43 protein-coding genes, 6 pseudogenes and 1 CRISPR repeat array (1 of these 50 running past the window's edge) are annotated in these 57671 nt (G+C 55.8%); of the genes and pseudogenes, 27 read left to right on the forward strand and 22 right to left on the reverse strand.

The window, feature by feature from the left end; genetic code table 11:
• Nucleotides 1-460 precede the first annotated feature (460 nt).
• Together P2T57_RS19440 and P2T57_RS19445 are read left to right on the forward strand one after the other, a co-directional pair.
• Entirely contained in the window at nt 461-1333 is an 873-nt protein-coding gene (locus P2T57_RS19440; RefSeq protein ID WP_276302673.1) for a ParA family protein, read from the forward strand.
• The gene (locus tag P2T57_RS19445) at nt 1330-1710 is read left to right on the forward strand and encodes a DUF7970 domain-containing protein (protein WP_276302638.1); all 381 of its coding nucleotides are present in this window, start codon (nt 1330-1332) and stop codon (nt 1708-1710) included. Before P2T57_RS19440 ends, P2T57_RS19445 begins: the two co-directional genes overlap by 4 nt.
• 110 nt (nt 1711-1820) lie before the next feature.
• On the opposite strand, the pseudogene P2T57_RS19450 reads toward P2T57_RS19445, so the two are convergent.
• Nucleotides 1821-2374: pseudogene (locus P2T57_RS19450) on the reverse strand (IS6 family transposase); the annotation flags it as partial.
• A 67-nt stretch (nt 2375-2441) separates the two neighbouring features.
• Here P2T57_RS19450 and P2T57_RS19455 point away from each other — a divergent pair.
• Nucleotides 2442-2777: pseudogene (locus tag P2T57_RS19455) on the forward strand (DUF234 domain-containing protein); the annotation flags it as partial.
• Between the two features lie 39 nt (nt 2778-2816).
• Here the strand turns inward: P2T57_RS19455 and P2T57_RS19460 are convergent.
• Nucleotides 2817-3137, reverse strand: a complete 321-nt coding sequence (locus P2T57_RS19460) for a hypothetical protein (RefSeq protein WP_276302639.1) — start codon at nt 3135-3137, stop codon at nt 2817-2819.
• A gap of 650 nt (nt 3138-3787) precedes the next feature.
• Between P2T57_RS19460 and P2T57_RS19465 the strand changes: the two genes are divergently transcribed.
• From P2T57_RS19465 to P2T57_RS19480, 4 genes are all read left to right on the forward strand, one after another.
• A complete protein-coding gene (locus P2T57_RS19465) occupies nt 3788-4165 on the forward strand; it encodes a winged helix-turn-helix domain-containing protein (protein WP_276302674.1) in 378 nt (125 codons plus the stop codon).
• Nucleotides 4162-4437, forward strand: a complete 276-nt coding sequence (locus P2T57_RS19470; RefSeq protein WP_276302640.1) for a DUF7521 family protein — start codon at nt 4162-4164, stop codon at nt 4435-4437. The genes P2T57_RS19465 and P2T57_RS19470 overlap by 4 nt, the downstream gene beginning before the upstream one ends.
• Before the next feature lie 193 nt (nt 4438-4630).
• Nucleotides 4631-7225, forward strand: coding sequence for an efflux RND transporter permease subunit (locus P2T57_RS19475; protein WP_276302641.1), 2595 nt, complete (start codon nt 4631-4633; stop codon nt 7223-7225).
• A gap of 519 nt (nt 7226-7744) precedes the next feature.
• Nucleotides 7745-8896 (forward strand): tyrosine-type recombinase/integrase, encoded by a 1152-nt coding sequence (locus P2T57_RS19480; RefSeq protein WP_276302642.1) that lies wholly within the window; start codon nt 7745-7747, stop codon nt 8894-8896.
• A gap of 203 nt (nt 8897-9099) precedes the next feature.
• On the opposite strand, the pseudogene P2T57_RS19485 reads toward P2T57_RS19480, so the two are convergent.
• The 6 genes and pseudogenes from P2T57_RS19485 to P2T57_RS19510 all read right to left on the reverse strand — a co-directional run bounded on the left by P2T57_RS19485 (nt 9100) and on the right by P2T57_RS19510 (nt 21026).
• Nucleotides 9100-11187 (reverse strand): annotated as a pseudogene (locus P2T57_RS19485) (minichromosome maintenance protein MCM).
• Nucleotides 11188-11795: 608 nt separating this feature from the next.
• On the reverse strand, nt 11796-12518 hold the full coding sequence (locus tag P2T57_RS19490; protein WP_276302643.1) for a hypothetical protein: 723 nt from the start codon (nt 12516-12518) through the stop codon (nt 11796-11798).
• Nucleotides 12499-13737, reverse strand: coding sequence for a hypothetical protein (locus P2T57_RS19495; protein WP_276302644.1), 1239 nt, complete (start codon nt 13735-13737; stop codon nt 12499-12501). Before P2T57_RS19495 ends, P2T57_RS19490 begins: the two co-directional genes overlap by 20 nt.
• A gap of 29 nt (nt 13738-13766) precedes the next feature.
• Nucleotides 13767-14279: a hypothetical protein gene (locus P2T57_RS19500; RefSeq protein WP_276302645.1), complete on the reverse strand. Its 513-nt coding sequence runs from the start codon at nt 14277-14279 to the stop codon at nt 13767-13769.
• A gap of 101 nt (nt 14280-14380) precedes the next feature.
• Nucleotides 14381-15013, reverse strand: a complete 633-nt coding sequence (locus tag P2T57_RS19505) for a hypothetical protein (RefSeq protein WP_276302646.1) — start codon at nt 15011-15013, stop codon at nt 14381-14383.
• 1 nt (nt 15014) lies between these two features.
• On the reverse strand, nt 15015-21026 hold the full coding sequence (locus P2T57_RS19510; RefSeq protein ID WP_276302647.1) for a proline-rich domain-containing protein: 6012 nt from the start codon (nt 21024-21026) through the stop codon (nt 15015-15017).
• 1213 nt (nt 21027-22239) lie between these two features.
• Between P2T57_RS19510 and P2T57_RS20400 the strand changes: the two genes are divergently transcribed.
• Nucleotides 22240-22467, forward strand: coding sequence for a tetratricopeptide repeat protein (locus P2T57_RS20400; protein WP_420028568.1), 228 nt, complete (start codon nt 22240-22242; stop codon nt 22465-22467).
• A gap of 214 nt (nt 22468-22681) precedes the next feature.
• Nucleotides 22682-22984, forward strand: a complete 303-nt coding sequence (locus tag P2T57_RS19515) for a hypothetical protein (RefSeq protein ID WP_276302648.1) — start codon at nt 22682-22684, stop codon at nt 22982-22984.
• A gap of 168 nt (nt 22985-23152) precedes the next feature.
• Here the strand turns inward: P2T57_RS19515 and P2T57_RS19520 are convergent.
• A pseudogene (locus P2T57_RS19520) lies at nt 23153-23611 on the reverse strand (IS1096 element passenger TnpR family protein); the annotation flags it as partial.
• A gap of 284 nt (nt 23612-23895) precedes the next feature.
• Here P2T57_RS19520 and cas6 point away from each other — a divergent pair.
• From cas6 to cas3, 5 genes are read left to right on the forward strand one after another with little or no spacing between them, the layout of a single operon-like run.
• A complete protein-coding gene (cas6, locus tag P2T57_RS19525; RefSeq protein ID WP_276302650.1) occupies nt 23896-24627 on the forward strand; it encodes a CRISPR-associated endoribonuclease Cas6 in 732 nt (243 codons plus the stop codon).
• Nucleotides 24624-26498, forward strand: a complete 1875-nt coding sequence (locus P2T57_RS19530) for a hypothetical protein (RefSeq protein WP_276302651.1) — start codon at nt 24624-24626, stop codon at nt 26496-26498. The genes cas6 and P2T57_RS19530 overlap by 4 nt, the downstream gene beginning before the upstream one ends.
• Before the next feature lie 13 nt (nt 26499-26511).
• The gene (locus tag P2T57_RS19535; RefSeq protein WP_276302652.1) at nt 26512-27447 is read left to right on the forward strand and encodes a DevR family CRISPR-associated autoregulator; all 936 of its coding nucleotides are present in this window, start codon (nt 26512-26514) and stop codon (nt 27445-27447) included.
• Between the two features lies 1 nt (nt 27448).
• Entirely contained in the window at nt 27449-28219 is a 771-nt protein-coding gene (gene cas5 / locus P2T57_RS19540; RefSeq protein WP_276302653.1) for a CRISPR-associated protein Cas5, read from the forward strand.
• Nucleotides 28212-30662 (forward strand): CRISPR-associated helicase Cas3', encoded by a 2451-nt coding sequence (gene cas3, locus P2T57_RS19545; RefSeq protein WP_276302654.1) that lies wholly within the window; start codon nt 28212-28214, stop codon nt 30660-30662. The genes cas5 and cas3 overlap by 8 nt, the downstream gene beginning before the upstream one ends.
• 338 nt (nt 30663-31000) lie before the next feature.
• A CRISPR array of direct repeats spans nt 31001-32176; the repeat unit is 30 nt; unit sequence CTTTCAATCCTACTGAGGTCCGATTACGAC.
• Between the two features lie 217 nt (nt 32177-32393).
• Here cas3 and cas2 read toward each other — a convergent pair.
• The 5 genes from cas2 to P2T57_RS20310 form a co-directional block, all read right to left on the reverse strand.
• Entirely contained in the window at nt 32394-32651 is a 258-nt protein-coding gene (gene cas2, locus P2T57_RS20405) for a CRISPR-associated endonuclease Cas2 (RefSeq protein WP_420028564.1), read from the reverse strand.
• Between the two features lies 1 nt (nt 32652).
• Nucleotides 32653-33630, reverse strand: a complete 978-nt coding sequence (cas1b, locus tag P2T57_RS19550; protein WP_276302655.1) for a type I-B CRISPR-associated endonuclease Cas1b — start codon at nt 33628-33630, stop codon at nt 32653-32655.
• Nucleotides 33627-34190: a CRISPR-associated protein Cas4 gene (gene cas4, locus P2T57_RS20410; RefSeq protein WP_420028565.1), complete on the reverse strand. Its 564-nt coding sequence runs from the start codon at nt 34188-34190 to the stop codon at nt 33627-33629. Before cas4 ends, cas1b begins: the two co-directional genes overlap by 4 nt.
• Before the next feature lie 3 nt (nt 34191-34193).
• Nucleotides 34194-34829, reverse strand: coding sequence for an IS6 family transposase (locus P2T57_RS19555; protein ID WP_276302656.1), 636 nt, complete (start codon nt 34827-34829; stop codon nt 34194-34196).
• Between the two features lie 614 nt (nt 34830-35443).
• Complete coding sequence (locus P2T57_RS20310; RefSeq protein WP_337250818.1) at nt 35444-35785, reverse strand: ATP-binding protein; 342 nt, start codon at nt 35783-35785, stop codon at nt 35444-35446.
• Between P2T57_RS20310 and P2T57_RS19560 the strand changes: the two are divergent.
• Nucleotides 35765-35860 (forward strand): annotated as a pseudogene (locus tag P2T57_RS19560) (IS6 family transposase); the annotation flags it as partial. The gene P2T57_RS20310 and the pseudogene P2T57_RS19560 sit on opposite strands and share 21 nt — an antisense overlap.
• A gap of 116 nt (nt 35861-35976) precedes the next feature.
• A complete protein-coding gene (locus tag P2T57_RS19565) occupies nt 35977-38919 on the forward strand; it encodes a class I SAM-dependent DNA methyltransferase (protein ID WP_276302657.1) in 2943 nt (980 codons plus the stop codon).
• 556 nt (nt 38920-39475) lie between these two features.
• On the opposite strand, the gene P2T57_RS19570 is transcribed toward P2T57_RS19565, so the two are convergent.
• A complete protein-coding gene (locus P2T57_RS19570; RefSeq protein WP_276302658.1) occupies nt 39476-41287 on the reverse strand; it encodes a DUF262 domain-containing protein in 1812 nt (603 codons plus the stop codon).
• Nucleotides 41288-41760: 473 nt separating this feature from the next.
• On the opposite strand from P2T57_RS19570, the gene P2T57_RS20440 reads away from it, so the two are divergent.
• Nucleotides 41761-42012, forward strand: a complete 252-nt coding sequence (locus tag P2T57_RS20440; RefSeq protein ID WP_474198312.1) for a DUF8158 family protein — start codon at nt 41761-41763, stop codon at nt 42010-42012.
• Here P2T57_RS20440 and P2T57_RS19575 read toward each other — a convergent pair.
• Nucleotides 41913-42890, reverse strand: coding sequence for an IS1595 family transposase (locus P2T57_RS19575; RefSeq protein ID WP_276302659.1), 978 nt, complete (start codon nt 42888-42890; stop codon nt 41913-41915). The genes P2T57_RS20440 and P2T57_RS19575 overlap by 100 nt on opposite strands.
• A gap of 437 nt (nt 42891-43327) precedes the next feature.
• Between P2T57_RS19575 and P2T57_RS19580 the strand changes: the two genes are divergently transcribed.
• From P2T57_RS19580 to P2T57_RS19605, 6 genes are all read left to right on the forward strand, one after another.
• Complete coding sequence (locus P2T57_RS19580) at nt 43328-44101, forward strand: tyrosine-type recombinase/integrase (RefSeq protein ID WP_276302660.1); 774 nt, start codon at nt 43328-43330, stop codon at nt 44099-44101.
• 130 nt (nt 44102-44231) lie between these two features.
• Entirely contained in the window at nt 44232-45446 is a 1215-nt protein-coding gene (locus P2T57_RS19585) for an MFS transporter (protein WP_276302661.1), read from the forward strand.
• 62 nt (nt 45447-45508) lie between these two features.
• Nucleotides 45509-46183: a triose-phosphate isomerase gene (locus P2T57_RS19590; RefSeq protein WP_276302662.1), complete on the forward strand. Its 675-nt coding sequence runs from the start codon at nt 45509-45511 to the stop codon at nt 46181-46183.
• A gap of 153 nt (nt 46184-46336) precedes the next feature.
• Nucleotides 46337-46900: a hypothetical protein gene (locus tag P2T57_RS19595; protein WP_276302663.1), complete on the forward strand. Its 564-nt coding sequence runs from the start codon at nt 46337-46339 to the stop codon at nt 46898-46900.
• Between the two features lie 82 nt (nt 46901-46982).
• A complete protein-coding gene (locus P2T57_RS19600) occupies nt 46983-47300 on the forward strand; it encodes a thiamine-binding protein (RefSeq protein ID WP_276302664.1) in 318 nt (105 codons plus the stop codon).
• Nucleotides 47297-48379: a thiamine ABC transporter substrate-binding protein gene (locus P2T57_RS19605; RefSeq protein WP_276302665.1), complete on the forward strand. Its 1083-nt coding sequence runs from the start codon at nt 47297-47299 to the stop codon at nt 48377-48379. The genes P2T57_RS19600 and P2T57_RS19605 overlap by 4 nt, the downstream gene beginning before the upstream one ends.
• A gap of 269 nt (nt 48380-48648) precedes the next feature.
• Here the strand turns inward: P2T57_RS19605 and P2T57_RS20415 are convergent, their stop codons facing one another.
• The gene (locus P2T57_RS20415) at nt 48649-49482 is read right to left on the reverse strand and encodes a DUF7351 domain-containing protein (RefSeq protein ID WP_420028567.1); all 834 of its coding nucleotides are present in this window, start codon (nt 49480-49482) and stop codon (nt 48649-48651) included.
• Between the two features lie 199 nt (nt 49483-49681).
• Here P2T57_RS20415 and P2T57_RS19615 point away from each other — a divergent pair, with 199 nt between their 5' ends.
• The 4 genes and pseudogenes from P2T57_RS19615 (at nt 49682) to P2T57_RS19630 (ending at nt 53143) form a co-directional block, all read left to right on the forward strand.
• A complete protein-coding gene (locus P2T57_RS19615) occupies nt 49682-50557 on the forward strand; it encodes a CPBP family intramembrane glutamic endopeptidase (RefSeq protein ID WP_276302667.1) in 876 nt (291 codons plus the stop codon).
• A 58-nt stretch (nt 50558-50615) separates the two neighbouring features.
• Nucleotides 50616-51554, forward strand: coding sequence for an ABC transporter ATP-binding protein (locus tag P2T57_RS19620; protein ID WP_276302668.1), 939 nt, complete (start codon nt 50616-50618; stop codon nt 51552-51554).
• Entirely contained in the window at nt 51551-52390 is an 840-nt protein-coding gene (locus P2T57_RS19625) for an ABC transporter permease subunit (RefSeq protein ID WP_276302607.1), read from the forward strand. Before P2T57_RS19620 ends, P2T57_RS19625 begins: the two co-directional genes overlap by 4 nt.
• Before the next feature lie 351 nt (nt 52391-52741).
• Nucleotides 52742-53143 (forward strand): annotated as a pseudogene (locus P2T57_RS19630) (DUF6166 domain-containing protein).
• Between the two features lie 252 nt (nt 53144-53395).
• Here the strand turns inward: P2T57_RS19630 and P2T57_RS19635 are convergent.
• From P2T57_RS19635 to P2T57_RS19655, 5 genes are all read right to left on the reverse strand, one after another.
• Entirely contained in the window at nt 53396-53902 is a 507-nt protein-coding gene (locus P2T57_RS19635) for a hypothetical protein (protein WP_276302608.1), read from the reverse strand.
• A gap of 15 nt (nt 53903-53917) precedes the next feature.
• On the reverse strand, nt 53918-54241 hold the full coding sequence (locus P2T57_RS19640; RefSeq protein ID WP_276302609.1) for a hypothetical protein: 324 nt from the start codon (nt 54239-54241) through the stop codon (nt 53918-53920).
• A 135-nt stretch (nt 54242-54376) separates the two neighbouring features.
• The gene (locus P2T57_RS19645) at nt 54377-54910 is read right to left on the reverse strand and encodes a hypothetical protein (RefSeq protein ID WP_276302610.1); all 534 of its coding nucleotides are present in this window, start codon (nt 54908-54910) and stop codon (nt 54377-54379) included.
• A gap of 102 nt (nt 54911-55012) precedes the next feature.
• Nucleotides 55013-55705 carry a hypothetical protein gene (locus P2T57_RS19650; protein WP_276302611.1) on the reverse strand — a complete coding sequence of 231 codons (693 nt, stop codon included), beginning with the start codon at nt 55703-55705 and terminating at the stop codon, nt 55013-55015.
• A gap of 9 nt (nt 55706-55714) precedes the next feature.
• Nucleotides 55715-57671 carry the 3' end of a hypothetical protein gene (locus P2T57_RS19655; RefSeq protein ID WP_276302612.1) on the reverse strand. Its footprint extends 2042 nt past the window's final position, so only the last 1957 of its 3999 coding nucleotides appear in the window; its start codon lies beyond the right edge, outside the window; its stop codon occupies nt 55715-55717.

Below are 57671 nucleotides of genomic sequence, written 5' to 3' on the forward strand. Positions count from 1 at the left end.
GACCTCGATGGATGGCTCTCGACGCTCCAAGTAGCAACTTCCGAACCCACAACTGCGTCCTCAAATGACCAACCGGAGTTCGTGGTGCTTGGTCGGCGACCGAAGTAGCTCAGTCTCCAACCAGCAACCGCTGGGAGTATTTTGCAATCAAAATAGGGGCGTTGAGACAGCCTTTATTATTGGAGGGTCAGTCATCGCCGGTTCATACTCCCAGCTAAATACACTAGTAATACTGTCTAGTAATACTACCTTGTTTTACTTCTCAGAATCACTGTCTGGTCATACTCTCCCGTTTTACTGATTAGTACTACTATGTGGTGTGGCCTTCGGGACCTACCTCATTGCCGCTTCCGAAGGCATCGACAGCATCACTACTCAGTCTTACTGCCCAGTATTACTGATTAGTGTTACTGATTTGTCTGACGCGTATTTTTATAGTGGCGGTGAGATGCCAGTACTGATGATCTCGTACACCGTTTGGAGTGAAGCAGGCGGCATCGGCAAAACAACGACAGCCACCAGTCTCGCCGCCGCCCACGCCCGCCGCGAGCAAGACGTCCTCGTTATCGACATGGACCCACAGGACGGCGGCCTCACCCATCACTTCGGTGCTGAAGACCACCGCAAAGACCCCGATGTGGACAACCTCGTCCGCCATCTCGTCGAACGTCCGAAAGGAGACTTCCGAGACATCATCCGCACCGTGGAAGACGGCATCGACCTTGTTCCCAGCCACAACATGCTCAGTGACCTCGAACAGAACCTTTCCCGCGCGGCGAAGATGGAGGAGTCGATGCACGACGCGAACTACCGCTGGCCGAAAGAAAAACAACTTCGCCGCGTCCTCGCTGATGCCGACATCCCAAGCGAATACGACGTAATTATCGTCGACCCGCCTGCGACGGTTGGTCAACACCTCTACAACGCAGTCTACGCCACCTCGAATCTCCTCATCCCCGCTGAACTCTCCCCGAAAGGGAAGCAAAGCGTAGACGGACTCCGTGACGTTGTCGACGGCATCGAGAACACGCTCGGCGATATCGAGGTTGGGGTTCTCGGAGTCGTCCCAAACAAGGTCTCTGATACGAACCTCCAGCAGGAATACGAACAGCGACTCGCCGACCAAGACCTCCCCGTCGCACCCGTCTCGATTCGAGAGCGCGGGTCGATGTTGAGTACAGCATGGGAACACCAAGTTAGCGTCTTCGAACTCGCCGACAATGACGACTATCGGAGCCTCCGCGACTACGAGGAGCAGACCCTAGAGAAGTTCCACCAACTCGCCGACTACATCACCACGCAATTTGAAGCCAGCAAGGAGGTGGAAGCATGAAATCCGGAGCTTCAGATCCATTTGCTGACGACGAGGAACCGACTGAAGAGACAGTACAGGATACGGACTCGGTATCTAAGCAATCAACTGACCCAGTTGAACTGGACGATACAGATAGTAATACTGGTCAGTTTAACCGGTCAGACTTACCATTTAAACTCCGTCGTGAGAGGGTGAAAGACGAACGAGATAACGTCCACCAATTGTTCGTCCAAGATACGACTGAAGCAGACGAACAGGACGCTCGCCGCGACCTCGACGACCGCTTCGACGAAAGCGTCTACAAACTTGACGTCCGCGAAGCAATTTACCTTGCCGGAATGCAGAATCTCGACGACGCCGAAGATATTCTCCGTGAGTGGGGCTACGACCTGTAGCCCACTTCTGCTAACCAATATTGGAGCTAGTTGCACATGCTATCATTGGTTAGTCCCAGTTCATTGTCGGCCCCATCATTTCTGTGTCACTTCCGTAGAAGGGGCACTGTCTAGTTTTCCTCCTCAACTGGCGTGCGTTCATCGAGTGCTTGGTGGGGTCGCTGGAAGTTATAGTAATGGTCAAACGACACAAGCCACTGGCGGACGCTCCGCCGACTGCCGACCCACGACGAATGGAAGCGGTCAATTCTCATTTTGAGGGCGTGAAACCACTTTTCGATATAGTTTCGGTCAACATATTCAAGGTGACTGCTCAATCCTAATCGAGAGAGGGCAGTCAGATAGCCTGCGCCATCGACCAGAAACACGGTCTATGAACAATCGTGTTTCTGGGTGAGGCCGTGGAGGAACGTAGCCGCTGGATCGGTGCCTCGCCGTCCAAACAGGGCAACATCGAGCAGTACCTTCGTATCAAGGTTGATTGTAGCGTACACCCAAGCCACTCACCGTTAATCCGGACAGCGGTCTCGTCGACCGCGACCCGCGTCGGCGTCGCCGACGGCGGGTCGCCAACGCTGTCAGCCAGCCGATGCACCCAACTCCAAACCGCTCCATGCGACCGTTCAACGCGGAGGAGCCCAAGAATCGCTACTGTTTCTCTGAGCAGGTCTGCGAGTTGCATGGACACCAATCGCTACGACCTGCTCGTTTCTCAAACTACCCTAACTAGACAGTGCCCACTCCCCGAACTGTATCCCGACGAACTGTTCACAGATATTGGCCGTTGGTGGTACAAAGAATACGACGTGGACGTCGTTGGTCTCACAGTCGATGGAACGATGGTGACTGGCGAGTGCAAGTTTACGACTAGCCCGCTTGACTATAACACGCTTGCATCGCTCGAAGAACATACGCGGGAAATTCGCTGGTCGCCTGACAGCGGTGATGTAACCCAGAAGTCCGCTCTTTTCGCCCGAAATGGTTTTACACAGTCAGTTCGAGACGTAGCAACCGAACGCGACGATCTCCGATTGTTCGACCTCGAAGAAATTGTAGATAGTTTTTGATAGCTATAGCATACAAATCGATACGTTCGATCTTCGAATTTACCCCACTACGATCAGCCTGTTCGCTTTCTCGATACAACTGGAAACCAGTAAATCCGGTTGGATGACGCTGGAGGGCGTCGTCGGCTCGTCGAGAATGAGCGGCGGAAGCGACCCCCGGTCGCCACCATGCTTTTCGGCGACGAGGCGGTAGATACCCGCCCGGAGCGCGAGATTGACGATAGCACGTTCGCCACCGCTCGCGTTGCTCGGGCCTTCGAGTTCGTTGTCGTCGCGCAAGAGCTTGATGTTGTACTCGTAGCTATCCTTCGACTCTTCTTGGCTGATTACGACCTGCTGGTAACTGCTGTTCTGGTACACCTCGTTGAAAACCTCGTTCGTGAACACTCGGAGTTTCTGGAGGTAGTCTTCGCGGAGGTCCGATTTCGCCCGCCGGTATACTGTGATTAGCTGTTCTACCCTTCTGTACTCAGCAAATCGCTACGTGCTACCGGGATGACAGCCCCTGCAACTACGGAGTGTCCTGCCCGTCGATGATGCGGCGAAGACAGTGTGGATGGTCATTACCACATCAAGCATAGTCGTCATTGTCGCACCTCGGCTCTCAATTGTGCGACAGTCGAAATGGGGTGCGCAATAGGCGTTTTTATGCTTGATCCTACACATCCCGTATCTCGTGGGTTGACTCGATTACTAGCTCCGTGTGTCATCAGTCGATTATTCGAGGGGGGAATATACACCAAAGGAGGTGTCTCCGAGTCTGGGCTAGCACTTGTAAGCGACCAGAAACAGCATTAACGCACCAGAGCGTGCTATTCCAGCAACTTGGGAATAACCGGTGAATCTAAACCCATCGCGCCGAAAGAATTGAACACCACAAAATACGCTGTCCATGAAATACCGTAGCACATCTACGATATATAGTACCTGAGATGACCGAACAAAACGTTGACCCGAATCGTCTATCACTAATTCCGTCGAAGAATTCATTCCGCAATTCATTTACTGAAATGGATCGATGGTCGTCCGAGGAACTCGACGAACCCGACCTCCCGACGGTGTTGAAACCCCTTGACGACGACAAATGTCGGACCATACTCACGTTACTGGCCGAACCGAAATCTGCCAGCGAACTCTGTGAGGAGTGCGGACTCTCAAGTTCGACGGTGTATCGGAAGCTCGACTTGCTCCGTGAATCGATGCTTGTCCGTGAATACACCGAGGTTCGACGTGACGGACCCAACGCGACTCTCTACGAACGCGATTTTACGGACATCTCAATTAGCGTCACCGATGACGAGTTCACGATAGAGGTATCCCGACCCAAAGAAGACCCAGAAGACCGCATGGCAACGTTCTGGTCTGCAATGAAGGAGGAATCAAAATGAACCTCTCTATCGTGTTACTCGGCGTCGTGAAGATCACTGCCCTCATTCTCGGGGGAATTGTGTCTCTGATGGCGTACAGAGCATACAATCGCACACGAATCGCGGGCCTCCAGTTCTTTGCGATAGGATTAGCAGTCATCACACTTGGAACGTTTCTCGTCGGAGTCTTCCATCACATCGGTGGGGCGTCTACTATCATCGGGATGACTCTTGAGAGTGTGATCATCAGCATTGGATTCGTCGTGATGATCTACGGACTCAATCAAACGTAGAATTCGGTCTGTCGTCGCCGACGGTCGTTACCCAGCAGGGACGTTCGAAGCTACGACTGGCTCTCCCACATCTTGGGACACTTCCATCGCTCCTTATCAATCCCCATCGGAATGTGCGTATGGACACGTCCGATACAGAACGCAGTCAATTAGCCATCGTATTTTCTGGTATAGCTGGGGGTGTCGGTAATCGATGAAGCGAAGCCCTACTTCTGAGTACGCGGATCTCGTCGCATCGCGGAGCAGATTGGTAATCGTACTGTTGCTCGTGATCAGTGCCGTCGTTGGTGCTGGCGCGATTGTCGGCACCACTGGGGAAGGCCAGATCGGCCAAGCCGGCATCGATTCTCCGGAACAGGCGGCACTTGACCGTATTGAAGCGACGTACGAGACGGACGATACAGTTGTTGCACAGGTTGTTATCAGGGACGAGGGAGGGAACGCTCTCACCCGCGAATCCTTACTTAAAAGTCTCCGTCTTCAGCAGGAGCTCCGAGAAAACGAATCAGTCAATGCGACACTTCGTGACGGAACGGGGATGGTCGGCATTGAGAATATCGTTGCGAACGTTGCGTACGCACAGAGTAGCGGTTCGTCAGCTATCGCCAATGATTCTGGAAACAATACGTCGGTGGCAAGACAGGGTCAGTCGTCAGCACCGACACTTGACCAGCAGATCACAGCACTTGAATCCAGCACCGACGAGGAAGTCGAAACGTATCTCAGCCGAATCCTCGACCCAGACGCGTCTGTTCCCGGCAACGAGCCAACTCAATTTCTGCCGACGGATTACGAATCAGGGACGACGAGTGCAGACGCGAGAACGACTCTCGTCTTTCAGCAGAGTCCGAGCAGTTCGACTACAACCACCGAATCGGTGAACGATGCACAGTTGGTCATCAGCTCTCTCGTCGAGAAGCGCTTCGACGATGCATTCGTGTTCGGGCAGGGTCTCATCGATGCGGAATCCTCGCAGGCCATCGGCGACACGTTCATCATCATCACGCCCGTCGCAATCGTTCTCTTGCTCACCGTCCTCACGATTGCCTACCGGGACCTCATCGACGTTCTCGTGAGTATATTCGGCGTGGCCGTCGTGCTGGTGTGGTACGCTGGCATACAGGGGTGGCTCGGGATTCCGTCGAATTCGACCCTGATCGCTGTTCCGTTCTTGCTTATCGGTCTTAGTATCGATTATTCGCTCCATGTCGTCATGCGCTACCGCGAAGCCCGAGAGGGAACGCTCGACACCGACGATGAGAACGTCGGTCGACGAGACCCCACGACATCGATGCGTCTCGGAATCGCTGGGGTCGTTCTCACCCTCGCTACCGCCGCGTTTTCGACGGCTGTCGGGTTTCTCTCGAACTACGTCAGTCCGCTGGGCTCAATTCAGGATTTCGCCATCCTGAGTGGTGTGGGAATCGTCGCTATCTTCGTCGTTTTCGCCGCACTTGTCCCAGCTGTCAAACTCGAACTCGAACGGTTTTTCGACCGCCGTGGCCGCGACCGGCATACCCCCGCCGTCGGCGTCGGTTCGGGCCGACTGAACCGTGTTCTCTCGGGTACCGCTACGCTTGCCCGGCGAGCCCCCCTCGTCGTCATCGTTCTATCGTTGCTCCTCGCTTCCGCAGGGACGTACGGCGCGACAAGTATTGACACCGAGTTCAACCAAGCCGATTTCATCCCGCAGGATGCACCGTCGTGGATGGAATCTCTCCCGGAACCGTTCGCACCCGGTGAGTACGAGGTAAGTGAGAACCTTGCATACCTCAGTGACAATTTCCGCCAACGTGGAGAGAGATCAGAAGGTCAGATACTGATACGTGGAAACGTGACCGCGCCAGCACTCCTTACCGCGACCGACGATGTGGTCCGCAATACGAACAGTAGCGGGACAGTTGTCGTCGGTTCCGATGGAAGAGCAACTATCGAAAGTCCAACGTCTGTCCTTCGAGCTGTCGCTTCGGAAAACCAAACGGTAGCGGATGCAATCGTAGCCCGTGACATAGATGGTGATGGCCTCCCAGACAGAGATGTCGCCGCAGTCTATGACCTGCTGTTCGATGTTGCCCCCGAACGAGCATCGTCGGTTCTCTATCGTGCCGAGAACGGGTCATACGAATCTGCACGGCTAATTGTCGGCGTGCAGGGAGACGCCTCGGCTCAGTCGATAGCGAGGGACGTACGGGACATCGCCTTGACCATTGAGCAGGACGCCCCAGTACGAGCGATTGCAACGGGTGGTCCGGTCATCACTGCCGTCGTCCAAAGTGCGCTGTTCGAAACGCTCGTCGAAGGATTCGCTATCACCCTTGGGGTCATTCTTGCTCTTCTTATCGGTATGTACTGGTGGCGGTACCGCGCGCCGGGGCTGGGTGTCGTGACGCTCGCGCCCGTCCTAATCGCGCTCGCGTGGTTGCTTGGCACCATGTCCGTGCTCGAGATCCCATTCAACAGCGAGACCGTCGTAATCACGAGTTTAGCGATTGGTCTCGGCGTGGATTACAGCATTCACGTCAGTGAGCGGTTCATCGATGAACGCGCTCGCCACGATTCGCTCGCCGAAACGCTGGGGACAGCCATTGAGGGAACTGGTGGTGCGTTACTCGGAAGTGCGGTGACGACTGCGGCAGGCTTTGGGGTGCTCGCACTGGCGCTGTCACCCCCACTCCAACGCTTTGGCATCGTCACAGGATTGAGTATCGTCTACGCGTTCATCGCGTGCGTGACGGTACTTCCGTGTCTGCTCGTGGTTCGAGAGCGCGTACTCACACGAGTGGCCTGAGTATCTCCTTGGGACGTACACGCGTTCGTCGTTCCACATGGGGCTGTAATTTCTCAACTGGGTTGATCACTTTGCGATTCCGCGACTATTCTGAAGTATGGCCGATTGTGCACACCTGCTCACGGGAGTGCACGAGGGACTATCTACTCCGTGTCTGTGTTGAAGTTGACGCGAACACCATTGATTCCCGGCCGCAGGCTACACATTGGAAGGTTGGTGGTTTATAGGGATCCAAACGCAGAATATGTAGAATTCGGGCGACACACATTTCATATATCATAATAAAATTTATCAAATGTTCTTCGGGCATAATCCGACTGTTTTCAGCACTTTCAGGCCCTCGCTCGATAGATGGACGTTCTACTTGCGCCACTTATGATTAGAACATGAATCACAAGTAAATATTTGTACCCCGACGCCCTCGGGACAGCACGAGAGCGCCGAATCGGGAACCGGTGGCCTTCTCGGTCTCCTCGACCTCCTTGGCCGGAAACCCAGATTCGGCGGGACAGTAGACCCATGCCCACGCCAAAGTCCGACTGCTCGCTCGACGCACCGCTCGCGGATTTCCTCACCGACAAGAGCAAAGGCAACGACTCGGGGAACTACCGGCGGAACGCCGAGCGCGTCGTCCGCGAGTGGATTTCGTGGACCCTCGAGGAGCGAGGCCCGGACTCCTTCGCCGCGCTCGACGTGGACGACCTCGAAGCCTACGCCCGCCACCTGAAACGCCGGACGAATCACTCAGACGGTCTCGCGGCGTCCTCGGCGCGGAAGTACTACGACTACGTGCGGGCCTACCTTTCGTGGTGCCAGCGCCGTGAATACCTCACCGACAACCCGGCAGCGAAAGACCGCGCGACCGACGCGCTCCCCGACGACGACCAGCGAAGCGACCACACCCAACAGTTGTGGTCGCCAGAGCAACGCTCGGCGATTATGGAGTACGTGAACGAGCGTGCCTATGAAGCAATAGACGAGCAGGGCGGAGATGCACTCGCAGAGGTGCGCGACCGGGCGTTCGTCGCCACCATCGCCTACTCGGGCGTCCGCGGCGGCGAGGTCCTCCGCGACCGTAACGACGACCGGCGTGACGGCGTGCGCTGGCGGGATATAGACCTCAACCGAGGGACTATGACGATTCTCGAAAAAGGCTCCCAAGAGTACAAAGAGACAGGCGTCCCTGAGCAGGCTGTCTCGGCGCTCGACCGCTGGAAGTACGTGTTCGACCCACCAAGCGGGGAGTGGCCGGTGTTCCCCTCGCTACATACACCGTCGCTCTCGCAGGCTGTCCGCGACGGACTCGAAGCAGACGGCTACAGCGATAAGAAAATCAAGGCGAAGCGCGAAGACGCGACGGCCTTGGAAGTCTGCTACGCGGAGGACATCGCACCGCCCGCGTTGACGACGGCGGGCGGCCGGAACCTCATGAAGCGCCTCTCAGAGGCCGCCGACGTGCCCGACCTCGACACCGAGAACGGCGAGTATCTGGAACTCCACGGCGGGCGTCGAGGCGCTGGTGACACGCTCGTCCGCGAAAAGGGCTGGGAGCAGGCCCAGAACCACTTGCTTCATGCCGACCCGAAGACGACGATGGACGCATACTCGCATATCTCGGCCGAGGAGACTGCCGAGGAAGCGACCGACGCTTTCGAGAACGCCGATAACTGACTTCCTCCGCGGCTACGCCGCACGGCGATTCGCCAAAAAGGGAATGCGGGCGCACACCCTTCGGCGACACATGGGCTGGGGAAGCATCGAGGCGGCCCTTGACTACATCTAAATGGAAGCCGACGATATAGAAGACGAACTTAGTCGAATCTTCGACTCAAACGGCAAATGCTGAATTGGTGCAGAGCTACTTCAAAACCGAGCTACGTCGTTATGAGATGGTCGGTAGAAGGCTCAAAGACTTCTCCTTTCTGCTTGAGTTTGTCTATTTCGTGTTCAGCCTTCGATTGCTCCATGCCAATTTCGCTGGCACGCGCCATTACTTCGTCAACTGGCACGCCCCTCTCGTAGTCATCTTCCATATCGGCGATAAGATGTTTTAGACTCTTAATCCGGTCACGCTGGCTTTTCGCAGTTCCAGTTTCAACTACGTCGGCGTCGAACTGTCCCGTCTCGGGGTCAACGCCGAGGTCTTGCAGACACGAACGCGTAATCTCAACTGCGCGCTCGGCGTCCTGCACTTCCACCTCGTCCGACAGGCGAACGCGGGCGCTCGCCTCCGCCAGTCGAACCAGAGCCTCCAGCTTCCGCGCAGTCACGGGCACAGGAGCGTCCTCGTCAGCCCCTTTGTTCCGGAGGTCCACGTAGAAGTCTCGAATCGTCTCCATCGCGTCGTCGGTCATCGTCGGGAAGCAGTTCCGGCAGGCGTAGGCGATGTGCTTCCGGAGGAGTTCCGCGTCGATTTCGGGTACGACCGTCTCAACCGCGTCTTCTACGTCCGACTCGGAGATGTTCGGCGTACTCATCTCTGACCGTTGGGTATGCAGTTCACCCGCGTAGTTCGCCTGCAAGACGTGTTCAGCAAGCTGTTTGTCGTCCTCTTCGTCGGGTTGGTCGGTGACGGTGAACAGGAGGTCGAACTGCGAAATCAAGCCGGGTTCAAGGTCCACCTGCTCGCCGATGGGTTCGTACTGGTCGAACCGGCCGTACTTGGGATTGGCCGCTACGAGGACCGCCGCCCGCGCGTTCAACGTCGTCTGGACCGACGCCTTGCTTATCTCGACAATCTGGTCTTCAAGGACGGTTTCGAGTGCCTCGTGTTCGTCAGCGGAGAACTTATCGAGGTCGTCGAGTCGCGCAACACCCTTGTCTGCGAGTGGGAGCGCGCCAGCTTCGACTGTCCACCGTTCTTGGCCACCGGTGCGCTCCATCGACGCCGTAAGCCCGACTGAGGAGCTTCCAGTGCCAGAGACCGAGACGGTCCGGGGCGCGAGGCGGCCCGCGTAGTCGAGTAGGCGACTTTTCGCCGTGCCGGGGTCGCCGATAAGCCCGACGTGGAGGTCGCCCCGAATCCGTGAGTCATCGGGGAGGTGCTTGGTGACGCCCGCGAACAGTTGCAGGATGATGGCCAGTTTCTGTTGCTCGTAGCCGTAGACCGTCGGCGCGTAGGAGTCAACCATTGCCTCGTAGAGGTCGGTGCGCTGGCTGAGTTCCACTATCTCTTTCTTGTCTTCGTCGATGAGGTCAAGGTCGAGATACCGACCGTCCGTGCTGGTGATGGATATGCCATCGAGGTACTTGTCAGGAAGCGTCGCGTCGGTGCGCTCGCCCTCGCCGAGCAGGCGGAGAACGCCCGTGACGGTCACGGTGTCACCCGGTGTGACCGTCCTGGTGATATCGTCCTCGATGTAGACCTCGATGCTCACGCCGTCGTCGGCCGTCGCGTCTGTCGGGCGCTGTTTCACGACGAGCGTCTGGGCGTCTACGAACTCCGACTGGTCGTAGTTGATCTCGAACGGCCCCTGTCGCTCGCATCCTTGGCACTCGTGGGGTTCCTTTCGGCCGCCACTCCCGCTCTGGGGAATGAAGGTCAGCGTCCCGCATCGCTGTCACTCGAAGGCCCCTTCTTGGAGTTCGCTTCGGACCTCCAAGGCGCGCTCAACGGTGCCCTCAACCGCGACGAGCGTGTTGACGTGCCGGGACCGAATGTCGCGGATATTCGTCGTCTCGCCGAGGTTCTGGACACGGACGTGTGCCTGCCCGAGGCTCACGTCCACCGGGAGGTCGTAGAGGCGGAGGGCCTCCTCGGCATACTCCTGTAGCTGTTCGGGTTGGGAGAGGTAGTCGTCGGCGAGGTCCGAATCGTAGCGATAGAGGTCGGTCCAGTCGATGTAGAGCGACCGCTGTTCGTTAGGGTAGTTCTGGGCGAGTTGCCCGATTTCGTCGCTGTAGTACCGCCGGTAGAACTGTTCAAAGTGGTCGATAAGTTCGGTGTCTACCGCTCGTGCCATCCTGCGGGGGAAGTGTCCCCACGGCTATAATTGTTCGTAAAGTTGGAGGAAAGTGGCTTAATTGGTCTACGACCACCTTCTCTCGAATGCGATGGAGATTGAATCGGCGCTCGGGTACGAGGTCGAGTAGTGCGGCCCTAACGACGAAGGCTCACTTGAGACAGAGTACGCCCGGATTCAACATCTGCATCCGAACTCGGCGACCTACCGGCACGTCTCCGAAGCGCCCGAGGAGTACCTTGATTGGATGGTAGACCATGGGGAGCGATTCGCCGAGACGTTCGATGAGCCGCTAGAGGAGGCCCTGATAACTAGCTTCAACGAATAGGGACCTCAGCGACACCACCCTTATTCTGTGGTTGCCGTAGGATACATCGTCCCCCCGACCGAATACCTTGATGTACGTCGCCCGGTCAGATGTCTTCTAATTAGAGCGCATCAATGTCTGAATCAAAGGGACGAAGTAGTGTCCTATGCGATATTATGAGGCTTGAGTACGCCACGTATGTCCCCCACATTTACTACAGTGCCTGTAATAATAAATTTGTACAGCCATTTTAGTCGGATAGAGAGTATGGGATGAGTAAGTTTCTTCATGGTTAAACGAGTTAAATATCAAGAAAGCTCGCTATCTCGTCTGCTTCTTGTTTATACGAAAGTGGAGAATTAGTAGTTACAAGTAATATATAGTTCTTTGTGATTTTTTCCACCTTCCAAGCAGGGGCAGAAAGAAGCTTTTCTTCGCCCACTTGGGATATCATTTCGCTAGTGAACAGATTAATCCAAAAGATTCCGGGAATCCGTCCATCATCTAGCGCTTGTTGTGCAATGCTCTCCCCGCTATTACGTTCGCCATAAAGCGAACCAAATGCGTACTTTGGTTTCAAATATTTTATTAAGCGACACACAAGATCCAGAAACCATAATACTCGATCTATCGGAGTAGACCCTCCTTTACCGTGGTCTTTGAATTGGGATGACCAGATTTTGAGGGATATATGATTAGTCGCAGGAAACACCGAGGTGTCTAAATTCACTTCAACATCTACTCGGATATCTTCATACCATAGTTCTAAACCGCCTTTCTGAGCAGAAGCGATCCTGTTGAAAGCCTGTTCTGTATTAATTATCTGTGTAGGGTCCTTAAAGTCTGGAGGCTGATATTTACAGGTATCTTCTTGACCATCTTGTTGTGTAGAACAACCTATCTCTAGATAGCAGTTAAGTAGATTCTCAAGAGGTTTTTTTCCAATACCTCTGTCAAAAAGAAACCAAACCTCAATCATGTCATCAATTACAGAAACACTCATCTCAGGCTTTATCGAGGTCATCCTTAATCTTGATTTCTATGCTCACACCGTATTCTTCTTTCGCTTTTTCTTCCATCCCTTCTAAGAATTCTGTTTTTCTTTTATCCCCCACATGTAATTCTCTTACCATGTATGTTATTGTATTCCCATCCATGGATTTATAGCTAGTACTCGCTCCTATTTTCTTTTTTACATCTTTGAATTGGCTCACACCTAATTGATCCCATTCTTTGTCTTTGATTTCAATAACACCACCATTATTAAGCACTATATCTAGCTCGCCTTTTTCACCAGAACTACCAACCTTAGCACTCAGTCGATCAATTCGGTCCGTTCCGACTTCAACAGCAACCCTTGCTTCGTACATAGGACCGCCTACGTCATCTTGTCTGGCAATATCTTGAACTATGCTTTCAGATCCACTTTCATGTCTAATAGAGATATAATCGGTAGCAAACTGCTCAATCTTTCCAACAGAAACATCTCCTTCTGAGAGTTCTTGAGCGAGATTACTTCGCGCCTCTCGCGAATACTCGGTGTTTATTTCTAATATCTTTTCAAGACGACTATTCCTAATTCTAACGATTAAATTAACTCCCTCGCCGCCAGCGTCTTCCAACAGTCGTGTCGCTTCTGTTCTCTTGGCAGATTCTAGTGAATCAAAGCGCTGGATGGCTTTTTGAGCATCATCCGTGGAAACCTCAAGAGTGTCAGACCGCCATGCTTCGACAATGGCGTCCTGAGCATCGTTGTCGATTTTGACCAGTCGCTCGAACGCATTAGAGTCAAGCTTGACAGCTAATCTAAGTCCTGCTGGCCCGGTTTCAGCAACAAACCGTTCTGCGGCCGTCTCACTCACGCTTGTATCATCGATTTTCTTGTAGAACGGGCCAAGCCCCACATCGGCTTGACCAACTGCTTCCGCGTAGTCTTGGAGTTCCTCCTCACTGAGTTGATTACAGCCATCGCCGGCCCGCCTGAATGTCCCGATGCTACACGTCTTTCGGAACATCCGCTGGATACTCTCGCTGTCCATCCGGCGTAACGTATCAGCCCCATCCTTGCCATTTCGTGCGAGGAATCGCGTCATCCGCTTTTGCTCAGCCCCCGATAAGTCGGCGGTATCGACCTCAGCCTGTCGCTGCAGTTTCCACAACCGATAGGCGGCTCCCGCCGATTTCGCCCGCCGGAGAACCGGCCCGGAAGCCTTCCCGCCAGCACGTGCCAGTCCTGTCGCCACGCGAGCTTTCCCGCGGTCGTAGGGTGCTTTCACCCGCATCGCCGTCTTGCCCGCTTTCGTCGACTTGGCGAAGTCGGTGATTGTATCGGCGTACTTCGAGGTTTTGGCGCTTTGGTGGCCTGCGCGCCGACGAGTGCTTTGGCGATGAACGCGACGGTGTAGCCTGCCCACCAGTTGTACCGGAAGTCGTCGTAGAGCGCCGTCCCCTTCTCGTAGGGATTGTTAGTCTCCTGTTTGTTCTGCAAGTTCTCGCCCATCGCCTCGATCATCATCGAGACGATGCCGAGTCCCGACTCATCCACCAGTTCGATGAGTTCCCCGAGGCTCTCGACAAAGCCTAACGGGTCTCGAACGAACGACAGCAACGACTTGACGGTGCCGCCCACGCCAGCTGAGAATCCGGAGAATCGGCCGAGTTTCCGGGCGACCGGCGAAAGATAGATGTTGTCGGCGTCGAGTTCGCCGGCGAGTCGCCCGAGCGCGTTCGCCCGCCGAATCGCGGTTTTCGTTTTGGTATTGCCATGGCTGTCGGTCGCCGACACATCCACATTCGCGCCTGCGAATTCGTCGCCAGCGAGTTCGAGGCTATCTTGACGGTCTATGTGATGTCACGGTCGAACCTAATTGAAGGGATATAAGCCGGTTAGCTGTCGCGGTTAAATTCCGCAGATGCAAGGAAGTCGGCAGTTATCGGTGGCTCCCAACCGCCTTCGGTCCATGGTTCCGCAGAGGGGATAACGACGATACGGCCATCGTCAAGTTCGGCGGTATACCATGGTGAGGGAGTACCCAATCCGTCAACGACACCCAAATCATCCAGGATTGCTTTTGTATACACGCCAATGTATGGAACATCCTCAACGGAATCGGTGACCTGGGCGGTTTCTGGGCGTACTGACACACCCGGTGTTATAAACACCGGAGCATAGTCTGCATTGAGCGCACTTGCAACTCGACAAACCAACTCGAAAATCACGTCCATGCGACGTTGGTAAGTTGCGTCCTCGGACACGTACGACGGGTCAATTCTCTTCCCAAGCCCGATACTGAGTGGGGGTTCAGCTGGGTCTCGGTCGTTGTTCAGGTTAAATTTAAGATTAAGATCCCACCCGTTAAACGGGACATTTATATTGTGGAATTGGACGCCATCAACTTCTGACTGTCTCTCGGCGACATTTTCGGTCTCGAATCCGATGCTATTGCAGATATCAAGAGTCGTTTCGATGATAGCGTCCGGCATATCAGATGTGTAGAATGCTGCAACTGTCGTCGGCATATCAGAGATTTATTTCATCGTAGGTACTAATCTCTATCGTAATATCCGAGTCCATTCCTTTTGAGCTGAGGCGGCTTCTTACACGGCTAGGAACATCCTTGAGAGAGTTTTTATATTGCTCGTAGAATGATTCCGTAGTCACCACGACGATTTCATCTTCGCCAGCGGCTGCCTGAGCTACCAATTTATTTACTAGACCATCTATTTCTTCATCTACGAGGAATGGACTATATCCATCAGGATCATAATGCTTCGATTCGATTGCAGGAGATTCAAGTATTTTGCCATCGACCTCAACGGACTCTGTACTATAGACGTCTACTTCACTATCGTCATTTTCGAGATTATCTGGCACTTTTGATTTAGGGATCCGGCGACCGATTTCCACGTCCTCTGGGTCAATATTACTGTTGTCTATCAAATCATCGGTGATTTGACTTTCGCCAGCGATTTGACCATAGCCTTGTTCAGGCTTTCCGAAATAGCTCCCGACAAGGTCGTCGTATCCGTCAATGTCTTCGCCAGCTAGTGAGCCGAGTGTTTTCATGACGTCGTTACGGTCACTACCGGGCCCGACATCAACATCTTCACCTGCCTGTATTGCTTTGGAGAGTTTCTGTATATCTTCTTGCTCAATTCCGTCAACACGCCATATCTTAAACACGGCCTGTAGCGCATCATTATCAGTATCAACCGCTCGTGTCAATCGAACCGCCGTAGGGCCGTTTTCTGCGATGAACTCCTGAATTTCATCTACCTCGACCTCATCTGAGGTCTTCCGTTCGACAGTAGACAGGTACTCGCCGATATCATCCCCAGCAATGCCCGACTCTATGATCACGTTCTCGAAATCACGCTGTTCGGCCGGGGAGAGCTTAGTACAGTCATCGCCACCGGCACGCCGGAACGTGCTGACGGTAGCACATGGCTTTCCAAATAGTGCCTTAATATCATCGCGGTCCATCTCCTGCACCTTTGCCGCCCCATCCTCACCATGACGCGCAAGGAAGGTACTCAGTCGGTTGCGCTCCGTCTCTGAGAGATCCTGTACGTCTACGTCGGCTTTCCGTTGCAACTTCCACAACCGATAGGTTGCCCCAGCAGATTTTGCCCGCCGAAGAACCGGCCCGGCGGCCTTCCCGCCTGCCTGCGCCAGTCCCGTTGCTACTCGCGCTTTCCCGCGGTCGTAGGGCGCTTTTATCCGCATTGCGGTCTTCCCGGCACGCGTGGCCTTCGCAAAGTCCTCCATCTTCTTGACGTACTTCGTACTTCTGACGGCCTTTGTTGCGGAACCACCGTAGAGAGCCTTCGTAATAAACGCAATCGAGTACCCTGCGTACCACACACGTCGGTACTCCCCGTAACTCTCAGTTCCTTCTGCATACGGATTATTTGTTTTTTGCTTATTTTGAAGGCTAGAAACGAACGCATCAATAAACATGTCGAGTAGACCAGATTTGTCGAGTAGAGCGATGAGCTTAGCGAAGCCCTCGACAAATCCTAATGGATTCTCGGCAAATTGAAGGATGGATTGAATACTGCTTCCGATACTAGCTTGGAAGCCGGAACAAGCACCATAACCCCTCACCACCGAATTATTGAAATGATTATATTTCCCAGTCCAGCGTTTGGCAGTCTGGCCGCACTCGTTTGAACGACGGACCGCAGTAACAGATTCTTTATTCCCATGGGTGTCAGTCGCCGAGACTTTGATTTCGATGCCACTTAGACGACCGCCATCTACCGAAAGCCGGTCAGGTGTAGTAGTGAACGACCCATCGTGTCGACTAAATAGGTCGTCAGGCGATGCTCGATACCGTGTTTTGCCGTTCTTCGTGACTTTTGTTTTCTTGACACCACCGCCGTCGAAAACGAAGTACTCAACGACATACTTGAGTTCACCAGAACTATAATTAGCGATGGTACCGTATCGCTTGAGTCGAATGTCCGGGCCACGGTAGTCGTGGAGCGTGGGGTCCTGACCGATTGCCTGCTCGCGGCCGTCAAGGCGACCATCGCCGTCGCTATCCGGGTCACGTGGATTAGTCTTGTACAGCCACTCTTGACGGTCGTTCAGTCCGTCGTCGTCGGTGTCGTACTTTAGCGGGTCACTGTCGACCGTCTTGGTAGTGAGATGCTCTTGCTTGTCCGACGGCCATTGCCCGTTGAGGTACTTGCGCGAGGCGTCCGGGTCTCGCGTGACCGCCATCTGGAAAGTTCCGCGGACCTCTTGACGGTCGGTCAGGCCGTCGTGGTCGGTGTCCCGCACCGTCGGATTACTGATGAGTTTCGTGTACTCGTGGCCGTGGACTTTCGTGCGCTCGCCGATTTCGTAGCTATCCGAGAGGCCGTCGCCGTCGGTGTCGGCGAGATACGGGTCGGTGTCGAGACACTGGCCAGAGCCGTCGCGCAGTCCGCAACTCGGGCGCTCGATGGCGTCATAAATCGTGTCCCCGTCGGTGTCGTACCCGATTTTCAGCGCGTCGATCTCGAAGGTCGCCCGCCCGACCGTCTCGACTTTGACCGTGACCTCCTCGCCCGCGAACTGGGTGAGGTCGCGCTCGACCGCCTCGAAATCACCGTGGGCGTCGCCCTCCCCGCCGGGCAGAATCCCGTACAGACGCGAGGTCGTGTTGCGACCGCTGATTTGCTTCCGGTCCTCGCCGTAGACTTCGATGCGTTCGCCGTCGGGGCCGATGACGACGAGTTGGGCGACCGACCGCTTGCTGATGGCCTCGGCTTTAGCGATGGTGCCGAGGGTGATCGTCTCGGCGTTGCGTAACGTGACGTTGCGTTCGAGGCTGGATTCGCGGGGACAGCCGTCGGGCTTCCAGCCGGGGAACTCCGGGCAGTCGTCGTAGAAGTTGCGGGTGTCGTCGCCGTCGTCGTCGATGGGACAACCGTCCGGCCCCATCCCCGGATCGTCGGGGCAATCGTCGTCGTAGTCGTTGTAATCGTCGTCGTCCGAGTAAATCGCACACCCGTCGTCGCCGAGACCGGGCGTGTTCTCGCACTCGTCGTAATAATTGATCGTGCCGTCGTCGTCGCTATCGGTCGGACAGCCGTCGCCTTCGCCGACATCGTTGTCGCAGTCGTCATGCCAGTCTCTGATGCCGTCGCTGTCGCTGTGCTTTTCACACCCGTTGTATTTTTCGCCGGGTTTGTCAGGGCAGTCGTCGTTCCGGTCGTAGACATCGTCACCGTCGGAGTCAACACGGGGGTCTTTGGTCGTGACCTCCTCTTTTTCGGTCGTAGTTGGCTCCTCAGTCGGTTCGCAATTATCAAACGACTGAAGGCACCTCTCGTTACTCGAAACTGTTCCTGTCGTAGTCGGCGGAGTATCAGACGTAGTAGTGGTCGTCTCGTCTCCGTCGGACGTCTCGTCGTCTTTCGGAATCGTCCAGTTACGCTCGGTGAGCCGGTCAACTGACCCGACGACCGCGGTCGAATCTGTCTCGTTGCTCTCGTCGCGCTTGGTCGCGCTTACGAGCGAGGCCTCGACGGTCTCGGCCGTCTCCATCGAGACGTTGCCGTCTTGTCGCCACTGGTCGAGGTCGCTGAAGTTGTCCGAACTCGACCACTTCGTGGGGAGCGGTTCGTCGAATTTCGCCTCCCACTGCTCGGTCGAGAGGACGGTGTACGTCGAGAAGTGCGGGGTTTCGGCCGTGACCGTATCGTTGCGGGTATCGACCGTCGAGTTGTTGACAGGGACCAGCGTCTGGAGCGTCTCGTTGTAGCGGTACGCGCCGAGATTCGACTCGTTAGCGTTGCCGACCCGCGACTCGTTGTACGGGATGGTGATGTTCGCCGTCGAGAAGTTCGCTCCGGCCTCAAAGTCGTAGGCGGGCGACGCGCTGACGTTCTGGACGCTGTCGGTCTGCACCAGCGGCTCGGTGCTGTTGTTGATTGAGAGCGTCGCGGCGGCGTTGCCTTCGCCTGTGATATTGACCGAAACGCCGGTTTTCGAATCGGTCTTGCTGGTCGAGAACGTCTCGTTACCGTCCAGCACGCCGTCCCCGTCGGTATCGTTGTCCAGCGGGTCGGTGCCGACCTCGTACTCGTCGGGATCAATCAATCCGTCGCTGTCGGTGTCGGGTGCGAGCGGGTCGGTGCCGTTCGCTACCTCTGCGGAGTCGTTCAGGCCGTCGAGGTCGGTGTCTGCTCGAACAGGGTTCGTACTCGCGTTCTGCTCGCGGAGGTTCGACAGCGTGTCGTTGTCGAGGTCCTCGGCGGCGTCCGAGACCGAATCGTTGTCGGTGTCGTTGCTGGCGGGGTCGAGGCCTTGGAACCGAAGTTCGAAGCCGTCCTGCAGGCGGTCGCCGTCGGTGTCGTTGTCCAGCGGGTCGAGGCCGAAGCGGTACGCTTCGTAGACGGTTTCGCCGTCGCTGTCGAGGTCCTCTGCTCCGTCGCTGATGTTGTTCTCGGACTCGTTCTGTGCGGTTTGGGTCGCATTACTGTCAGGGTCCAGTGGGTCGGTGCCGACGACGGTCTCCTCGTAGGTGTCGGGGAGGCCGTCACCGTCGAGGCGGAGAACATCCCGGCCAGTCGTCGCGTTCGCGTCGGGATAGTCGGGTGCCCAGCGCCGGTTCGGGTCGGTCGCATGGACCTCGATGGTGTTGATTTGCTGAGTGAGGGTGAGATTCGTCTGGAAGGTGGCGACCGCGCCGGGGGTGGTTTCGGGCGTGGCGTTCACGTCGAGCGCGAGCGTGCGGTTCGCGCCGTTCAGTGAGACGACCGCGGTGAGTTCGTGGCTCCGCACGTCGAAGACCCGGCCGCGGACCGCGTGAGTGATGTTCCCTTCGTGAGGCAAGTCCCCGCGGCTGGTGATAGTGACGTTCGGGGTGGTGGCGAGGTCTAGTACGTCGAGCGCCCGCTGGGCGTGAATCCACGCAACGCGGTACTGGCTGATGGCGGTATAGTGCTGGCTACGGTTCCGGAAGCGTTCGGCGCGCTCGACCGCCGCCTTCGCCGCGCTGATGTTCTCCTCGACTGCGGACTCGTCGAACGAGACGTTGCGCTCGCGGAGGACCTCACGGACGCGCTCGGCGTCAGCGATGGCGGTCGTGGCAAGTTGTTCGTCGGAGCGAACGAGGAGTTTCGTGACGTTCGGCGCGAAGTGCGGTGGGGTGCTGGCCTCCTTGTCGTGTTCGAACAGGGTGGCCGAGGAGGTCCGATTGGCGTCGATGACGTACTCTAGCGACTTGTTGAGGGCTTTGAGTGCGGCGGTGCGGTGGCGTTGGGCGGACCGGCCGGGACCGAAGAAGTCGGCTTGCTGGAGTGCGGCGATGGCGGCCAGCCGGTAGTCGGCGGCCGAGGCGTTGTCGTGGATGGTGACGTTGACCGAGGCGTTCGCTAACGGCTTGCTCTTGTTGGCGAGCGCCGAGCGATTGTGCGCGACGCTCGGCGGCGTCTCCGGGTTCTGCGCCCACTCCGGCGGTCCGCGGTCTTCGGGCGGCCCGGCGTCTTCGGGTGGACCGCCGCCGCCGCGGTCCTCGGGCGGGCCTCGGTCTTCGGGCGGTCCGCGGTCCTCAGGCGGGCCGGTCGTCTTGTTCCCCGGTGGGCCGGGGTCTTCCGGTGGACCAGTCGTTTTGTTACCGGGCGGACCGGGCTCCTCGGGCGGGCCGCTGGTCTTGTTTCCGGGCGGTCCTTCGGTTCCGTTTCCGGGGGGACCACCGGTCTCGTTGCCGGGTGGGTCTTGGGTCGTCTTTTGTGTGGTCGTCGGCGGGCCGCCCGGCGGCGTGGTTGTCGTTTCGGGCGGCGTCGGTGTTGCAGTCGTCTGTGTAGTGGTTTTCCCACCGCCGTTGCCGTTCCCCTTTCCGTTTCCGTTCCCATTGCCGAGTATCGACGGGAGGAGTTCGACGTCGGCGAGTGAGTCGAGGAGCGCGTCGGCGAGCGAATTGTCGGAGTCAGACTGCGATGGTGGTTCGAGGGCGGCGGTAGCGGGCGTCAGCGTCGCCGTCACAATGAGGATAGAGAACGTGACAGCGAGGACGCGCTGCGTGCGACGGTCCATTGATTGCCTCCGAGTAGAAATTCCCTTTTGAAAGAATTTTCGATATGGCTAGTAATTAATTGAAGTGGTATATTTGGGTAGTACAAGATGCAAATCCAACAGGCGGTACAGTTAGTTAAGCAATGTCATCCGTCAATCCGAATTCAGAGCTGAATTGCGTACTCCCTACAGGGTTCGACAAACTAGACTTTCCATTATACCTGTTCTGGCGTTATACCTTGGGTTTCCTTTGGACCAGAACACAGGTATAATCACGACAGCAACCGATTCTAAGCAACACAGAGAAGTTTGAAACTCTTCTCAAGACGTTAGAACTGTTGGAAAACGAATCACCTCCTGCAAAAGTCCTGGAGGTTGGCGTCTTAGGCCTTCATACCTCCGAAACACCTTCCAAAGACGACTTCTATCGTGAAAAAGTGCTGGAACCCTCGTGAAACCATTTCTTAGCGTTTGAAAGTGCTGTTCCGTCTAAAACAGACGGTCCCCCGTGAAAGGAGTACTAGAAATCCTATGAAACACTTCTAGAGGCCCTGATACCGCTATTCCATCCATTTAGTAGTACGTGATCTATGACGGAAGGTGCTGGATGTGCTGGAAAGCGGCTTACTCGAACAGCAGTGTGCGAGAGAGGCAAATCGAGTTTCTGAGATCGTCCTCGGCTCACTCACCGGAGAACACATCGGCAACCTAATCCTGGGATTCCTCGAGTGGTCTGCTCGTTCGGCCCACAGGACCTTGCCCGTCTGGCCCCAGAAGACACTCGCCGTTCACTCGCGGCCTGAGCCATCTCTCATCTTCTGCATATGGCCCCTTTCCTTTGGACGAAAAAATCCATATGCAGACCCCGTGTACAAGATGAAATCTACGTAGGAGAATTATCGTCGGTTCTAAGCGTATAAAATTGGGTACGAATTCGATTTCGAGAATCATAAATTCGCTAATTGGCCACGAACAGATAGGAGAGATGCTGAAACACGGGAACAGTATACTAAAATAAACTTACTGTTTAATTGTGTGCGAATGCGTCTATCTGGCTTGTCGGAATTCGGTGTGAAAGCTGGACGAAGTGGCCATGGATTGGCAAAAGAAGCTCTGAAACGGAGAACAAGAGTATCCGCGTGGACCGACTGTTGGTCGGACACGAAGCGAAATCGGCTGAAATGGCTATGGATGGGCGCGAGAGGCGCTCAATTCTACCCTGCTCAAGGATGAACTGGACGCGCCAGAAAAAGCCGTCAACCACTACGAGCAAGCTATCGACAGTGACCCAGAGTATATTAACGCGCACAATAACTACGCAGTCCTTCTCAAAGACGAATTAGGCATGCCGGAGGAGGCCGCCGACCACCTCAAAGCTACTCTTAACGTGTGGTTTTCGTCGGGCGACTCAGCATCGCTCCAGCATGCGCTCGAACGTGTGCCACTATTCGTAGACCTGTGAGCGGTGCGACCGCGCCGACTGCGCGGTCGAATACTGTGAACGCGCGCTCGACCTGCTCGATACGGCCACTTCCCCACAATTACAGCAATTCGAGGCCCACATTCGGGAAGCGTATGCACAATGCTCGGCACGCAAAGCAACCGAGAGACTCCCAGAACTCTACTGGTATGGACTCAATGCACTCCGAGACCGTGAACCGAGCCCTGCCTCCGACTTGCTCACCGATGCGTGGAACCTCCGAACCGAAATTGACGACGACGCAAGCCACTATCTCGCAGTCGTAGCGGGGGTCTGGTGTGTTGCACTCCCAACCACCGACATCGACGCCGAGGCCGTCAAGCAGGCAGTCGAGACCGTGGACACCTCGCGCTCGCCGGTCGTCTCGGCACTCGTGACTGTCTTGTTAACCGACGAGACGCCGCCGGTCCCGATGCAGGTCCGCCAGAACCACTTGCTTACCGACGACCGGCACCGTCACGAACTCGCCGCGTGGAAGTCGCTTCTTCAACTTGGCTAACCGGCCTCCTCCATCCGAAGCCACCGAGTAGCAACTACTTTCCTTCGTCTCTGGATGCACCGGCTGATTCTGGGATTGTTACAGACTCGTGTATCGAGGTATCTGACTTGTATCCAGATATCTAAAAGAAATATATAGAATTCTTTAGCAAATAGAAATCTATCTATAGTCGGACGGAGCGTACTGGTCAACTGGGTCGCCTTTCTCGGCGACGACCTCCGGTTGTGTATCGCTGGGTTCGTCGTCGAGGAGTTCCTTGAGAATGGCGTAGAAACGCCACTCGTCGCCATAATCAAAGAGATAGCAGAAACGGTCGCGTTCTTCGAGGCCCAGTCGCTGAGCCATCTCTCCGACTGTCGCCTCTCCAGCGTCGTAGACCTCCTCGTTGGGTTGTAGCAAGCCACTGCTCGGCATATCCTCAAATGCGTCGGGCGACTCGTATCGCACGTCGCTCCGCCAGTAGTCTTGGTCAGTCCCGATGAACCAGAGATGGGATTGGTCGAGACCGACGGTACGGTTGATACTCGTCTGAAACTCCGTGAGTGGGCGCTCCTCGCCGACAACGATGTCACGCCAGAGTGACCGCGGGTCGGGTTCGAGTTTGACGCGGAAGCGGTATGCAGTCATGCGTTGCTCTCTCCTCCAATAGTGATGTTCGAGAAGCCAGTTGTGCCGTGTTTAAATGGTGCGGTTTCGATGGCGGTGCGGCCGAATACGTCTCGGACGGTGTGCTGACTCACGCGAGATCCCCTGTCAGGGGTACCAGTACCAGCGCGTAAAGCGTTCGGGTGACTACTAACGGGCGTGTTCCGGGTTTCTTCGTAGAGAGTGGCTTTCCAAACTCGACATATCCATTCTATGTTCAATAGAGTTATACTACAGGACAGGGAAACAGTCTGCGTGGCATAGGAATGCGATTATACATTTACGCTGATAGCGGGACACAGCCGCGCTTCCACATTCCGTGGAACTCGCATCTCTCGTTCCAGTCGTTCATTTATGATGCTGTCAACGAGTACGCACCAGAGTACGCGGCAAAGCTCCATCAGGACCAGCACGCACCCCCGTTCAGTTTTAGCGAGTTCATTCAGACCGACGCCTACGACGTGACCGACGACGGTCTTCTCTGTGAAGGCGGCTACTGGGTCGTGAACTCGCCGGACAGCGAACTTCTTACCGCCTGTGCGAACTACGCACAAGCACATGAGGAACTCACGCTCGGACACACGACCGTTCCCGTAACCGGGGTCGAGGTAGACGACGTGCGACCTATCGAGGGGAAAGCACGCTACAAGACGCTCAGTCCGCTCGCGGTGAGCGAACCGAACGGCGACCACGACACGCCGACCGAGTGGTATCGACCCGACGACGGGATGTGGTACGCTCGCGTCTGCCAGAACGTCCGCGACCGCATCCTATCGCAGGACGACGACGCTGACCCGGAGTTCGTCATCGACAAGCTTCATTGGACCGACGGGAAACTCCTACAAGTCGGTCCGGGCGCAAAGATTCCTTGCGCTCGGGTTGAATTTACGCTTACCTGTGACAAGAAAACGAGTCGATTCATCCAAGAGGAGGGACTCGGCGAGAAGACGGGCATGGGCTTCGGTGCGGTCGCCCCCGTCGAGGAGGACATCGCGTGACGGCGACTCCAGACGCCGACCCCGATAGCGACGAGTGGGAGCTGTTCCGGTACAGTAACGACCCATTCGTCAACGAGGGTGCGGTCGAACTCGGACGGCGACTCGCTACCGCAGGGGTGGCCCGTATCGACCAGCGAACGGTCGTGGCGACAGTACCGCCCAAGCAAGTCCTACCGAAGCTACGCGCGGAACTGTTCGGGTCCGAGGGCGTAATTACGAACACGCACCGCCGAACCAGTCGTGCGTACCACGTCAACGCCCTCGCTACCGGGACACTCCCGACAGAGGACAGTGACGACGTGGACCCGGACTGGCTCGGCGACACCGAGAGCGCGCCGACTGTCCCCGCCCCGACCGAGCCATTTCCCGGTAGTGACGACGACGCAACGGTGTTTCCCGACGATGACCTGAGCGACGACTCGCTCGAATCGGTTGGTCTCGACACAGATGAGATCGACCGCGACGGCGACAGTGCCTACAGACTTCACCCGGCGTATATGGGGGCACCGACGGCATCGAGTTTCGAGTTAGTTCTCGATCGGGCGAATCGGTACTTCGACACGCTCGAAGATGTACTCACGGGCGACCACGAGACTGTTTCAGACGATACCTCGTGTATGTCCTGTGGGTCGTCGCTTCCAAACTGGACGTGGGACCTTGAAGAGTACGACAAGAAGAAACTCGAATACGGCCAGAGTTTCACGCCGATGGCAACGAAGTCCGGGCGACTCTCACCGCTCGGACAGAAGTCCAGCCAGAGTAGTTATTTCCGTGGTCGCTGTCCGGCCTGTCTCTTGGCAGGGTTCTACTACCTCATCATGCCGAGGAAACCGGTCGCTAGCGCCGATGGATCGGGCGTATACCGAATCTTTGCCGTGCAAGGTGACTTCGAGACCATCGCGGCGGTCCGTCGGGCTTACGAGCAGACAGCGGGACTCTCCGATCTCGCCACGCCGACAGGCGGTGGGACAGTCCGACTCTCGTCATTTCCGGTCAAGTCGGCTATCGGGGAGGTGCAGGCGGTCGCGTTCTTCGCCGCACTACTCCGCGCGCTGTCCGAGGACGCTACGACCGACGAACAAGCCCTGTTCGGGAGTCTCGGTTCCGAAGCGAAGAACTCACCACCGTCACTCTCCGCCGCGATTTCCGTTCGGAGTTCCCCGAGCAAAGGTGGACGGGCAGTTCGCGGCCTCACCGGATTCGACGAAGCGCCGGTAACGACGGACCTCTACGACCGTCTCCGCGAGCAAACACGAGAGACTGCGGACGGCCCCGAGTCGTACGCGCCGTTCGGCGATGTCCTCTCGTGGTACATCCAGTTCCAGAACCCGAACACCGACACCGAAATCGCGGTCGATGCAAAACGCGACCTCGCGCAGGGTATCCTCGACGGCAATCTTGCGATGCTCGAACGCGGACTGTTCGGGCTTGCCAAGCAACTCGCTGGCGATGCCCAAGCCCCCTATTCGATGCCTATCGGGCGACACCAACACTACTTCCATCAGATTATGACCGAGATGGCAACCCAAATCGACGACGACACGAGAGACAGTATCAAGAACGCTGGTCGGTCCGTCGGCCAGATGTTCGCCGAACGGGACGACCTGAGCGTGCTTCAGTCGTTTCGTCACGCGAACTCGCCAGACCAGTTCCTGTCCGCCTTCGAGAAGGCGAGCATGGGCGCGGTCAAAAAGAGTCACGACCCAGAGGAGGTAGCCGCCCACAGTACGTGGATTGCGAACTCGACGGTCGAGGACCTCATCGGTGCAATCAGCGACGAGGAGACCTTCGAGGCCGCCAAGCAGATGTTCGTGATTCACGCCTCCCTCTCGGCGCACTACCAGAACAGCACGGCAACTGACGACGACTAACGGAGTACACACGATGACACAATCAGCACTCGGAATGGCGTATCTGACCCACGCACAACTCGGCAACCACAACGCAGGCGAAGGCAGTAAGCAACTCTCGGACCTGAAGATGTACGGCAACCGGCCCTACATCTCCGGGCAAGCATATCGGCACGCGATTAGAGAAGCCATACAGGACTCTGCCGAGGAGAATGTCGAATGTACCCCGCAGGACGCCTGTGGCGACCTCGAAAACTGCCTCCTCTGCGACATCTTCGGGTACATGAACATGGACCTCGACGAACCGACGCCCGAGAAGCGTGTCTCACCACTTCGGGTCACGCCGCTCGTCGGTCAGTACGACGCCGACGTGACGACCGACATGATTCTCCAGTACGCACCGGGTGGGTCACGGAAGAAAGACGACGATGACGATGGGAACGCCGAGGAGAACAAAATCGGCTATCGAGAACTCACCGATAACGTCTACAAGGGTGCGTGGATGCTCGACTGCGACAGTATCGGCCAGCGCGAGCGTGAAGGCTTCGACGACGACAACGAGCCCGGACACCGGTACGAACGCGACCTCGATACTGTGGTCGAAGACAGACCCGAGCGCGTTCAGATACTCCTCGACGGCCTCAAGAACGCCTCTGGATTGGCCGGACAAGCCCGACACATGGCTGACTTCATGCCCGACGTAGTGGTTGCGACCGCGAACGATACCTACTCTCAGCGGGTCACGAACACGCTCCATATCGAGGACGGCGAACTCAACATTCCCGCGTTCGAGTCGGTGGTCGAGGACCTCACCCACGATGGCGGAGATGTCTGGGTCGCCGGAACTCACAACCCGACCGTGATGGACAACTGGGATGCGTTCTTCGACGCCGCTGAGGCAGACGAGAACGTCACGGTCTGTGACTCGGTGAGTGATTGCTACGACAAACTCGCGGCCACGCTCGACTAAGATGGCGACGACGGACGCCGACCGCTCGACAGACGAAACCGACGAGAGCCGTGCGGTCGTCGCGGCAACCCTCGACGTGCCGTTCGAGTGTACGTTTACGAACGCCAGCGCGATGAACGACCTCCCGTCGTACCCTGTCCCACCCCTGACGACGATTCGTGGGATGCTTTACGCGGCGTGGGGTCGGCCGTCGCTCCTCGGGCAGGGGTCGAGTCGCGGTCGAACAATGGAGAAAGAGCGGGTCGAGGCCGAACAAGCGTTCCGCGAGTCGTTCGAGGCCGACACGGCAATCGGAATTCGTGTTCTCGACAGTCCAACCTCCAAGCGTGACCTCCGAACGCGCCAGAAGGTCGCTCGGAATGACGACCGGACGTACTTCTCGTACCCCGTCGAAGAAGAGACACTGCTCTTTCCGACCTATCGAGTCTACGTCACAGGTGACGAGGAGCGATGCAACGCAGTTGCGGCGGCGTTCCGCGACCCTGAACGACTGCTCTATCTCGGGCGGTCGGACAATCTCGTTGACGTTCGGAACGTGACCGAATCGCAACTCGTCTACCACGACGAGGAGGAGTACCTTGACGACATGGTTGTCCCAGACGGGGACGGTGCGGACCCCGTGATGCTTCCGGTCCAGACCGAACGGTTGGGGTCGTACAACGCCCGACCCCCTGAAGTTCAACTCGTCACGCAGGGTGGGAGCGTCGAGTCCTACTACACGCTCGACGACGCAACTGACGAGGACGGTCCGGTCGTGTTCATCGATGAGTAGCGAGTCAGACACCGACGCGGAACCACTCTACGCAAAGAGTGACCCGCCCACATCGCTCGACACACACCTACAGGCGGTTGCCGACGCGACAGTTACGGCGCTCGACTCGTCCGCTACCGCACGGGCGGCACTTCCGGCTGAGACGACAAGTGACCGTCTCCGTGACCTCGGGCGACTCGCTGGTCTGCTTCACGACACCGGGAAAGCACATCCCGACTGGCAAGCCAAGTGCCAGCACGCAATCGAGACCGGCGAGAACGTCACACTCCCAAACCATAGCGCACGAAGCGCCCTCGTCGCGTTCGCTCTCACGGCGTCCAGTGACGGGATTCCGGTTCTCCATACCGCGCTTACCGAGGTCGAGCGGGCGGCTTTACTCCTCGCGGTCTTGCATCACCATACTCCGATTTCGGAGAGTAATCACCGGGCGAACGAACACCTCATAGATGGGGCTGACTGTGACGCACTCTTCGAGCAGGTCTCCGAGACTGAGACGGTGGGGGATTGGTCGCTACAGATAGACGCCCTGACGGCTCTAAGCGGGTTTCGGGAGTTTGTCAAACAGGTTCGCAAACGTCCCGGTAGTGACGAGCAATTTCACGAAATCGCCTCGATAACGACGATTCTACGAAGCGCGCTGATTCAGGCCGACCACCACGCGAGCAGTCAAGCAGGTGACGGCCCACCTGCACCCTTGCCAACCTCGCTTACAGCCGAGAGTATCGAGTTCTACGACGAACTCAGACCATTTCAACAGACGGTCGCCGACTATCTCGATGGCGATACTCCAGACCAGTTTTTCGGCCTTGCAGGCTGTGGCGCAGGCAAAACCCAGACCGCGCTTCAATGGGGTGCCGAACAATGCCGAGCGGGGAACGCCGACCGACTCGTCATAGCGATGCCGACGCGGACGACCTCGAACAACCTCTTTCAGACGGTTACGAACGACCACGCCGACCCCGACGATGTGGCGCTCTATCACAGCACGAGTGGACGAGTTTATACGGAGAAGTTTAGCGACGAACGCGAACTGGAAACCATCAACGAGTATCCGCGCCGCTGTAAGTGGTTCCAGCAACCGATTACCATCTGTACCGTAGACCACCTCCTCGCCACGCTCGTCAACAACGACAAGCACTCGGACATCGCTCGGGGAAACCTCCGTCGCGCGGCAGTGGTCTTCGATGAAGTCCATGCCTACGACCGGCAATTGCTACAGGCGATAGCGGGTGCTGTCGAGTATTTTGACGCAATCGAGTTGCCGTGGTACGTCATGACTGCGACCTGTCCGCCGGAACTCGAAGCGGCGTTGGACCCGACCGAGACGGTGCATGACCCACGCGAGGACCACTCACCGTATCACGTCAAACAGCACGACCACGAGCTAACCGCAGAGGTAGTTGCAGACAGCTTGGCGTCGGGTGACGCTCGAACGGCGATGGTCGTGAAGAATACCGTCAGGAGTGCTCAGACGCTTGCAAGACAGCTTGCAAAAGTGACACCCTCGGACGTGTCGGTCACGTACTACAGTAGTGAGTTCCCGTCCTACGACCGCCGGGCGAAAGAACGCGAGGTCCGCGAGCAGTTCGCTCCCGGCGATGTTCCGACCGACGAGCGCCGGATTCTCGTCTGTACGCAGGTCTGTGAACTCTCGCTGGACATTAGCGTCGATACGCTCTACACGGACCTCGCACCTGCTGACGCGGTGATTCAGCGAGCAGGCCGCCTTCACCGACGTGGGAACCGGCCGGACGCAGAAGATTGTGATTGCGAGGACTGTGCCGAACGAATGCGACCGGTCGAGTACGTCTGCAACACCTATTTTGACCCGACAGCGAGTGCGTGGTACCCATATGCGACTGGGCGGAATACCCCGGAGTGGAATCTACTGTTGGCGACACGAGACGCACTCGACGCCGCGACAGCATACTCGTTCGAGGCGTCGAGACACTGGATAGCCGAAGCCTATTCTGCGTACAACCTGCAGGTTCGTGAACAGACGTTCCGAGGAGCTATTGCAAACGACTCGATGTTCGGACCGCCTCGATGGGACGGTAATCGAATCTCGTTCCGAACGGGGACACATCGTCGGCTTCCAGTCGTTGCCTCTCCGTACGACCTCCACGACAACGACGAAAAACCAGTGCCATTCAGTTACTTGTGGGAGACGTTTGATTCTCACGACTGCTGTGGACACTGTGGTCTCGAAACTGACCGCTATACGCCGTGCCACGAAGCACTGCAAGAGGCCATCGAAGAGTACAGCATCGAAATTCCCGCCTACTGGCTTTTGGACGACGATATTCGATGTCACTCCTCAGAAGTGTTCCCGGATGCTCCTCGTGTTTCACTTCCAGAGGTGTCGCTTCACTACTCTTACCAGTGGGGGATACAGAACCCCACCAACGATGCGACAACCGACACGTCGGCGCGAGAATTCTGACCGTCGTAGCGCTTCTGTCGAGTTCCGTATTCCGTCTTGCTTTCAGAGCGTATTCGCTCTGGAGTGGACTCCATCTTTCAATCCGATCGGAGTACAATTACGACCAGAAGTGCGACGAGCAGGGCAACCCGCTGGGCGACTTTCAATCTTACTGAGGTTCGATTACGACAGTGGCAAATGGTGAACTCATCAACCTACTCCTCAACATTTCAATCCTGCCGAGGTGCGATTACAACGACGCAACGGTTGAGGAAGTCATGGTCCGATTTTATTTCTTTCAATCCTACCGAAGTTCATTACGACAAGTTGAACGGGTTATCCGCCCCCGGATTGAACACCTTTCAATCGCATCGAAGTCCGATTACGACTCTGGTCCGCGCCCATCTCGAAGCTTTGGCCACCGCCCTTTCAATCCTACTGAGGTCCGATTACGACCGGTCGAAGACGAAATCTCCGCGACGTGGACCACGACTTTCAATCCTACTGAGGTCCGATTACGACCGGCGAGTCGTCGGACGAGCGTCGTCTTCCCGGTCCCCTTTCAATCCTACTGAGGTCCGATTACGACCGGCCTCGTCGAGCCAGTGGCCGCGCAACCCGAGGACCTTTCAATCCTACTGAGGTCCGATTACGACGGTCGAGTCGGTGTCGTTCGATGACCCACCACCTGAATCTTTCAATCCTACTGAGGTCCGATTACGACCAGGACCGACCTGCGCGCCGAAATCCGAGACGCCAACTTTCAATCCTACTGAGGTCCGATTACGACACGCCGACGGTCGAGAAGGCCGCCCACGACTTCATCCTTTCAATCCTACTGAGGTCCGATTACGACACTGCTTCGGGTGGCGCGACGGCTTCGGCGACGACTTCTTTCAATCCTACTGAGGTCCGATTACGACAAGCCGACTGCATGGAGCCAGTCACGATGGTTCTGCCACGTCCGACTTTCAATCCTACTGAGGTCCGATTACGACACGGCCACGACTGGAGCGACCTGTCCGAGGGCCAGCTTTCAATCCTACTGAGGTCCGATTACGACGGTCGGCGTTCTCGTACACGTCAACGAGCGCGTTCTCCTTTCAATCCTACTGAGGTCCGATTACGACTGGTGGGTGCTGGTGTTCGCTTCGAGCAGGTTCGGGAGTATCGTCTTTCAATCCTACTGAGGTCCGATTACGACCGGACTGCGGTCGGTCGCGCGCGCCCTGCAAGACCTCTTTCAATCCTACTGAGGTCCGATTACGACTTGGACAGGGGACGCGAAACGGCCGGGATGCAGGTATCTTTCAATCCTACTGAGGTCCGATTACGACCCTCCGAATCCAAATCGGCGGTTCGACAGTCTTCAACTTTCAATCCTACTGAGGTCCGATTACGACTCTCTCCGGCTACGTCGAGTATTTCGGTTAGGTCTCCTTTCAATCCTACTGAGGTCCGATTACGACGAGGAAGCGCCGATGGGTGCGACGGGCGACCTCCGGCTTTCAATCCTACTGAGGTCCGATTACGACCTACCATTTTCTCGGTGGGAGTCTGGAGGGATAAAGATATAGGAAATCAGGGTCTCTGGGTAGCTCCTGCGTCATAATGGTGAATACTCAGACTGACTATCAACTCGTAAAATCACTCGAATCGACGTGGAGATACTGAACACCCCCTCTATTCTGCATACTGACTTAAACCCCCTCAACACTCACTATGCCAAAAGCTGATTCAATCGCTGGCGAGTTATAGAAATCTTGTGTCCTCTCGTTCGTCGCCAAACTCCTCGATATCAAGTGCATCCTCTCGTGTCGTCGTATACAAAAGGACCTGTTCCCCCGTATCGACAAACGACTGAATCCAAGAACGAACCTCCTCGTATTCGCTTTCGGTGAGATGGCCATCGAAAACGCTATTCTGTCGCCAGTTCAGCCACCGGCGGAGATAATCACAAATCTGTTGCGTTCGGTCGGCACGTACGTCATAGACGATAACTACGAACATCCTATCGTACCGTTGTCGGTTGGTACTGTTCCAGTCCGAGGACGTGTTTCGTTACTTGGTAGCACTCTGTCCGAATCCAGCGTCGCCACGAAAGTGACCGACCAATACCGGGATGCTTGCGGGTCGTCGATAGTCGCTCATCGAAAGCGTGCCGAAGGGTCTTCTTTCCGTCGTCTGTAAGGAGAACGGCCTGCCCCTCTGATTCGAAATCGTCTGGGGTTAGCTGGCCCTGACGTGTGAGTGAGAGGAGCAGTCGGTCCGCCAGTAGTGGTTTAAATATCTCTGCAATATCCAAGCTCAGGCTATACCGTCGTTCATGTGGCTCATGGAGAAAGCTAATCGTCTGATTCAAGCGTGTATGATAGATTTCCGTTACAGCGGAGGCATAGACGAGCGCATTTAGGTAACTCATCGCGCTGTTTGCGGGATTCTCTGGAGGTTGGCGACTCCGACTCGGGAAGGAAAACGATTCTGGGAGGCAGTGGTCAACACAAGAATAGTATGCGTCTCGTGCCGACCCCTCGTGTTGCATCAATTCAGGGATGGTAGTTTGTTCGCCGATGTTTTCACGGTGGTCAGATAGAATCGATCCTGTCCCACACTCCTCGTCACAGTAGCGCCGAAGTGTGAGTCGCATATTTTCGATAGCACCCTGTACGAACCGACTGGCAATGTCGAGTCTCTCGGAGTCATCTAAGTACGTTTGCGCTTGTTCAATATGGCACTTTCCCGAGAGAATCGGACGCGGTGGAAGGAACGTCCCACGATATGCACCATTGTAGCTAAAGATATGCAGGGCGATCTCGTTCTCCGCGAGCAGGTCGAATACGCCGGTTGTGACCGAGACACCTGCACCGGCGAAAATATCGTAGATTTTGTTGACTGGAAGAGGAGTTCGGTCACCTTCCTGTACGAAATAGAGCGTATCGCTGTTACGTTCAAGTCGGCCGACCGACGTGATGTAGTAGCGTTCTTTCATGCAAAACAGAACTCCCGCATACTACACTTGTTACAGGCCGATATTCGCTCTGGGGGTGGGCACTCGCCGTCTACAATCGACCGGATGTCATCGGTTACCTCCTCGTGTTCAGACGCCATTTCAGCCGACCAGTGGACTGTCGTGACCGTGTTTTCACGCGGATAGCGTATCTTCCCCACTAGTCGATAGTCGTCCGAGTCTTCGGCACTGTCTTCAGCGACAATCGAAAGATAATGAAGTAGCTGTAAGCGGTCGGCCTCTGAATACGTCGAGGACCGTTTCACTTCGCTGATTTCGAGCGTATTCTCGTCTGGACGACGAACGAGATCGAATTTACTGGCCCCGATAGATACTCCCTCATCTCTACTGTAGGCTGTTTCAGAGAGATGTTTGCCGAGTCGAACGAATTCGTTCTCTTGAGCGTATAAAACTCGATGGTGATGATACCAGAGTTTCGTCGGACAAATCGCGTAATAGTGGTAGTGTTCCCCGGTAAGTGACCGAGACATGGCCGTAGCACAACGGTCTACATAATAACTATTTGGGACGTTGTGAGGCATTGTTCAGATTAGCTGATTCCATGCGAAGGCGAGAGTTTGCAACCAGTTTTCGGCGGAGCGGTGCGTCGCGTGGCGGAAATGATTAGCAAATTGGTTGGTGCGACGTTTTAATTCTTTGAAGACACGTTCGACGCTATTCCGATTTCCATGTATGACATGCTGAAATCGGAGTTTTTCCTCGAAGAGTGCGGCTTGCAACCATGGTGCGCCATCGACGAGAAACACCGCGTCGGTGACGCGGTGTTTCTCGTGCAACTCGGTAAGAAACTGCTTCGTCACAACGATAGTTCGTGTCGGATAGAGCTTCACGTGGAGGAATTCGTTGGTTTCAGGATCGACGGCGGCGTACAGCCAGTAACGCTGGTCGTTGAGTTGAATCACGGTTTCATCGACCGCAACGTGATTCGGGTTTTTACCCTCAGTCGGCTGTAGATCGGCTTTCTGCACCCAATTATAAATCGTTGAGCGACACCGTTCGACACCGAACTTCTCTAAGACAGAAACAGTATCCGAGAGTGATAATCCGGCCGCATGAAGGTGGATACTGAGCTTCATCAGCGACTCCGGTGTCGCTTCTCGCTCCACAAAATCTAACTCGATCCAATCGCTACACTCGTTGAGGCGGTCGAATTCTGGCATGGACACCTAGAATTCCAACCGCCTCGTTCTTCAACGCTTATCTGAACAGTACCTAGGCGGAGTCGCCCCAAGTACGGCTCCTGTCCGGGCAGGCCCGCCGCTGAACATCGGCCAATCCTTCTCAGTCCCTTCTTCTGTGTCTTGGACTAGCTCCTCACAGTGACTAGTTGTCTGGAAGCCAAGGTTAATTCCAATCCTTGCTACCGCTCCCCACCGAAGGAATTTTCGTTGTGAAAGGCATTCCATACCTGTTGATTGCATTATTTGATGTGCTACCATCCCCCGTGACTATTCCCCAAACAAGAAATATTGTTGAAAATATGCTTTATGAGGTGGAGTTAGAACAAAGCACACAAACAACATAAAGAATGAGATATTCTACACCTGTACAACGACCCACCATTTCGGACAGTAGTCAGCAAGAAACCTCCCATCTTGCACACCGGCCCCACAGGTAATTCTGAATCAAGCAACCGTACTACTAACTGTTAGAGAGAGACGGGTCCAGTAACGGGAATCCGCAGTCCTAGGCCACATCACGGAACCCGAACTTACCCTCACCGGCCTAGCTTTCTATGACTGTACAATCCCACTATTCAACCTCTGCCAGTCGCTTAACGAACGCGAGTCCGAAGCCAGTTCGCCCCATTGTCTGCGGCCGTCGTGCCTCCCTCGTCGAAGACGATCTCCCGCTCTTCTAGCGGAATTCCGGTGCCGTCATCGGCCACGTAGATGCCATCAGCGAGTGCACCGACCGTCACCATCACCGTCGTGTCTGGATCGATCTGTTCGACGGCGTTCTTGAGGCAGTTCTGAAACAGGTTGCGGATGTCCGTCTCGTTGGCTTCGATCGTCCGTTCGACGTTGAGGTCAACGTCAGGTGCCTCGACTGTCACCCACTGCTTGGCCGCCACAGTCGCGAGGTCCACCGATATGCGTTCGCCGTCCGCCTCCACGCGGCCGGATGTTCGCTCAGAGAACCAGCAGCGATTCTTGACCTCCTCACCGTTGAACGGTCGCACAGAGCAGTGTAGAGTTGGGTACATCAACTTAATTCGCCATTCTATTCTATCATTTTTATTATTGTATAATATAAAATTCCTTTCGCAAGGAATATATGATTGCTTTCTGGACATCCGATAACAGTATGTCCGTTACGGAAGACAGCGTTACCGACCTTTTAGCCGACTATCTACGGGATGAGGGAGTCAATGCTGTAACACAAATCTCTCATAATGTAGCGTCGGGTCGCAGTCAGCCTGACTTAGAAGTACAGGATGGTCGAGTCTTTCTCGGAGAAGCAAAGTGGGAGGATAAGAAATGGAAGGGATTCGGTGAAGCACGTGACTACGGACAACTTCCGGGGGTTTCGGGGTCATTCATTATCGCTTATCCAAACGACCTCAAACAGGAGACGTTCCAAACAGACTTGTCAGGGAATACTGCTGAAGCCGCGCTTTCTGGTCATGAATTCGAAGTTGCTTTCCTCCGAAAAAATGCAGAGACGGATACAGACACGCTCTCATTAGAGCAACTTCCTCAATGGATACAAGATAACATTGAGGACCGGAAAGACCCTGAGGCAGACCCCGACCAAGTTGTTGATACATTGCGGCAGATGGCCGATATGCTAAATGACCAGCTGGAAGCTGCACCCGAGGAAAACCTGTTTAAAAATGTCTTAGGTGCTTCTTCTGATGACGATGAGGAACAAGAGGCTGCGCGTGAAACTGCAGGATATCTCTTAGTCAATCAACTCATGTTCTACCGGGTTCTCAGTACGAGTTCTCGGTTTGATTTCCCGAAATTGGAAGCTGAAGACTTTGACTCACCTCAGGAGCTTACGGACTATTTCGAGATTGTTCTTGAAGAGGACTTCACTCCGGTTTTCAGCTTTGATATAGCTAGTGACCTTCCAGAGTCCTCCCTTGAAACTGTAAAATCCATCATCCGGAGCCTCAATGGTCTCCAACCAGAGAACATTCAGCATGACGTTTTAGGGAAAGTCTTCCACGAGCTTATCCCAGTCTCTGCAAGAAAAAAGGTGGCTGCATATTACACGAAAAACAAGGCTGCGGACATCCTCACGGACCTAGCCATCGACAAACCGAATGCGAAGGTAATGGACCCAGCATGTGGAAGCGGAACGCTACTTGCATCTTCGTACCTCCGAAAACGAGAGTTACTGGAAGCGAGTGGGAAGGATTTCACTGAGGAAGACCACCAGCAATTCGTTGAAGAAGACATTACTGGAATTGATGTGATGCCTTTTGCAGCCCATCTATCCTGCATTCACTTGGCTTTGCAAGCCCCTATCTACGAGACTGACGAAGTGAATATCGGGATTGCCGACAGCACAAGTCTCAAACCAGGGAGTACGATTGACCCTCTTTCGTTCGTTCTCCCAGAAAGCAGCGAGCAACGCGGTCTCGGTGATTACAGAGATGGGTCCAGTCCTGAAGTTGAGGAAGAAATGATTGAGGGAGGGAGTACAACGCTTGACGCGGGACAAGGACGGGAGATGGAGTTGAAAACTACCGATTTGATTATTATGAATCCTCCTTTCTCCCGTCAAGAGTCAATTGCTCGATTCAGTCAAGATTATAAAGCTAAATTGGAGACTCGGTTTGACCGACGTCGCAAGTATCTTCACGGTAAGATGAACTACTGTTCATACTTCTTCTTCCTTGCAGACAAGTTCCTGAAGCAGGGTGGCCGGATAGCCGCAGTCGTCCCTGCAACCGTTTTGAACGAGAAAAGCGACCACGGTGTGCGGAAAATGCTGGTCGAAGAATATGATGTTGAGTATATCTTTGCTCGGGAGGATGCCCCGAATTACAGTGAAGACACCGACCTCCGTGAAGTCCTCATTGTCGCGAAGAAGGGCAAGTCTGAGGATGATAGTACTGCCTTCGTCTCCCACGATGGGCTTGATATCAATCCAGAACAAGTGCAACTCGCTGCAGATACGCTTGAGGCTGGTCAGTCCGTTTCGAGAGAGGATTTCTCTGTTCAGCGAATATCAATTGAAGACCTGAATATTGACAACCTCTTCTCTCCCTTCTCCTTGGACAATCCAGACCTCTTTGCGAAGTGGGACCGTCTCGTCCAGAACATCCCAACGACCTCGCTTGACACATTCGATGTCGGGCTCATACGAGGAATCGGAAGTAACGGGAATGGACAGATGCACGTGCATCCGGAAGCCTCCATCAATGACCCAACTGCTCTCAAGTTCGGGGACCGCGACCTGTGGGTGTACGACGATGAGACTGACGACCATGTAGTCGCGAAACACCGACACACAGGAGATACAGTTGACGTTCCGAAGGACAATCTCATCCCGAATCTGCGTCGTTACTCCGGTAGGGGAAAGACCGAGATCTCGAACATCCCCGAGTACGCTATCCAGCATTCAGACTTCTCCGGCATCGACCACTATATGAGTCTTACCGATGAGCCAGAAATTCCATCCAAGTGGCATGAGCGTGTGGAACGTCGATTAGGATGGATTGCGCTTGTCCGTCGTGTGGACTTGACAGCTCCTGGTACTCACCACCTCGCATATTACTCTGACAAGAAGCGGTTATATCCCGACATGATGTGGGTGCCCACCAAAACCTCTCAAACAGAGGCAAAATTACTTACTGCCTGGTTTGACAGCACATTCGGTTGGCTCCAGTCTCTCTCCACCCGCGTTGAAACCCGCGGTGCCTGGATTGAATGGCACAAGTACATTGTCAAGAAGTTCCGCGTGCCGGAAATCCACGCACTTGACGCCAATGAGAAACAGACTTTGGAGGGAACCTTCGATGAGATTAGTACGGTCGATGCTCCTAGCATGTACGTCCAGCTAGCTCGCAACGCTGAACCATCCGAATTCGATGATGAAGAAGAAGACCGGATGGACAAAGCATTCGACGGCCTATCGGATGAGCTTGGAGAAGGCTATGAGTCGCGGAGAAAACTTGACTCCACACTTCTGGACCTCGCTGATATCTCTGATGACGACCAAGATGAGCTGCTCGAAGAACTGTACAACGGGATGCTACGCGAGATGGTTGCTCTAAAGTTGATGATGGACTCATAGAACCGATTCTCTCGGACGACAGGAGTTATGGGTGGCTATCATGCCACTCATGGATGCGATTGTAAATCGGGATTCCGTGTTCTGTAGCTTCCTCCATTGCAATGGTACTGCCTTGTTTCTTTCGAAGAAACCGAGGGAAGTATCTGTTGAATCGTGAGATGACCATACGACTACGTCATGTGGTTTCTCTGCGTCCGGTTGTAGAACGTCATCCTTGATCACCGCAGACGCTGAGTCGATGGCATCTCACTGGAGTAGAAGGATTCCGAGTGTGTCGTGGGCGAGTTAGTAGGCGATCAACTGGTGCAAATTCTCGTTCGACGATCCCGAACTCCTTGGCTTTCTTATCATTGGCCTGATAGCATCGAGATACGAGTTTACTCTCTCTCTCTCTCTCTCTCTCGGCTTTGTCGAGTGCGTCAAACGGCAAGCATCCTTGAGGTTGTCACATTATAAGCGGAGTAGCGAGTGCTTGAGGAGTGACTTCGAGGCGGTTCACGTAGAGAAGTTTCCCTAAATCTAAGGCTTCTACTGTTAGGCAAAGAGAGACGTGTTCTTACTCTGTGGTGAAGTCGTTGAATGTGGTGGTGATTTTGTCGCGGATGAGTTGTTCTCGCTGGTTGAGGAATTCGGGGAAGTTCTCCAATTTGTAGAGAGAGGGATTGTTCGGGATACAGTGGCGTTCCCGATAGGGATCGGTACGGGTGGTAATCCACTCGTCAAACGGGAGTTCTTGTTTGCGGGCGTTCTCTTCGTCAGTAAGGAGTTGGAGGTTTGCAATTCGGTTTTTTGCTTCTTCGTATTGCTTTGCCTGCATCGGATCGAAGCCGTGTTCTTCGACAAGCGTCTCTTCGTCAAGTTTGTTCTGTGGGAAAATATGGTCCTGTTCGTAGTTAACGCCTTGGCGGACTGCTTCGTCAAAATGCAGGAGAGAGAGCAAGAGGAATGATTTTTGAGACCGATAGGTTGTCTCTTCTAAGAGCGTTTGGAGAACTTCCTCACTGAAGCCGACGACTTTCCCTCGGCCACGCATCTTTTCATGGATTGTCTGTAGGGGGAAGGCTCCATCTGACTGGTTGATTGCGGCGCGGGCGTCGTCAAGGACTTCGTCAGGCCGTGAGTTGAATGTCCCATTGAGAAGCGCAGAAGTGAGCCAGTAATGAATACGGCGTCGGGTTTCGAGACCGACGGTGGATGTCCAGTCAAGTGACGGATTGTGTTGGTCAATAAAGTACGCGATCGGGATGAGTGCGTTATGGCTAGTGAGACTTCGGCTGTCGAGACCGAACTCAACAATCAAGTTGAGTGTTTCTATGATTGCGTCTTGGAACCCGCCGCTCTCCCAAACCGTCTGCATCCGGTCTAGGTTTTCGTTGGAGAAGTTCCCAATCCGATATTGGGGAATGGTTTCCGTGCCGAACATCAGGAGTGCTTTCAGGATAAAGTCGATTCCGAATTTGAAATTCCGGTCAGAGTGTTCTCTGTTGAGTTGGTCGACGAACGAGGTGATCTGTTCGCGGGCGTCTAGTGAGTCGTCTCCTTGACTCCAACGTGCGGTCGCCATTGACAGAAGGATCTCCGACTTGCTGAGTGGCGTGCCCCCGTCGTTCATTCGGACGAAAATATCGAGAACGCGTTCTCGATTGGTCGTGTTCTCCTCGTGGTATTGAATTACATCGTCGTCATGGACAACGTCGAAGAGTTTTTTCAGGGTCTTCCCTGCCGTCCATCGATGTTCATCCTCAATATCGAGATCTTCGGCGATGTCCATGATATCGTCGGAGGGATCAATGGTGAGAACGTCGCCGACGCGATACCAGTAGGTCCCTTCTGAGTTCGATGGTTCTGGTTCGCGGAAAGAGAATTCGTATTTAAGCCCGAGTTCATCGTCAACGGTATCATCACCACCAGAGAGGAGATTGAGATAGAGCCGTTTCTGGTTCCAGGCGTCCGGGTTTTTCCGCTGGGCGTACTTTCGCTTCTCCGTGTACGTCCCTTTTAAGCCAATGTAGAATGCGGTGAGTCGCTGTTGACCGTCGAGAACTAAGTCTTGTTCTGACGGGAGTTCCAGCTCATCTTGCTCTCGGACTTTTACATTGTGATACCGCATCTGGTCGAATTCCGGGTCGTCTGGATGGACACTATCCTCAATGTAGTGTTGAATGAACTGATATTTCATCTCGTCACTGGCTTCCTCACCGTTCAAGTGCCAGACGAGAAATGACCCAATTGGATACCCCTGCATTAGCGAGTCGAACAGCCGAATAATTTGGTCCGCATCCCAGACAAATTCACGCTGAATCGCTGGCAATAGGATAGAATGATTCAATCGGTCAACGGCCTGTGAGATACTCCACGACTGCGTCATACTGCCAGACATTATACACCACCGATATAAATGAAACGACATAGCCTAGCTGTCCCTGGATCTCATCTTGACCCTGAACATCGCGAGTGTTCGGACGGTGCTTGTATTCAATCCAGCCACACCAGGACTGACGCCGCAGGCTAGCACAGATTACCTCGCACCGGTCCGGACGAAGCAAATTCACCCCCAACGCATCCTCTCCAAGACTACCTATAACGTCTGTCTATAACCAAAGCTACGTCCGTTCATCCCGACGAACCAGTTAATCCGAGTGTAGAACTGCGCGTCCTTGTGAACGAGGTCGCGTGTCGATTCGAGACTGTCGCTGCAGGGCGCGGAAAACGCCGGAAGGTTGAATTCCATATGACCTCTCTCGTTGACGGACGTACCGCGGATGTGGCGAGAGAACTCATTGGCTACATCTCTTGAATAGACCGTACTACGTCAACGATGATAGCCTAGAGTGACTAGGAATTCCTGATACTGGGGCCTCGTACGACGTTCGTGAACGAACAAGAAATCTCGAATACGCATCGCTTGCCGACGTGGTTGGTCTCGTGTTGAAGCGGGCGGAGAACCTGCCGCGGAAGATTTTAGCCAGCATTGAGAGTAGCCATGGTCGCTCTTATGTAGAATTGCGGAAAGTCCCGATAACGAGACATTCAATGGTTGAGTCGACGGATTTGCCAGCCAGGGTGAGTGAGCGAACGATGCCGAAGGTGTGAGCGGCCTGTTCCAAGCCCTGCTTGGACAGGCCGCGGAACTTCCGCAGCCATGGTTGAACAAGCGAAAACAGGCACTCAGCCTGGTTAATGTGGACGCCGTCGGGCGATACGTACCGTTCCTTGTGCACGACGGTTCGATGGTCACGCTCCATCTCTCGGTAGGCTTGGAGACCGTCGATCCAGACCTCTCCCAGTGGCTGGGAGAGGTCTTCAGCCGCCTGAATCACTGGCTCAAGATCACCGTCGTAGTCGATGCCGAGTTGGCCGCGGATCACGCGAAGCGAGTCGCGGCACGCCGCGACGAGCGTCAGTTGATCACCGTGACGCCCTCGCCAGCGTGATCGGCCTCTCTGGGACGAGCCGCCGCGAGAACGGCTGTGCCGCGGCGGCTCTTGTCCTTTGTAGCCCGAACAGACCTCACCAGATTCGTCGACTTGTATCGGTCCGTCGATGGTTTGGTTGAGGAGGCTCCAGACGACGGGGAAGCCGCGATGGATCGCGGCTTCCACCTCCCGAATCGCCGTGTGAATGGTTTTGTAGGCTCGCCCGAGCAACGGCGCGATCTGGTTGATACTGAGTAACGTATCGGCGTAGAGCGTGAACGCGAGAAGCACCTCTCCTGTGGTGAGGTGCTTCTCGTGGAACGGCGTTCCGTAGGTGTAGACCGGCTTGAAGTTGCAGTCTCGGCACCACACGCGGTCGAGACTCGACCACGTCTGGACAGCGGTGTGCCCGCAGCGTGGACAGGACGTGTTCTCCCAGAAGTCCTTGAGTCGCCGCTCGATGCGGGCATTGAGCGGTTCGGTGTCGATCTCGACGACGCCCAGCTTGATCAACTCGCGAAACATCCCGCCAAACGCCGGCTGAGCAGAAGCCATACCGCTAGATTACCGCCGACTCAGTGTAACTACACGGGCTTTCCGCAGCCTTGCATAAGAGCGACTTCAACGCTCTTATGTAGAACTGTGGAAAGACGATCTGACAGGAACTATTCCTGCTGTCGTCTGGCGGTTTAACCGCTCACTCAGTTGCTCCGCATGAAGCCATTATAAGTAGATGGCCGCTTTCCGCGTTTCTACATAAGAGCGACTGGGCTATCGACGACGAGCGCACTCGAAACGCCTTCGAATCGTACCTCCGGTCGCTCGACCGTCGCCGGAAACTCGCCGACTCCACGCTCGCCTCGAAACGCACCCACCTGTCGGCCTACGCCGAGACCTACCGCGACCGCCACGGGACCGACGACCTCCTTACGCCACTCGAAAATCTCGACGAGCGCGGCGAGGAGATAGACCGTGCCTACGCAGTCCTCGACGTGTTCGACGCCGAACGCTCGACCGACGCCTCGAAAATGGAGTACACGACGACCGTCACGAACTGGTACGACCGCCTCGTCCGCCACGGCCGGGGGAAGTTTAATCCGCTCGAACACGCGATGACCGAGTTCGGATGGGAGCGCGAAGACCCCGACAATCGTCCGCTCGAAGCGACCGACGTTCGTGCCCTCTACGACGCCGCAGAATCGCTCGAAAACCGTCTCCTCGTCGTGGCACTCGCGGGATGGGGGCTTCGCTCTGGCGAGGCCGCACGTCTTCACCAGCGCCAGTTGGTTGGTCTGGACAGCGACGACCCACGTCTCGACTTCCAAGAACGAAAAAACGGGCCGAGTTCGGTGAGTCTCCTGTACGGTCTCAGCGTGCTGAAAGACCGCCGGAATGCGCTCGCCGAAGACGAGACGTGGAACGGGTACCTGTTCCCGTCGTCGCAGTCCTCTGCGGGGCACATCGCCAGCAACACGGTTCGGAACCGATTCCGGTCGCTTGCATCCGACGCGGGCGTACAGGTTCGGGGCCACCGGCCGAAACCGCACATGGCCCGCCGGTTCTGGTACACGGCGTATCAGCAAGCGACAGCGAACCTCCTCGACCGCCTCGAAGGAATCGCGGCCGACCAAGGAAGCGCGTCCGCCGAAGTCGTCGCTCAGAGCTATCTCTCGAACGAGGAGCTTCGAACGGCGCGCCGTGACGCGATGCGTGAGAAACTGGCCGAAGCGCTCGAGCGAGCAGAGGCGGAACGACCGTCGGAATAAACCATATTCTGGTGTATCATTCGCTGTCCCACCTCGGGTGTGAAGTAGTCGGTTAAATTCGTTTCAGTAGCCCGGATTACCAAAATTCGCTTCCGGGAACCCTTTTTTCCGAACCCCGAGAAGTACCGATATGGTCTCGTTGGTTCGGCGGTACTACCTCTACCGCGCGACGCTCTCGGCGGGGTTCTACCTGCCGGTCTCCGTGATTTACATGGAGACGCAGGGTCTCGGCCTCGCCGACATCGGGTTCGTGCAGGGGGCGTTCCTGTTCTCGATGGTGGCGTCGGAACTGCCGACCGGCTATCTCGGCGACCGACTCGGCAGACGGTCGGCGCTCGCGCTCGGCAACGCCATCGTCGTCGCGGTGATGCTCGGGTTCACCGTCGCCGACTCCACCGCGGCGTTCGCCGTCGTCTACGTGGTCTGGGCGGTCGGATGGACCTTCAGAACCGGGACGGCTGACGCATGGCTCTACGAACTCCTCGCCGAGGAGGGCATGGCGGACGAACACGCCCGAATCAGCGGTCGGGCCAACTCGGCCCTGCGAATCGTTTCCGCTGGCACGGCGCTCACCGCGGGGGTCCTCTACACTATCGACCCGGCGGTCCCCTTCCTCGCCAACGCGGGACTGGCGGCGCTCGGCCTGCCGCTCCTCGCCACGCTCCCGAAGACGCAGGGAAGTGCTGACGGCGATGCCGACGCGAACGCTGAGACCGACGCGGCCGATTCCGGGATGAGCGTCCGCGAGGCCGTCCGGGTCCTCGCCACCCAACTCCCCCGGCCGTCGATTCGCTGGATAGTCGCCTACGCCGCGCTGTTCAACCTCGTGTTCTCGGTGACGCGGGTGTTCGAGCAACCGGCGATGCGGGCGGTCGGGGTGCAGGTCGCCGAGTTGGGTCTCCTCTACGCCGGGTTCAAACTCGTCTCGGCAGTCGCCGCGGGGTCTGTCGGACCGATACAGGACCGCCTCGGAACTCGCGGGGTCCTGCTGTCGCTGGTCCCGGTCGTCGCCGTCGTCTACGCCAGTTTCGCCGTCGTGCCGATACTGCTGGTTCCGGCGCTGTTCGTCCGGCGTGGGATGCAGAGCGTCACCCGACCGGTCCGCAACGAGTACATCAACGACCGGTTGGAGGACGTTGGCCGGGCAACGGTGCTGTCGGGCGTCTCGATGGCGCTCACGCTGGTCTCGGGCACCGCGAACGTCCTCGGCGGCCGGGTCGCGGCGTCTGTCGGTCCGCTGGCCTTCCTCTCGACGGTCGGCGTTGCGGTGTCGGTCGCCGGCGGTCTCGTCTGGGTCGCCACGCGGCCGGTCCGGACCTCCTCGGCCGACGCTGTGCCGTCGTAGGACGAGCGACGAGCGCGGCCGAACGTCGAACTTCTATCACGCTGTAAGGTGAAGGGTGGGGCGTGAACCTCGACTATCCCAACTTCCTGTTGAACCTCAAGACCTACGACGGAACCTACGGCGAGGACGCGCTGGCCTACGCCGAGGAGGTCGAGGAGGTCGCCGACGAGACCGACGCCACCTTTGCGGTCGCCCCGCAGGCGACCGACCTCCGCCTCGTGGCCAAGAACACGTCGCTGTCGGTCGTGGCGCAGGCCGCCGACGCCGCCGAACCGGGCAGAGAGACCGGCGGGATTCTGCCGGAAGCAGTCGCTGAGGCGGGCGCTGACGGCCTCATGATGAACCACCCCGAGCGCCGCGACACGCTGGCCGACGTGGAGACCAAGATTCGGCGGTGCGAGGAGTGCGGCCTCGATGCCATCGTCTGCGCCGACAGCATCGAGATGGGCCGGGCGGTGCTGGAGTACGACCCGGACTGTATCATCTTCGAGAACCCCGACGACATCGCCTCGGGCAACGCGCTGGCCCGGACCCGGCCCGAGTTGGTCGAGGAGTTCGTCGGCATCGTCGCGGAGCGCAATCCCCGGACGAAGGTCCTCCTCGGCGGGGGAATCACGACCGCAGACGACGTGGCCCGGTCGTTCGAGTTGGGCGCTGACGCGGCCGGTGCGGCCTCCGCGGCGGTGCTGGCGGACGACAGACGGGGTTGGTTGGAGGCGATTGCGGGCGCGTTCTGAGCGAGTCGGTCCTCGTTCGCGTCTGGGCCGGTTTCCGGAGTCTGTCGAGCGACTCCGCGACCCGGTTCGCACGTCGTCGGCCTCGCCGAACTCGTCGGGAACTCCGGATGCGAAATCCGATGATTTATACCCACCACCTGTCTTCGTCCGTTCATGTTTGTTCCGGGCGCTCTCATCGCATTGGCGACGTTTCCGGGCATCGTCGCTCACGAGTACGCCCACGAGAGAGCGTGTCGTAAGCGCGGTCTGGAGGTCCAAGACACCTGTTACTTTCAACTCGCGTCGCCGAACGGCTACGTCAAGCACGAACAACCCCGCCAGTACGACGACGCCTTCTGGGTCAGTCTCGCGCCGTTCACCATCAACACGCTCTTGGCGGTGGGGTTCTCTGCCGTGGCCGGTGTCTGTCTGTTTCTGACGCGAGCGACCGGGATGGGCGTCTTCGGCTACGCGACCGGACCGCCGGCGTGGTTGGCACTCTCGCTCGCGTGGCACGCGATTCCCTCGAAGGACGACGCCGAAAACGTCTACGAACACGCCAAGCGGGAGTGGCACACCTCGTGGTTCGCGCTCCTCGGGTTCCCCATCGTGGCGGCGCTCTACGTCTGGCACTACCTGAGCTATCTCTGGTTCGACGCCCTCTACGCGCTCGCGGTGGTCGGCGGGACGATTTGGCTCCTCTGGCTTGCCGGCGAGGCCGTCGGTCTCCCGGTTTAGTCTCGGATTTCTAATTACAGTTCCCCGCCACTTCCGAATCCAATCACCCGGTTATATACGTCGGTGATTGGTATCGTCGGCTATGACCGTGACGGCGATGCTGACTGTCGCACCGTTAGACGACGCCGAGGCCGACTTCGACGCCGAAATCGCGGCGGCCATCGACGCGCTCGAGGAGTTCGACGTGCGCTACGAGACCCACCCGATGGAGACCACCATCGAGGCCGACGACCTCGGGGAGGTGTTCGACGCGGCGCAGGCGGCGACCGAGGCCATCGACGCGAGCAGGACGATAACCAACCTCAAAATCGACCACTTCCGCGACGAGGACCTCGCTGTCGAGGAGAAAGTCGAGCGCGTCGAGACGCACCTCGGGCGGGACGCGGTGAGCGACCGATGAGCGACCGACAGCGAGCGGTCACCCGGCGGCAGTTGCTCGGTAGCACCGCGGCCACGGCAACCGTGCTGGCGAGCGGATGCGTCGGCGGCGGGGTGCGGTCGCCGTCGCCGAACACGGTCCGAGTCGGGACCTACGGGTCGTTCGTGGACGCGCCGAGTACCAGCGCCGGGGCGTGGATAAAGGAGGAGTTCGAGAAGCGCCACGACGCCACGCTCGAATGGGTCGTGCCGGAGAATGAACTCACGGGGTTCGTCCAGCGACGCAAGGAGGGCGTTGACCTCGGTGCCGACGCCTACGTCGGCATCACCCCCGAGGACTTGGTTCGGGCCGACAACACCCTCGAAAAGCCGCTGTTCGCCGGTTTCGACACCGGCGCGGTCGGGAACGCCGAGAACATCTCTGACGCCTACCACTTCGACCCCGAGCGACGGATTCTGCCGACCGGGGCGTCCTACGTCTGCATCGTCTACGACGAGCAGGTGGTCTCGGACCCCGCGACGTTCGACGCGCTAGCGACCGACGAGTACCGGAACTCGCTCCTGCTGGCGAACCCGCAGAGTACGACGACCGGACTTCTGTTCCTCCTCTGGACCATCAAACAACAGGGCCGGGACTCCTATCTGGACTACTGGGAGCGACTGATGGACAACGACGTTCGGGTCCTCGGGTCGTGGAGCGACGCCTACACCGCTTACTCCAACGAGGAGGCCCCGATGGTGGTCTCCTATTCGACCGACCAAGTGTACGCCGCCGAGAAGGACGTGGACATGCGCCGCCACCAAATCGGCTTCCCGAACGACCAAGGCTACGCCTACGTCGATGGGGTCGGGAAGTTTGCCACCACCGACCGGGACGAACTGGTTCGGAAGTTCGCGTCGTTCCTCCTCGACCCCGAGGTCCAGCGCAAGACCGCGGTCAAGAACGTCGGCATCCCGACCGTCGAGAATGCCTCGCTCCCGAAGGAGTTCCGCCAGTACGCCCACGTCCCCGACGAACCGGTCCAGTTCAGTTACGACGTGCTAGCCGAACACATGGACGACTGGCGAGACGCGTGGGCGAGACGGGTCGTGGGGCAGTAGAGACAACTACACCTTTGTTTAAGAAATATTCTTAATTGCCTGCTGGATTCGGGACGACGGAGACGCGCCCTCAACGCTCGACATCGACGGGAGACGGCGATTGAATCCACTCGCCGTCGCTCTCGTCGGGGTAGAGTAATTCAGTAGACGAACTTAGTAACTCACTTCATCGAAAATCAGCTACCAGTAAAATCCAGAACTCAACGAACGTCGGAGCCGAATAGGTGCAACAAGAAGCTACCGAATCTACCACCTTCCAGCAGGGTCAACTAATCCACCTTGATTTCGTCTTCGAGATCGAACTCAAACCGGAGCCGCTTGTCTCCTGGAAACACTACTACAACCTCGTTCGATTCGTCCAGTTCGGCATTCCATTCAGAAATATCTGAAAGTAATTCCCACGTCGGCGTCGTAGTTACGTTTATGCTGTCATCCCAGTAGCTGGAAACGACTTCGGGATGGTGCAAAAGTACAACCTCTAATGGGGCAGAAAGGGTCGTCCGACACTGTTGGCACTCGAAGACGACGAGTACCGTTGCTGGGTCGACATCTTCCCCTGTAATGAATTCCAATTTCATACACCCTCCACAACGTTGACAGACCCCATCTAGCGCCGAATGTAACTCCGCACGCATCTTCCGGTCGGCTGCTTCCATCGCTTCTAACGGACTGCGGTTCGCTACATGACCCGGCCGCAGATCGTACCGTAGAATGCTATTGTCGCACGAATTACATTCTATCGTTGCGAGTTGGCCATCGTAAGTCGCCTTTGCTGACGTGGCACGACAGTACGGACAGTGGGTCTCAACCGCTATCGGGTCGAATTCCGGCTGTAGCGTGTATTCGCCAGCTTTGATTGATTGAACGACCCGTCGTCCCGCGTCGGAAATGGCGTATCCCGTTTCCTCACTCTGGATATACTGATCGGTGAGTTCGTTCAGGTGGTAAGAGAACTGTGAGGTATTTGTGGCATCGACTTCGTCGTACAGTTCGGTGAAAGAGAGGGACTCCTGCTGGGGAACGTCAGCAAGCGTTTCTAATATTCGTAGCCGGAGACCACTTGCCAATACGGCGAAGGCAGATTCCACATCACTACGATCCATGGATACTAGTGATGCCGACAATTGAAATAAGGAACGTCTTTCGAGCCGTATCTAGGATTGAGAGATGAACAACCGGTTTTCCCGACCGTTTTTGAAGCAACATCTGTCATTTTCCTATCTAAAAAGCAGAACCGTGGTTCAACTGATAATATGTTTGAGAATCAACACGTTTATTCTGGTGGTGAGAATATCTTCCTCTATGACGAACAGACGGATTCCTTGGATTGACAACCACCCAGTTGCTGCATTCTTCGTGGGTGCATTTGCCTTCACATGGATAATCTCGGCTCCAGCAGCGTTCATGGAAGAGAGTTGGACTCCATGGATTCTCATATACATCGGTAGTTTCGGACCGCTGGTGAGCGCGGCTGTGGTCACATGGCTACGTGGCGACGATGTAAGAGCCTGGGCCCGTCAGATCGTTCGGTGGCGGGTTGGGTGGCTCTGGTGGGTCGCCGCCTTCGGAATACCGATCGTTATCGTGGGAGTCACCACGGTGGTTCTCTGGGCCATCGGAGGTCCGGTTGATCTCGACCAACCCCTCCAATCTCCCGTGCTGATTGCCATCGTCTTCGTGTTCGGCTTCACGGTTAGCGGCGGATTGAACGAAGAGCCAGGATGGCGTGGGTTCGCGCAACCCTATCTGAACGACCGGTATGATGCGCTCACGACGAGTCTCATCATCGGCGTCGGCTGGGCCCTCTGGCACCTCCCGTATTTCCTCATCCCTATCGCCCCTCACTCCGGATTCACGGTTGTCAACCAGATCGGCTGGTTCTTCAGTATCCTCTTGTTGTCGGTCCTCCTCGCGTGGGCCTACAATAATACGGGTAGCGTACTGGTCGTGATGGTCCTTCACGCTATGGTGAACACCGCAGATATACTCCTCCCGCTGGCCCCAGACCAACTCCTCATCGATGATGTTCTTCAGGAAACTGCTATTGCAACGGTCACAATCACACAGCTAGCGGTCACCCTACTCGTCGTCCTCGGTATCGTCGCCTATTATGGTCGGAAATCACTTGCCCGCGGGGAGATACCGGGTGTGACCTACCTCAGAGGAGGCAACCGATGATTTCGAACACCTCCGAGTGGGGACATGACCGAAAGTGCCAAATAGAGGGGAGGTAACCGTGGTTGCAATCGAAATTGACGGTCTCACAAAACGGTTCGGTGATGTTGTCGCCGTCGATGACCTCGACCTCCGTATCGAGGAGGGAGAAATCTTCGGGTTTCTCGGACCGAATGGTGCCGGAAAATCGACGACGATCGATGTGATTATGGATTACGTCCGTCCGTCTGCCGGCAGTGTAACTGTCCTCGGATACGACGCCCAGACTGAGACGCGGGAAATCCACGAGCGGGTCGGTATTCTTCCGGACGGATACGGGCTCTACGACCGCCTCACCGGCCGCAAACATCTTGAGTACGCAATTGCGTTGAAAGGGTCCGACGACACTGTTGCCGAACTCCTCAATCGAGTTGGCCTTGATGCTGTAGTTGCTGACCGGGTCGTTGGAGGCTACTCGAAGGGAATGATGCAACGGTTGGCTCTCGCGATTGCACTCGTTGGTGACCCCGAGCTGTTGATTCTCGACGAGCCGTCGTCGGGGCTCGATCCCAACGGCGTTCGCCTCGTCCGTGACATCGCTCGAGACCACGCTGACCGGGGCAAGACCGTCTTCTTCTCTAGTCACATCCTCAGTCAGGTCGAAGCCGTATGTGACCGCGTCGCGATACTCAATCGTGGCCGGCTCGTCGCCATCGACTCCATAGACGGACTTCGCGACGCGCTCGGAACGGAATCGACAGTAACGCTCACAGTCGATGCCGTCCCGGATCGGCTGACCCTCGAGGAGATAACCGGTGTCTCCGACGTCGTAGTCGATGGCCGAACGATTCGGGTGAGCGTTGGCGAGGTCACAGCGAAAGTCGGCGTTATCGACCGCATACGCGACGATGGCGCGGCAATTCTCGATGTGGCAATCGAGGAATCGTCGTTAGAAGACCTTTTCAGCGCCTACACTGGCGATGCACCCTCGAAGATTGATGCGTCGGAGGTGGAGCGATGACGGTCGCTACCATCTGGCTGACGGTCGCTCGGAAGGAATTTGCCGACGCGCTCCGGTCACGAATGATCTGGGGAATCGTCGTCATTATCGCCGTGATGACGTCACTGTCCGCAGGTATCTCATTCCTCATTCCTGATGTCGAAGGTGGTGCCGAGATGGCTATCGGCGGTGCATCGCAGTTCGCTGGACTTCTCGTCCCGATCATGGCCCTGATGGCCGCCTATCTTGCAATTGCCGGTGAACGGGAGTCTGGGAGCCTGAAGGTGGTTCTCGGGCTTCCGCCATCACGGGGCGAAGTACTCCTCGGGAAATTTCTCGGACGGAGTGGTGCTGTCGCTATTGGATTAGCGCTGGGATTCGTGGTATCAGGCGTGGTTACGACGGCCGTCTACGGCGGACTACCGGTGGGTGTCTTCATCGGGACGACCGTCTTGACGGTTCTTCTCGGCGTTTCATTCGTCGGCATCGCCATCGGGATTTCGGCCGTAACGGCGACGCGAGCGCGGGCGATGACCCTGGCGATCACTGCATATCTGGGGCTGACTCTCCTCTGGGATTTGGCCCCGAACGCGGTTCACCTGCTGGTCACTGGCGAGATGCCTGGAAGCGTCGTGCCAGCCTGGTTCTTGCTCTTGCAGGGTCTCAGTCCGACTGGAGCGTACAATGCGCTTGTCCAGCGGCTGTTGCTCAGTGGCGGAACGGCCGTCGAAACGAGAATCGGTGGCCCAGCGCCCAGCTACCTTGATCCAGCAGTGTTCTTGACTCTCCTCTTGATCTGGGCTATTGTCCCGCTCCTCGTCGGGTATCTCAGGTTCCGCCGGGCCGATCTGAGCTAACCGAACCGTCCGACTGAAGGTCACTAGACCCCGCCCTTCTTATCCGGCGACCTGTGCTATCGTGACCACGATAGCGACGATTTTTCTCTATCCCACGCGTAGCCACAACCTCGTTCGAGAAATAAGGGAGGGTACTAGAGGGTGAGCCACGTCGGCGGTACTCTCAAGCGTTCTTGAGGACTTAGACGACCGAATCGAAGCGTTCTGGGAGTGAATATCAACAGTCGGCTTCTCTTCTCGTGGGGGTTCAGAACAGCTACTCAGTCAGTAAATCCATGACGGAGTGACCGCGTGAGTTTTTCACCCCCTAAGGGGTTCGGGGGAACTCGAAGTAGTCCCTCGAATCGAACCATGAGTGGAACAACCGACTCACAATCACTCGAACAGACACCGCCACGAGAGAAACAGGATGTCGTCTACGTCGGCTACCGGCGGCGCGGACGCGCTGTTGTGGAAAAACAATCTGGGCAAGAGCAGGTGACGCCACAGCAGAGTCTCGAACTGGCGAACCACAGTCCCTCGGGCTTCAGCTGGGGATATAGTGGAAGTGGCCCGGCGCAACTCGCACTTGCACTCCTGCTGGATTACACCGGCGACGAGGACATTGCGCTAGCCAACTACACCGCATTCAAAAACCGGGTCGTGAGCCAGTTAGATTACTCTCGTCCTGAAGGGTGCTGACGACTCACCGGCACCGACATCGAAAACGCCCTTCGTGAACTGGCCAACCAAGCCGTCGCACCGTCCAACTGAACACCAACAATATTCCGGGATATTTTCCGGTGTTGTACCGGACTCCTTGCACGACGAGTGCGTAAAGAAGTCGATGTATAAATCGACAGCCAGGGACAGTTGGCGAATAAAACTGGATTTCCCAGTCTTGCATATTTATCGATTACGTTCCAGACCGATAAACATCGTAGTTGATGTCGTTCGTACTCATATACTGCTTCAATTCAGCAGACGGTTTCGATCTAAACCTTATTGTTTTAATATTATTTTGTACTATTGGTACTCTGATTTCACATCATTTATCCATTGCTGTAGGTTTTTGAACCATTCTGCTGTCTCAATGTCGGGATTTACGTCAAGTGCGTCGTCTCGCCATTCTTCAGTAACACGGATGATTTCAGATATTACATCATCTTTTGTTATTACAAAGGGATCAAAGTGACGTTCCCTCTGATCTTCGACAGCGTTCGGGCTAAAACACTTAGTAAGAGTAACCGTACCTTCCTCATGCGGTTCGATAACGAGATACGTTCCACTATCGAGTAGCTCAACGTCTCCGCTGAAACCTGCCAAAGTGTTCTCTGCTGCTTTCAACAAGTCAACCAGCGTTAATCCCATCATGATACTTTCAACATAATGGTCCTCACTACCAATGAGGTACTCTTCATTGACCCGAATTTTGATCCAACCGTCTGGCATCTTGCCATCCGCAATGAGTTCCTCAAATTCGGGATCGTACTTCAGTTGTATTTGAAACTTGTTATCTATATTGGAGACCATTCTTTCGATTCCTCTTTAATCGCTCTCTAGTTCGTCTTTCCATTTACCGACTTCTTGAATCCACTTGTGAACGGCGTCCCCCTCTATCGGGTATACTTGCCGGATACGACCATTTCGAGTGACAACTCGAATTGTACTTACACCAGTCTTAGACTCAAGTTTAGGACCAAGGTCGTAGGTTATCCGGTCCTGCCGATCTGTATCTGAGTTTTTCACGGCTTGGTATGCCATCCTCTTAATATCCTTCTTCTTCATCTCGTTAGCAGGCTCTAAGTTTCGACCTTTTATTTCCTGTCCCATCGGGAAGAAGTCCGTAGCCCCCTTTTCAGGGTCATCCATTTGCTCGCCGTGAATATGCCTACCTTTGATATACACCCAACCACTATCCTTTATAGTATCGTCCGGGTCGTACCGACCTTGAAGTAGAGGTCGCACGTCTCCATCAGTATCTTTGACAACAACGTGGACATCATCTTAGTCAGTTTTATCCGTGATTTCGAGTAGCTCGTTGATGGTGATATCGTCTCCAGAAAGGTATTCTTTGTTATCATTATCCAACAGCTTTGACGCTCGCCGAAGGTCGTCCCCGTCGATATCGCCATTCTTGTAGGCTTGAACAAGTGGGGTGACATCCTCCCCGTCGCGTTCGATTTTATTCAGTCGTCTGGCAGTTTTAGAGTCGATATCGTCAAGGTCAGCGAGCAGCTCAACATAGTTTTGGCCACCGTCAGCGACCTTCTTTGGACTGTCGCTACGTACGAGAACTTGGCCAAGCTTTTCCTGAACCTTTTCGTTGTACTCGTTGAACTTCGAGCGTACATTCGTGACCTCGCCGAGGACACTCGTCAGATTCAGCCGGCGGAGTGAGGCAGAACGAGGAAATCTATTGAAATCCGTTGAGTTGTTATAAATTCCAACAACAGTGCGGCCGACTGGGAACTCCTTCGAAATTGCAGAACGACAGTCCGGCGATGCACACCGCTCAGATGGGGTACGGTGATAGAGCAACCACTACATTGTTGATCTTCCACGAGGCACTAACTACGACCATTGAATCTGACGGAGTATTGACGATACGATTATATAGTGAGGGAATAGTTGAGATGATATTTAGTCTTTTAGACCGAGATACTCGTTTAGTTCTTGAGTTCGGCCACCGTCTTGGAGTGGGCCTGAAGTGGCAACGAGCATCACTCCTTCGTCAGCAAACTCAACGGTGCGTTCAGTCGGTGCAGAGAGTATTTTACGACGACCAATCTCGTCAACGAGGTCGGCCGATAAGAACGTGACTCGCCGTAGCCGTTCTTGAAGGAACGCTTCGGTTGTTGTCGGCAACCAATCGTCGTATTCGCCTCTAAATGACCCGTAAGGGAGATTGACGCGCTGGAACACACCCGCGCAAAGATCAACAAACGACTGGAATCGGTCCTCTGTTTGGACCTCATCTCCGACAACGGACAACCGAACCCGGCATCCTGACTCGTTCGTGGGAACAAGACTGAAGGCGAAATGAATGGCTTCTTGACTGTTAGTGTATGCAAGGTTGATTCTCATCTCGGTCGTTGCTACGTCGAAGTCGGAGTAAAGGTCCACTATTTCGGCGAGTCGCTCAGTACATTCTCGTTCGCTTGAGGCTTCCTGAGCAATCTCCTCGTTGGGGTTAATAGGAACTATTCTGTACTGCCCCGGATATTTGCCCGTATTATATTTGACTCCTTGGACAACGAGAGCGTACAGAAGTCTGTGGACGAACCGACAGTCGGGTACGGTTGGCCGATGAAACTGGATATCCCAGTCTTGCATATTTATCGATTACCCTCCGGATATATAAACTTCATAGTCAATGTTGTTCGTCTCTAGGTACTGTTTCAATCCATCGGATGGCGCACGTTTAAGTACGATTTTGTAATCATCGACAACGCCCTCTTCGACTAGTTCTTCATACCCTTTTACAATCTCACCAATTTCACCTTCATCACTACTACTCTTCAGTTCGTGTCCTATTTTTTCTCCACCTTCCTCAGTTAGGACATCAATATCGCCTGGCCGAGGTTGCTTAATTGAACCGGGGGTATCTCGGCCAACAGCAATGATATCGTCTGACTTGCTCGCTGCATATCGGGCTTCAAATGCGGCTCCTTCAAAATTGCCTCGGTCACCAGTCAGGGCCCGATGATAGAGATCATTGAGCTCCTCGGTAGAACCGATCTCGTTACTAATCTCATTATAATCATTTGTGAATTGGATAGCTTCTTTGGCAGAAGCACTATCACTTTCAAGAGTGAGTGTAACGAGTTCCTGTCGTGTTTTGTGGTCCATCGCTTCAAGGTTATCCAAGTATCGACCGAATTCCTCGGAAGAAATTTCGTCTTCACCGATGAGTTCTGCAAGCCGGTACGACCAGATGCGAGACTCACCAACGCTAAGACCCCCATCAGCCATCGTCCGCCGCGTGTCCATCATCTGCGACACATCGTCGCTATCAGCCTCTTCAACGAACTTGACTCCACGATCACCAAGACGTGCCGTGACTCGTCCGATAAACCGCTGAGTATCTGGCGAGTAGCTCTCAACTTTGGCTAATGTTCCGACTTTCGCATCACCGAGTTTCTGACGAACGTCGTATTTCGCACTCGCCGTTTTCACGCCCGACAGAACTCGCCGTCCACTCTTTCTGCTCAAGTGTGCGCTACCTTTTGCAACCCTCGCGCCCAACTTGAACGTCACCCGCTTTCCTTTCCCAATAGTCCGGTCTTCGACCGCGTCCAGATACTTACTTGCCGTCGTCAACCGACCATTCCGGTCGAGTGTATCGACGATGTTCCCGAACCTCTTGGTGTTCTTCGCGGCTTTCGTCGCCTGACCCCCGACCACCATCGACACGAGCGCGTAGGAAATATACCCTCCGTACCACGCCTCGCGGTACTCCGTATACAACTTTTCTTGTGTATCTTCGTCGTAGGGATTGTTGCGCTTCTGGTTCTCCTCAATTTGCTTCGGGAACGCCTTGATGAGATCATCGAGGAGTCCGAGATTCCGAAGGAGAGTGACGACCTGCGTGATAGAATCGAGGAAACTGAACGGGTTTTCGGCGACGGCCCTCACCGTTTCGACAGTACTACCTGCGCCCGTCGAGAACCCGGAGAGATACCCAAAAGTGGCCGCAGTCTCTTTTCCGTAGATGTCGTCCGAGCCGAGTTCGTCGGCAACTTCCCCGTAGAAGTTCGTGCGCTCCAGCGCGACAACTTGCCGGGTGTTGTCGTTGCCGTCAGTCGCCTTCACGTCGACAGTCGTTCCACCGAGTGCGCTGTCGATAGATTCGATGGGACCAGTAGTGAAATCTTCCGTGTCACTCACACCGTCTGGTGCGTCCGAGAACGTGGAATCTATCTTCGTCTCGCCTTCCTTGACGTATTGGACTCTCGTTACACCGCTCGGGTCACTCGCACTATACCCGATGCGATACGTCGTCTCGGGTGGAATCGCTGTCGTCTCGAAAATCGCCTGCAGGATGCTGATTTCCGGGCCTTGGTAGTCGTGGAGCGTCGGATCGGTATCGTAGTCAAGTTCGTCGCCGTCAGGAATCCCATCGTCGTCGGTGTCTATCCGCGATGGGTCAGTTCCGAGTTCGAGTTCCTTCCCGTCTGGAAGTCCATCGTCGTCGGAGTCCGCCAGCATCGGATCAGTTCTGAACGTCCGCGAGGTAAGGTGGTTTCCGGGGTCGCTATCGTCGTCGTAAAGAGCCGCAAGGAACTCCTTCGAGTCCTCG

The sequence above is a fragment of the Halorussus lipolyticus genome, assembly GCF_029338375.1.
Classification (GTDB): domain Archaea; phylum Halobacteriota; class Halobacteria; order Halobacteriales; family Haladaptataceae; genus Halorussus; species Halorussus lipolyticus.

Bases quoted from the DNA above. Each gene is read 5' to 3' on its own strand.
- P2T57_RS19585 (WP_276302661.1), top strand. From the start codon at position 44,232: ATGGTCTCGTTGGTTCGGCGGTACTACCTCTACCGCGCGACGCTCTCG.
- P2T57_RS19510 (WP_276302647.1), bottom strand. From the start codon at position 21,026: ATGGACCGTCGCACGCAGCGCGTCCTCGCTGTCACGTTCTCTATCCTC.
- P2T57_RS19600 (WP_276302664.1), top strand. From the start codon at position 46,983: ATGACCGTGACGGCGATGCTGACTGTCGCACCGTTAGACGACGCCGAG.
- P2T57_RS19570 (WP_276302658.1), bottom strand. From the start codon at position 41,287: ATGACGCAGTCGTGGAGTATCTCACAGGCCGTTGACCGATTGAATCAT.
- cas4 (WP_420028565.1), bottom strand. From the start codon at position 34,190: ATGCCTCACAACGTCCCAAATAGTTATTATGTAGACCGTTGTGCTACG.
- P2T57_RS19470 (WP_276302640.1), top strand. From the start codon at position 4,162: ATGAACCTCTCTATCGTGTTACTCGGCGTCGTGAAGATCACTGCCCTC.
- P2T57_RS19490 (WP_276302643.1), bottom strand. From the start codon at position 12,518: ATGACCTCGATAAAGCCTGAGATGAGTGTTTCTGTAATTGATGACATG.
- P2T57_RS19635 (WP_276302608.1), bottom strand. From the start codon at position 53,902: ATGGTCTCCAATATAGATAACAAGTTTCAAATACAACTGAAGTACGAT.
- P2T57_RS19445 (WP_276302638.1), top strand. From the start codon at position 1,330: ATGAAATCCGGAGCTTCAGATCCATTTGCTGACGACGAGGAACCGACT.
- P2T57_RS19475 (WP_276302641.1), top strand. From the start codon at position 4,631: ATGAAGCGAAGCCCTACTTCTGAGTACGCGGATCTCGTCGCATCGCGG.
- cas1b (WP_276302655.1), bottom strand. From the start codon at position 33,630: ATGAAAGAACGCTACTACATCACGTCGGTCGGCCGACTTGAACGTAAC.
- P2T57_RS19480 (WP_276302642.1), top strand. From the start codon at position 7,745: ATGCCCACGCCAAAGTCCGACTGCTCGCTCGACGCACCGCTCGCGGAT.
- P2T57_RS19625 (WP_276302607.1), top strand. From the start codon at position 51,551: ATGACGGTCGCTACCATCTGGCTGACGGTCGCTCGGAAGGAATTTGCC.
- P2T57_RS19505 (WP_276302646.1), bottom strand. From the start codon at position 15,013: ATGCCGACGACAGTTGCAGCATTCTACACATCTGATATGCCGGACGCT.
- P2T57_RS19565 (WP_276302657.1), top strand. From the start codon at position 35,977: ATGTCCGTTACGGAAGACAGCGTTACCGACCTTTTAGCCGACTATCTA.
- P2T57_RS19575 (WP_276302659.1), bottom strand. From the start codon at position 42,890: ATGGCTTCTGCTCAGCCGGCGTTTGGCGGGATGTTTCGCGAGTTGATC.
- cas6 (WP_276302650.1), top strand. From the start codon at position 23,896: ATGCGATTATACATTTACGCTGATAGCGGGACACAGCCGCGCTTCCAC.
- P2T57_RS19640 (WP_276302609.1), bottom strand. From the start codon at position 54,241: ATGGATGACCCTGAAAAGGGGGCTACGGACTTCTTCCCGATGGGACAG.
- P2T57_RS19605 (WP_276302665.1), top strand. From the start codon at position 47,297: ATGAGCGACCGACAGCGAGCGGTCACCCGGCGGCAGTTGCTCGGTAGC.
- P2T57_RS19555 (WP_276302656.1), bottom strand. From the start codon at position 34,829: ATGCCAGAATTCGACCGCCTCAACGAGTGTAGCGATTGGATCGAGTTA.
- P2T57_RS19535 (WP_276302652.1), top strand. From the start codon at position 26,512: ATGACACAATCAGCACTCGGAATGGCGTATCTGACCCACGCACAACTC.
- P2T57_RS19440 (WP_276302673.1), top strand. From the start codon at position 461: ATGATCTCGTACACCGTTTGGAGTGAAGCAGGCGGCATCGGCAAAACA.
- cas5 (WP_276302653.1), top strand. From the start codon at position 27,449: ATGGCGACGACGGACGCCGACCGCTCGACAGACGAAACCGACGAGAGC.
- P2T57_RS19465 (WP_276302674.1), top strand. From the start codon at position 3,788: ATGGATCGATGGTCGTCCGAGGAACTCGACGAACCCGACCTCCCGACG.
- cas3 (WP_276302654.1), top strand. From the start codon at position 28,212: ATGAGTAGCGAGTCAGACACCGACGCGGAACCACTCTACGCAAAGAGT.
- cas2 (WP_420028564.1), bottom strand. From the start codon at position 32,651: ATGTTCGTAGTTATCGTCTATGACGTACGTGCCGACCGAACGCAACAG.
- P2T57_RS19615 (WP_276302667.1), top strand. From the start codon at position 49,682: ATGACGAACAGACGGATTCCTTGGATTGACAACCACCCAGTTGCTGCA.
- P2T57_RS19595 (WP_276302663.1), top strand. From the start codon at position 46,337: ATGTTTGTTCCGGGCGCTCTCATCGCATTGGCGACGTTTCCGGGCATC.
- P2T57_RS19650 (WP_276302611.1), bottom strand. From the start codon at position 55,705: ATGCAAGACTGGGATATCCAGTTTCATCGGCCAACCGTACCCGACTGT.
- P2T57_RS20415 (WP_420028567.1), bottom strand. From the start codon at position 49,482: ATGGATCGTAGTGATGTGGAATCTGCCTTCGCCGTATTGGCAAGTGGT.